The 57,671-nt window shown below is 41.9% G+C and carries 43 protein-coding genes (2 of these 43 running past the window's edge); 17 read left to right on the top strand and 26 right to left on the bottom strand.

The window, feature by feature from the left end:
* The 4 genes in view from yajC to RG47T_RS04290 are tightly spaced (at most 38 nt apart) and all read right to left on the bottom strand, a layout consistent with a single transcriptional unit that may run on beyond the window.
* Positions 1-126, bottom strand: partial view of a preprotein translocase subunit YajC gene (yajC, locus tag RG47T_RS04305; protein ID WP_074488285.1) — the 5' end (the start) only. Its footprint begins 204 nt before the window's first position; 126 of the gene's 330 nt are visible here — the first part of the coding sequence; it begins with the start codon at positions 124-126; the stop codon falls past the left edge of the window.
* Positions 127-134: 8 nt separating this feature from the next.
* Positions 135-611, bottom strand: coding sequence for a DUF1573 domain-containing protein (locus RG47T_RS04300; RefSeq protein ID WP_074488284.1), 477 nt, complete (start codon positions 609-611; stop codon positions 135-137).
* A gap of 7 nt (positions 612-618) precedes the next feature.
* Positions 619-1,566, bottom strand: a complete 948-nt coding sequence (gene nusB / locus RG47T_RS04295; protein WP_074488283.1) for a transcription antitermination factor NusB — start codon at positions 1,564-1,566, stop codon at positions 619-621.
* 38 nt (positions 1,567-1,604) lie between these two features.
* The gene (locus RG47T_RS04290; RefSeq protein WP_074488282.1) at positions 1,605-2,693 is read right to left on the bottom strand and encodes a Glu/Leu/Phe/Val family dehydrogenase; all 1,089 of its coding nucleotides are present in this window, start codon (positions 2,691-2,693) and stop codon (positions 1,605-1,607) included.
* A gap of 170 nt (positions 2,694-2,863) precedes the next feature.
* Here RG47T_RS04290 and RG47T_RS04285 point away from each other — a divergent pair, with 170 nt between their 5' ends.
* Positions 2,864-4,648 (top strand): ABC transporter ATP-binding protein, encoded by a 1,785-nt coding sequence (locus RG47T_RS04285; RefSeq protein WP_074488281.1) that lies wholly within the window; start codon positions 2,864-2,866, stop codon positions 4,646-4,648.
* A gap of 328 nt (positions 4,649-4,976) precedes the next feature.
* On the top strand, positions 4,977-5,306 hold the full coding sequence (locus tag RG47T_RS04280; RefSeq protein ID WP_074488280.1) for a DUF3276 family protein: 330 nt from the start codon (positions 4,977-4,979) through the stop codon (positions 5,304-5,306).
* Positions 5,307-5,382: 76 nt separating this feature from the next.
* Here the strand turns inward: RG47T_RS04280 and RG47T_RS04275 are convergent, their stop codons facing one another.
* Complete coding sequence (locus RG47T_RS04275; RefSeq protein ID WP_074488279.1) at positions 5,383-5,877, bottom strand: hypothetical protein; 495 nt, start codon at positions 5,875-5,877, stop codon at positions 5,383-5,385.
* Between the two features lie 59 nt (positions 5,878-5,936).
* Positions 5,937-7,298: a magnesium transporter gene (gene mgtE, locus RG47T_RS04270; protein ID WP_074488278.1), complete on the bottom strand. Its 1,362-nt coding sequence runs from the start codon at positions 7,296-7,298 to the stop codon at positions 5,937-5,939.
* 236 nt (positions 7,299-7,534) lie between these two features.
* Here mgtE and ychF point away from each other — a divergent pair, with 236 nt between their 5' ends.
* Positions 7,535-8,632 (top strand): redox-regulated ATPase YchF, encoded by a 1,098-nt coding sequence (gene ychF, locus RG47T_RS04265; protein ID WP_074488277.1) that lies wholly within the window; start codon positions 7,535-7,537, stop codon positions 8,630-8,632.
* A 330-nt stretch (positions 8,633-8,962) separates the two neighbouring features.
* On the opposite strand, the gene RG47T_RS04260 is transcribed toward ychF, so the two are convergent.
* The 3 genes from RG47T_RS04260 to RG47T_RS04250 are packed head-to-tail and all read right to left on the bottom strand — an operon-like array spanning position 8,963 to position 12,206.
* Positions 8,963-10,636, bottom strand: coding sequence for a protein-disulfide reductase DsbD family protein (locus RG47T_RS04260; protein ID WP_074488276.1), 1,674 nt, complete (start codon positions 10,634-10,636; stop codon positions 8,963-8,965).
* 27 nt (positions 10,637-10,663) lie between these two features.
* Positions 10,664-11,110 carry a protein-disulfide reductase DsbD domain-containing protein gene (locus RG47T_RS04255; RefSeq protein ID WP_074488275.1) on the bottom strand — a complete coding sequence of 149 codons (447 nt, stop codon included), beginning with the start codon at positions 11,108-11,110 and terminating at the stop codon, positions 10,664-10,666.
* Between the two features lie 40 nt (positions 11,111-11,150).
* The gene (locus tag RG47T_RS04250) at positions 11,151-12,206 is read right to left on the bottom strand and encodes a PLP-dependent cysteine synthase family protein (protein ID WP_074488274.1); all 1,056 of its coding nucleotides are present in this window, start codon (positions 12,204-12,206) and stop codon (positions 11,151-11,153) included.
* Positions 12,207-12,379: 173 nt separating this feature from the next.
* On the opposite strand from RG47T_RS04250, the gene RG47T_RS04245 reads away from it, so the two are divergent.
* A complete protein-coding gene (locus RG47T_RS04245) occupies positions 12,380-12,847 on the top strand; it encodes an Lrp/AsnC family transcriptional regulator (protein WP_074488273.1) in 468 nt (155 codons plus the stop codon).
* Positions 12,848-12,870: 23 nt separating this feature from the next.
* On the opposite strand, the gene RG47T_RS04240 is transcribed toward RG47T_RS04245, so the two are convergent.
* The 9 genes from RG47T_RS04240 to RG47T_RS04200 all read right to left on the bottom strand — a co-directional run bounded on the left by RG47T_RS04240 (position 12,871) and on the right by RG47T_RS04200 (position 25,878).
* Complete coding sequence (locus RG47T_RS04240; protein ID WP_074488272.1) at positions 12,871-13,563, bottom strand: DUF2461 domain-containing protein; 693 nt, start codon at positions 13,561-13,563, stop codon at positions 12,871-12,873.
* Between the two features lie 67 nt (positions 13,564-13,630).
* Positions 13,631-14,725 carry a phosphatidylinositol-specific phospholipase C1-like protein gene (locus RG47T_RS04235; RefSeq protein WP_074488271.1) on the bottom strand — a complete coding sequence of 365 codons (1,095 nt, stop codon included), beginning with the start codon at positions 14,723-14,725 and terminating at the stop codon, positions 13,631-13,633.
* A gap of 148 nt (positions 14,726-14,873) precedes the next feature.
* Complete coding sequence (locus RG47T_RS04230) at positions 14,874-15,218, bottom strand: RNA recognition motif domain-containing protein (RefSeq protein ID WP_074488270.1); 345 nt, start codon at positions 15,216-15,218, stop codon at positions 14,874-14,876.
* 90 nt (positions 15,219-15,308) lie between these two features.
* The gene (locus RG47T_RS04225) at positions 15,309-16,487 is read right to left on the bottom strand and encodes an acyltransferase family protein (RefSeq protein WP_074488269.1); all 1,179 of its coding nucleotides are present in this window, start codon (positions 16,485-16,487) and stop codon (positions 15,309-15,311) included.
* Between the two features lie 12 nt (positions 16,488-16,499).
* Positions 16,500-18,701 carry an alpha-N-acetylglucosaminidase gene (locus tag RG47T_RS04220; RefSeq protein WP_074488268.1) on the bottom strand — a complete coding sequence of 734 codons (2,202 nt, stop codon included), beginning with the start codon at positions 18,699-18,701 and terminating at the stop codon, positions 16,500-16,502.
* Between the two features lie 57 nt (positions 18,702-18,758).
* On the bottom strand, positions 18,759-19,631 hold the full coding sequence (locus RG47T_RS04215) for an inositol oxygenase family protein (protein ID WP_074488267.1): 873 nt from the start codon (positions 19,629-19,631) through the stop codon (positions 18,759-18,761).
* A gap of 17 nt (positions 19,632-19,648) precedes the next feature.
* Positions 19,649-21,193 (bottom strand): glycoside hydrolase family 28 protein, encoded by a 1,545-nt coding sequence (locus RG47T_RS04210; RefSeq protein ID WP_074488266.1) that lies wholly within the window; start codon positions 21,191-21,193, stop codon positions 19,649-19,651.
* 67 nt (positions 21,194-21,260) lie between these two features.
* Positions 21,261-22,853, bottom strand: coding sequence for a RagB/SusD family nutrient uptake outer membrane protein (locus tag RG47T_RS04205; protein ID WP_074493124.1), 1,593 nt, complete (start codon positions 22,851-22,853; stop codon positions 21,261-21,263).
* A gap of 22 nt (positions 22,854-22,875) precedes the next feature.
* A complete protein-coding gene (locus RG47T_RS04200; RefSeq protein ID WP_083627291.1) occupies positions 22,876-25,878 on the bottom strand; it encodes a SusC/RagA family TonB-linked outer membrane protein in 3,003 nt (1,000 codons plus the stop codon).
* Between the two features lie 162 nt (positions 25,879-26,040).
* On the opposite strand from RG47T_RS04200, the gene RG47T_RS04195 reads away from it, so the two are divergent.
* The 13 genes from RG47T_RS04195 to RG47T_RS04135 all read left to right on the top strand — a co-directional run bounded on the left by RG47T_RS04195 (position 26,041) and on the right by RG47T_RS04135 (position 40,979).
* Entirely contained in the window at positions 26,041-27,051 is a 1,011-nt protein-coding gene (locus RG47T_RS04195; protein WP_074488265.1) for a LacI family DNA-binding transcriptional regulator, read from the top strand.
* A gap of 222 nt (positions 27,052-27,273) precedes the next feature.
* The gene (locus RG47T_RS04190; RefSeq protein ID WP_074488264.1) at positions 27,274-28,791 is read left to right on the top strand and encodes a glycoside hydrolase family 28 protein; all 1,518 of its coding nucleotides are present in this window, start codon (positions 27,274-27,276) and stop codon (positions 28,789-28,791) included.
* Positions 28,792-28,817: 26 nt separating this feature from the next.
* On the top strand, positions 28,818-31,133 hold the full coding sequence (locus tag RG47T_RS04185; RefSeq protein ID WP_074488263.1) for a GH92 family glycosyl hydrolase: 2,316 nt from the start codon (positions 28,818-28,820) through the stop codon (positions 31,131-31,133).
* A gap of 46 nt (positions 31,134-31,179) precedes the next feature.
* The gene (locus RG47T_RS04180) at positions 31,180-32,616 is read left to right on the top strand and encodes a glycoside hydrolase family 28 protein (RefSeq protein ID WP_245770766.1); all 1,437 of its coding nucleotides are present in this window, start codon (positions 31,180-31,182) and stop codon (positions 32,614-32,616) included.
* A gap of 62 nt (positions 32,617-32,678) precedes the next feature.
* Positions 32,679-33,008 carry an ArsR/SmtB family transcription factor gene (locus RG47T_RS04175; protein WP_074488261.1) on the top strand — a complete coding sequence of 110 codons (330 nt, stop codon included), beginning with the start codon at positions 32,679-32,681 and terminating at the stop codon, positions 33,006-33,008.
* A gap of 56 nt (positions 33,009-33,064) precedes the next feature.
* Entirely contained in the window at positions 33,065-33,619 is a 555-nt protein-coding gene (locus tag RG47T_RS04170) for a DUF6428 family protein (protein WP_074493119.1), read from the top strand.
* An 8-nt stretch (positions 33,620-33,627) separates the two neighbouring features.
* The gene (locus RG47T_RS04165) at positions 33,628-34,050 is read left to right on the top strand and encodes an arsenate reductase ArsC (RefSeq protein WP_245770767.1); all 423 of its coding nucleotides are present in this window, start codon (positions 33,628-33,630) and stop codon (positions 34,048-34,050) included.
* 1 nt (position 34,051) lies between these two features.
* Positions 34,052-35,122 (top strand): ACR3 family arsenite efflux transporter, encoded by a 1,071-nt coding sequence (gene arsB, locus RG47T_RS04160; RefSeq protein WP_074488260.1) that lies wholly within the window; start codon positions 34,052-34,054, stop codon positions 35,120-35,122.
* A 163-nt stretch (positions 35,123-35,285) separates the two neighbouring features.
* Positions 35,286-35,660 carry a hypothetical protein gene (locus tag RG47T_RS04155; protein ID WP_074488259.1) on the top strand — a complete coding sequence of 125 codons (375 nt, stop codon included), beginning with the start codon at positions 35,286-35,288 and terminating at the stop codon, positions 35,658-35,660.
* 100 nt (positions 35,661-35,760) lie between these two features.
* The gene (locus tag RG47T_RS04150; RefSeq protein WP_074488258.1) at positions 35,761-36,234 is read left to right on the top strand and encodes a MarR family winged helix-turn-helix transcriptional regulator; all 474 of its coding nucleotides are present in this window, start codon (positions 35,761-35,763) and stop codon (positions 36,232-36,234) included.
* Between the two features lie 9 nt (positions 36,235-36,243).
* Entirely contained in the window at positions 36,244-36,567 is a 324-nt protein-coding gene (locus tag RG47T_RS04145; RefSeq protein WP_074488257.1) for a helix-turn-helix domain-containing protein, read from the top strand.
* Positions 36,568-36,673: 106 nt separating this feature from the next.
* Complete coding sequence (locus tag RG47T_RS04140) at positions 36,674-39,445, top strand: TonB-dependent receptor (protein WP_245770768.1); 2,772 nt, start codon at positions 36,674-36,676, stop codon at positions 39,443-39,445.
* 70 nt (positions 39,446-39,515) lie between these two features.
* A complete protein-coding gene (locus RG47T_RS04135) occupies positions 39,516-40,979 on the top strand; it encodes a beta-helix domain-containing protein (RefSeq protein ID WP_091690726.1) in 1,464 nt (487 codons plus the stop codon).
* Between the two features lie 123 nt (positions 40,980-41,102).
* Here the strand turns inward: RG47T_RS04135 and RG47T_RS04130 are convergent, their stop codons facing one another.
* The 8 genes from RG47T_RS04130 to RG47T_RS04095 all read right to left on the bottom strand — a co-directional run.
* Positions 41,103-42,926, bottom strand: coding sequence for a glycoside hydrolase family 35 protein (locus tag RG47T_RS04130; RefSeq protein ID WP_074488256.1), 1,824 nt, complete (start codon positions 42,924-42,926; stop codon positions 41,103-41,105).
* A 33-nt stretch (positions 42,927-42,959) separates the two neighbouring features.
* Positions 42,960-45,395, bottom strand: a complete 2,436-nt coding sequence (locus RG47T_RS04125; protein WP_074488255.1) for a glycoside hydrolase family 2 TIM barrel-domain containing protein — start codon at positions 45,393-45,395, stop codon at positions 42,960-42,962.
* A 12-nt stretch (positions 45,396-45,407) separates the two neighbouring features.
* Positions 45,408-46,934, bottom strand: coding sequence for a glycoside hydrolase (locus RG47T_RS04120; RefSeq protein ID WP_074488254.1), 1,527 nt, complete (start codon positions 46,932-46,934; stop codon positions 45,408-45,410).
* Between the two features lie 55 nt (positions 46,935-46,989).
* Positions 46,990-48,492 carry an RICIN domain-containing protein gene (locus RG47T_RS04115; RefSeq protein ID WP_074488253.1) on the bottom strand — a complete coding sequence of 501 codons (1,503 nt, stop codon included), beginning with the start codon at positions 48,490-48,492 and terminating at the stop codon, positions 46,990-46,992.
* A gap of 158 nt (positions 48,493-48,650) precedes the next feature.
* Positions 48,651-49,031 (bottom strand): hypothetical protein, encoded by a 381-nt coding sequence (locus RG47T_RS04110; RefSeq protein ID WP_139235613.1) that lies wholly within the window; start codon positions 49,029-49,031, stop codon positions 48,651-48,653.
* Positions 49,032-49,113: 82 nt separating this feature from the next.
* A complete protein-coding gene (locus RG47T_RS04105; RefSeq protein WP_074488251.1) occupies positions 49,114-50,793 on the bottom strand; it encodes a RagB/SusD family nutrient uptake outer membrane protein in 1,680 nt (559 codons plus the stop codon).
* Positions 50,794-50,804: 11 nt separating this feature from the next.
* A complete protein-coding gene (locus RG47T_RS04100) occupies positions 50,805-54,023 on the bottom strand; it encodes a SusC/RagA family TonB-linked outer membrane protein (protein ID WP_216351001.1) in 3,219 nt (1,072 codons plus the stop codon).
* Positions 54,024-54,277: 254 nt separating this feature from the next.
* On the bottom strand, positions 54,278-57,671 hold the 3' portion of the coding sequence (locus RG47T_RS04095; protein WP_074488250.1) for a hybrid sensor histidine kinase/response regulator transcription factor. The gene runs 746 nt beyond the window's last position; 3,394 of the gene's 4,140 nt are visible here — the last part of the coding sequence; the start codon falls outside the window, past its right edge; it ends in the stop codon at positions 54,278-54,280.

The raw sequence follows: 57,671 nt of genomic DNA, 5'->3' as shown, positions 1-57,671 counted from the left end.
TTGCTTTTTCATTTGCGGGCGGATCATAAAAAAGTAGAATACTACAATGATGAGTACCATCGGGATCAATGAACCCATGCTACCTAAACCACCTGCTGCAGCTTGTAATAGAATTGTTGCTATCATTTTATAAATTAATTACTTGTTGGATTGGTTACATCGCCTATCAGGTGTACCCTGGTTTCAGCGGGGTTGGTATTGGCCGTAATTGTAATTTGCTTATCCTGTAAACCCATTTTACCGGCACTGTTAAAGGTTACCTTAATTACATCTGACGCGCCTGGTGCAACTGGTGTTTTAGGAAATTCGGGCTTTGTACAACCACATGTTGCCGTAGCATTGGTGATGATTAACGGCGATTTACCAGTATTGGTAAATTTAAAATCATAATGCACAAGGTCGCCGCCTTTAATTTTGCCAAAATCGTGCGTTTCATGCTCAAATTTCATGGCAGGTAAATCGCCTGCAGGTACATTTGCCACGGTAGCCCCTGCTTTGGTAGCAGCAGAACCAACTGTATCTGTATTAGAAGCTTGATTTGTTTTAGCTGAATTTGAATTACAGGCTACCAATAAACTGGCGGCTATAATACCTAAGAAAACTTTTTTCATATGGGGTTTATTCAATTAATCCTCTTCCGGTTTTACGGATCTTATTTTCGGCTTTAAGTTCAAATAAAATTTTGTCCAATATACCGTTTATAAACGAGTTGCTTTTTGGCGTACTAAACTCCTTAGCTATCTCCAGGTACTCATTTATAGTCACCTTAACAGGTACCGAAGCAAAGTTAATAAATTCGGCAATAGCCATCTTCATTAAAAGCGTATCCATCATGGCAATACGCTCAGGTTCCCAGTTTTGGGTTTTGGCACCTATTAAATCCTGGTATTGGTCGTTATGGCGAATGGTTTCTTCAAATAGGTTCACAATAAACTCGCGGTCTTCTTCCCAGTTACCGGTAACTTCGGCAAGTTTGTTTTTAGACGGCTCATCGTACGAGAAGTTTTTGAATGTTTTGGCAATTAAGGCCTGTAATACATCCCTGTCAACCGGCCATACAATAAATTTATCTTCAAATACCTGCTCAGCCAGTGACGATTTCAGGATCACTTTTTTGAAAATGAATTTTATAATGTCTTTGTCTGTTTGGATGGTATCATCCTTAAATTCTAAATACTCAGTATATTCAGGTGAGTTTTTAAGGATGGTAAATAATGCTTTAGAAAGCTCAGGATCAAAATCCCACGATACTTTATATCTTTTTACAGCGGCAATGTAATCGCCATTTTGAATTAATGAAACCAGGAAACGGTTTTCTGTGATCTTGAGGTTGGGTTTCAGATCATCCGCCGTAGGCAGATATTTGTTGGCACGCTCTTCGGCATCCGTAATGGCATGGTTTGCCACCTCGGCAATGAGCGACAACATCCAGATGTACATCTCATAAACCTTGTCTATACTCTGCAACAACCCTTTTTCATGGTGTTTCAGGTCTGTTTTCTCTGTTTGGTAATAAGCATATAATGCTTGTAATACTTTTACCCTAAGGTGCCTTCTGTTTAACATTTAATAAGAACGATTTTGGGCAAAGCCCGGTTTTTGTATTAATATGATGATTTTATTTTTCTGATATCGGCTATGCGCTTCTCTGCTATTTTATTAGCAGCTTCAATGGTGCTTATACTTTCGGCTTTTGATAGCTTTAATACATTGCGTGTGGCATCATAAATATTTTCGGTAAGCTGCAGGGTGCGTTTCTTGCTAAAGCCCATCAGTTCCGAATAACAATTAATTAAGCCCCCGGCATTAATCACATAATCTGGCGCATATAAAATGCCTTTGTCCAACAACATTTTGCCGTGGATGGTTTCGTCCTCGAGCTGATTATTTGCCGAGCCCGCTATAATAGCACACTTTAACTTGGCAATGGTGCTGGTATTTATAGTACCACCCAGTGCACAAGGCGCATAAATTTCGGCGTTAAGATCAAATATAGTGTGGTTGGCAACTGCCTCCGCACCGTATTTTTTGGCTACCTGCACAACGCGCTCTTCATTAATATCACTTACGTAAACCTTGGTATTTTCTTCGCGAAGCAATTTTACCAGGTTTTCGCCCACATGGCCTATACCCTGTACCAATACAGACCGGCCCGCTAATGAATCATTACCATAAAGCTCTTTAACAGATGCTTTAATACCCATAAAAACACCCTTAGCTGCTATGGGGGTTGGGTCGCCGCTGCCACCCATGGTTTCCGGTACGCCGGTTACATGTTCGGTCTCCATACGGATATACTCCATATCCTTAGGGTTGGTGCCCATATCTTCTGCGGTGATAAATTCACCGTTAAGATTTTTAATAAAACGGCCAAACCTGCGCATTAGTGCCTCAGATTTATCTTTACGGGGGTCGCCTATGATTACTGCATTGCCACCGCCCAAATTTAAACCAGACATGGCAGCTTTATAGGTCATCGCTTTTGAAAGACGCAATACATCTTTTAAAGCATCATGTTCTGTTTTATAAGCCCACATGCGGGTACCGCCCAAAGCAGGGCCCAGCGTGGTATTATGTATGGCGATGATAGCCTTAAGGCCGGTATCGGGATCATTACAGAAAACAACTTTTTGATGACCGAACGCATTCAGGAGGTCAAACAGGGTATTAGGGGAAGCATCCGTAGATAACATTGCGCTCGGTGGTGAATAAGTTCGTTACAAAAGTAGCGGTTTTTTTGGATGCAGCAAGCTTTAGAAGCAAGAAACAAGAATCAAGAGCCAAGACGACAGCCATATCTTGTCTGTTGTCTCTTGTTTCCTGCATCTTTCTACTACCAATACCTTATTTTTGCAGCATATAAATGAAAGATCTCGCTTACCTGAATAAATTTTTTCTCAAATACCGCTGGCACTTTATTCCGGGTATTTTGTTTGTCATCATATCCAATGTTTTTGGTGTGCTACCCGCACAGGTTATCCGCGTGGCATTTGACCTCGTTACCGAAAACATTGCCATATACCGCCTTTATTCCGGCTTCGAAAAGCAAAATGTTATTTACGACATATTTGGCTCCAGCCTGTTTTTATTTGGCGTACTTGTGCTGATACTAGCCCTGCTGCGTGGCATGTTCCTGTTTTTTATGCGGCAAACATTAATACTGATGTCCCGCCATATTGAGTACGATCTCAAAAATTTGATCTACAGGCATTACCAGGAGCTGTCATTAGCGTTTTACCGCCGCCACAGTACCGGCGATCTGATGAACCGCGCTACAGAAGATGTAAGCCGCGTACGCATGTACTTAGGCCCCGGCATTATGTATACCGCCAATACCCTGGCTGTTTTTGTGTTGACCGTTGGCATGATGCTTACTGTTAACGTAAGGCTAACGCTTTTCTCTGTATTACCGCTGCCTGTATTGGTACTTGTTATTTATTACGTAAACAGTATCATCAACTTTCGCAGCGAGAAAATTCAGGAACGCTTATCGGCACTTTCCAGCTTTGTACAGGTAACGTTTTCGGGCATCAGGGTTATAAAATCATACGTGCGCGAAAATTTTATCCGCGATAGCTTTACTGCAGAAAGCAACAGTTACAAAACGCATTCGATGGCGCTTGTAAAAGTACAGGCCTTATTTTACCCTTTAATGCTCTTGCTCATTGGTATTAGTAATATCATAATTATTTATGTAGGCGGTGTTGAGGTAATGAAAGGTACAGTTACACCCGGTAACATTGCCGAGTTTATTGTATACCTAAACCAGCTTACCTTCCCGGTAATAGCACTGGGCTGGGTTACCTCGCTGATACAACGCGCAGCGGCTTCGCAAAAACGGATCAATGAGTTTCTGCACGAAAAATCGGAGATCATTTCTACCGGAGCGCCGCATCATGTAGGCGGACAAATCACATTCGACAAGGTATCTTTCACCTATCCCGAAACCGGGATAGAGGCTTTAAAATCTGTTTCATTTACTGCAAATCCGGGCGAAATGGTGGCTATTATTGGCCGTACAGGTTCGGGAAAATCAACCGTGGCCAATTTAATTATGCGGATGTACGATGCAGACAAGGGCCATATTATGATTGATGATAAAACAGTTGACAACATCGACCTGGAAAATTACCGTTCGCAGGTTGGCTTTGTGCCGCAGGAAGTTTTTCTGTTCTCAGACACCATTGGCCGTAATATTGCCTTTAGCGCCGATATAATGGACCAGCCACGTGTGGAGCAGGCGGCCAAAGATGCTGCTGTTTACAAAAATATTATTGAATTTGACAAGGGCTTCGACACCATGATAGGCGAGCGCGGCATTACCCTATCGGGCGGGCAAAAGCAGCGTGTATCTATTGCAAGGGCTATTTTTAAGCAGCCGCAGATCCTGATATTTGACGATTGCCTCTCGGCGGTTGATACCCGTACCGAAGAAGAGATATTAAATAATATGGGCCAGATTATGAATGGCAAAACCAGCATCATTATAGCCCACCGCATATCGACCATTAAAAACGCGGACCAAATATTAGTAATGGACCGTGGCGAAATTATTGAGCGCGGCAACCACGATTTTTTAATGCAGCAAAGGGGTGCCTATTTCGAGCTGTATGAAAAACAACTATTAGAAGAGCAGGAAAACGCTTAGCAAACGGAAAGTATTAAGGTCATATAATATTGCCGTATTTACAAGTATAGCACCTATCACCTCGCTAATTAAGATTTTTCAACACAGATATATTTATAATACGATTATTAACTGGCTTAATACTTAATAATAACCTAACTACTAAAAGCACTAATATTGCAGGCACCCATAGTGCATTTATATATTCTTCATGTCAGCCACGCTTTTTGCACTTCAGTTTCTTTTTTTGAAATTGTTTTAAATATTTTAAACAATATTTCAAATATTACTTGCAGAATGAAAATTTATTTATATTTATCCCAATCAAACTAAGACAACACTTTTAAACATGGGAGATTTTGACAACAGAGAGCGGGAAGAGGTTTTCTCAAAAAAGGTAAGGGCGGGCAAGCGAACTTATTTTTTTGATGTTAAGGCTACACGATCAAACGATTATTACATTACCGTAACAGAAAGCAAAAAGCGCCTCGAGGATGGTGTTTTTGTAAAACACAAGATTTTTTTATACAAAGAAGATTTTGAAAAATTTGCGGAAGGCCTTAAAACCACTGTCGACTATATCAAATCCAACCAGGAAGTTGTTGAAAAACGCTATGAATTTGGTGACAGCGTTGAAGTTGCCAAAACAGCCGACGAAGATTTCTCTTTCGAGATATAAGTATTTATAAGCTATATACTAAAGAAGCCCTGTTCTGGTAATAGAACAGGGCTTCTTTAGTATATAGCCATTCTTGTTATCGCTGTAAATGTGAAAGTGCACCGGCACCCGCAATTAGGCCGATAATACATAAAACACCAAATGCGAGGCTTATAATCATTAAAACGCCCCAGAATTTCAAAAATGATTTCAGCTTAATTACTGCTAAAGTAATATCGGCAGAATCTCGTATTAAGATCCCCTTTTTAGCATTGACACCAAACTTGTATACATATAGTGAAGGGAAAAAATACAATAAAGCCATCAAACCATATATCACCCCTACAAATGCCCCCATACCTGACTGTAACGACGGATTTGGATTTGGCGACATTCTTCCGGCCATACTAAAAATGGTACTGATAAAGAATGCTAAAATGAGGATAAAGCCGCAGCCAATAAAGCCTGCTACACCTAAAAATTTGGCCCAGCCTGCACCTTCATTGAGATAATACTGAGCTTCGGGAGTTAATACAAGATCGCGCGGGTCGGGCGCATGAGTGGCTTCCTCGTGGATAACAGTTTCTTCCATGTGTAATTATGATTTAGAGTTTAAGCTAAAGATATAAAACACTGAGAATGAAACAACATTTAAATCCGCATAATTAAAACGGCTATCGAAAAGTAAATAATTAGCCCGGTAACATCAACCAGCGTAGCCACAAACGGCGCAGATGAGGTTGCAGGGTCTAAGCCCAGGCGTTTTAACAGCAGGGGCAGCATAGAGCCCGCCAATGAGCCCCATAATACAATACCTACCAGCGCTATACCTACAGTAAGCCCTACCAGTATCCAATGCGGGCCATATACGTTGCTAAACAGAGTCCAGATATAAATACGAAAAAAGCCGATAGTACCCAGCGTTAACCCCAGCAGAAAGCCCGATTGCAACTCGCGGCGCATTACCCGCCACCAGTCGGCAACGGTAACTTCGCCCAGTGCCATAGCCTGTATAATTAGCGTAGAAGCCTGCGAACCGCTGTTGCCGCCACTTGATATAATTAATGGAATAAACAAAGCCAAAACAACCACCTTCTGTATAGCACCTTCAAAAAAGCCCATGGCGGTAGCGGTTAACATCTCACCCAAAAATAAAATAATTAGCCAGCTTACCCGTTTTTTTACCAGCCTTAATAGGGGGATATCCAGGTAAGGCTCATCCAGAGCCTCGGTACCCCCTATTTTTTGTATGTCTTCGGTATACTCTTCGTTGGCTATCCAAAGGATATCATCTACGGTTACTATACCTAATAAAATATTATCCTTGTCGGTTACCGGCAATGCTACCCGGTTATTCATCCTGAATATGTTAATAGCTTCCTGTTGCGGGTCGTTTACATTAAGCGCAATCAAGCGGCTATCCATCAAATCAATAATGTTGGTTTCGGGTGCTACCAATAAGATCTCGCGGATCCGGATATCATCCAGCAACACACCCTTATCATCAATTACATAAATAACATCAATAGTTTCCGAGTTTTTACCAAAGCGCCGTATGTGGCTTAATACCCGCTGCACGTCCCAGTTTTTTTTAACAGCAATATAATCGGGTGTCATTAAGCGGCCAACGCTATCTTCCTTGTATCCTAAAAGTGAAAGCGCTTCTTTACGGTCATTGGGGGGCAGGTGCAGTATCAGGCTTTTAACGGTATCGCCATGCAGCTCGCCAAATAGTGCGGTACGGTCATCGGGCGGCAACTCATTAATAAGTTCAGCAATTTTTTTGCCCGAAAGTTTTTTAATGATGCGTTCCTGGGTAGGGAAATCCAGAATTCTGAATACGTTAACAGCCCGGTTTAATGAAAGGGTTTCCAAAAACATGGCTGCATGCTCGGGTAGTTCGTCAATCAGTTGCTCAACGTCCGATATGTGGAGGTTATTCAAATAATCTTGTAACTGGTTTATATCACCTTGCTCCAGCAACGTTTCTACTTGCTCAACCATTTCTTCCATACCGGTAACTCCTTTTTTACATTGGTGTATTTTAATAAACTGCTAACGGTCGCAAAAGTCGTTTATTTTTTCAAATTATCCCGATGAATTTTATGTTATCTTTGCGGGATTTTTCTGGAGACTGGGGTTATTGAATTACAGGATTATTATGTTATTAAATTGCGTTTAATAACATAATAATTATAACTGATAACCAGTACACCAATAACTCGATATACTAATAACAAGAAATAAAAATGGGTTTACAATGTGGTATAGTAGGCTTGCCAAATGTGGGTAAGTCGACACTTTTTAACTGTTTATCAAATGCAAAGGCACAAGCGGCAAACTTTCCGTTTTGTACCATTGAACCAAACATAGGCGTAATTACTGTGCCGGATGAGCGCATGACAAAGCTGGCCGAACTGGTGAACCCGCAACGCGTGGTGCCTAACGTGATAGAAATTGTTGACATTGCCGGCCTTGTTAAAGGTGCCAGTAAAGGAGAAGGCTTGGGTAACCAATTTTTAGGTAATATCCGTGCTACCAATGCCATCATCCACGTTTTGCGTTGCTTTGATGACGATAACGTGATACACGTGGATGGCTCTGTAGACCCTATTCGCGATAAAGAAATTATTGATACCGAACTGCAGTTGAAAGATCTGGATTCGGTAGAGAAAAAACTGCAAAAGGTAGAAAAATCGGCCAAGGTTGGCGATAAGGATGCTAAACGTGCACAAGAAATTTTAACCGTTTACAAAAACCACTTACTGGAAGGTAAATCTGCCCGTACTGCCCCGGTTGCCGAGGAAGACCAGGACGTTATTGAAGACCTGTGGCTGCTTACCGCAAAACCTGTAATGTACGTTTGTAACGTAGAAGAAAAATCGGTTAATACCGGCAATGCTTACGTGGAGCAGGTTAAAAAAGCTGTTAAAGGTGAGAACGCACGCGTGCTGATCATCTCGGCCCAGATAGAATCTGAAATTGCACAACTGGAAACTTACGAAGAACGCCAGATGTTTTTGGATGACCTTGGTTTGGAGGAATCGGGCGTAAATAAGCTAATTAAAGCTGCTTACCAACTCTTAAAACTAAGCACCTACTTTACCGCAGGTGTACAGGAAGTACGCGCCTGGACCATTACCCAGGGCTTTACCGCCCCACAGGCTGCCGGCGTAATTCACAGCGATTTTGAGAAAGGTTTTATCCGCGCCGAAGTGATTAAGTACGATGACTTTGTTAAATATGGCTCGGAGGCTGCTTGTAAAGAAGCCGGCAAAATGGGTGTTGAGGGTAAAACCTACATTGTACAGGATGGCGATATTATGCACTTCCGTTTTAACGTATAGGTTTTGTAGAAGCAAGAATCTAGAAACAAGAGACAAAACAAAAACCCCGGTATTCAGATCAATGCATACCGGGTTTTTTTGTGACTGATTATGGATTTTATAATATTCTAAAAAGTTCTACAAACACAAAAAGCATCCGCTTCTGAGGATGCTTTTGTTTACTTAATTAACTAAACTAACTAATTAAAGAACGAATGAAGACTTTTTTATAGTAATCCGTCTAACTCATCTTTGCCTTTACAGCGATTGACAATCATCCGGATAATAACATATAATGCAGCCAAACCAATTAAGGACATGATTGCCATTACTATTTTAACTAATACTTCATCATAAGGCCCCATAAGCCTTAAGCCCGCTATCTAAGTATTTAAGATAACTCGCCGGATCAAAATCCGCCCCCTGTGGTGTAACCAACGGTTGCTGCGTTACCGGGTTAAGCAATACATAAAACGGCTGCGAATTAGCTTGAAACTTGGATGTTTGCAAATAGCTCCATTTGTTTCCAATCGTTTTTATTGCTCTCCCCTCTTTTGTTATGCTTTGCTCTGCTACGGCCAGGTCTGTTTTATCATCAACATATAGCTGAATCAATACATAATCCTGCGTAATTTTTTGATACACTTGTTTGTCCGGCCATACATTGGCTTCCATTTTTCGGCAGTTAACACAGGCATGCCCGGTAAAGTCAATAATAACCGGTTTGTGCACCTTTTTAGCATAAGCCAGGCCTTCGTCGTAATCAAAGTATGGATTAAAGCCTTTGGGCTTATCAAACAGATCAGCGTATTTACGTGAATTTGTATCCGCAGCAGCACTCATCATACTCGTATTACCGGGGATTGACAGATCGAAATCCTGCGTAGACTGCGGTGGTAAAAACGCACTGATTGATTTAAGCGGCGCTCCCCATAAGCCTGGTACCATATACATGGTGAATGATAGTACGATTATCGCCAGAAACAGACGTGGTACACCAATAAACGGCAGCGGACTATCATGACTAAAGGTGAGTTTACCCAACAGATAAAGGCCCATAAGTGCAAAAATAACTATCCACAGCACCAGGAAAATTTCACGATCAAACCAATGCCAGTGATAAGCCAGGTCAACATTACTCAAAAACTTCAGTGATAATGCCAGCTCCAAAAAACCCAGGGTAACTTTTACGCTGTTTAACCAGCCACCCGATTTTGGCAGCGAGTTCATCCAACTTGGAAACATGGCAAACAATGCAAACGGAATAGCCAAAGCAAAAGAGAAACCCAGCATACCAATTGCAGGGCCTAATAAAGCACCACTGGTAGCAGCCTGTACCAACAGGAAACCAATAATTGGCCCCGTACAGCTAAATGACACCAGTGATAGTGTGGCTGCCATGAAAAACAAACCCATCATACCCCCCTTATCAGCGTTGGCATCCATTTTATTTACCCATTTGCTGGGCAGGTTTAATTCAAACGCCCCCAGAAACGAGGCTGCAAACGCCACTATTAATAAGAAAAATCCAAAATTAAAGATGCCATTGGTTGATAAGCTATTGAGCGCATCGGCACCAAAAATAATAGTTACCAGCAAGCCCAGTACCACGTAGATTACCATAATGGAGATGCCATATATAATAGCCTTACCCACTGCCGAACCTTTATCGCTGGCTGTTTTGGTAAAATAACTTACTGTAAGCGGCAACATAGGGAAAATGCATGGCATCAATAAAGCAGCAAAGCCACCTGCCAGCCCGGCTAAAAAGATAGCCCAAAGCGTTTGCCTGGCTTCTTTCTTACCAGCAGCTTTCGTTGCTTTCTTTACCGCAGCCTTGCTAACTACCTTTGTTTGGCCAATATCTTTTGTGGCAGATACAGCTTGAGTGGCAGAAGAAGATACAGGTGCGGCAGGCGTAAATTCTACGCCCGCTGTTGATACCGTATCTTGCGCTATAAGCGTAGTAGCATTACTAATGATAATGCAAGCCAATAACAGCTGTATGAATATAAATTTCTTCATTAAATCAGTTCCGGGTGCTGTTCTTAATTATTTTACAGGTATGCTGAAATCAATATCGTCCGGAGGTAAACACTGCTTATCGTTACAGGTCATGTACTCCAAAGTTCCGGTTACGATAGCTTGCCCTTCTTTCAGTTTTATTTTTTGCTGAAATATTACTGATCCCTCAAAATAGCTTACATCCATACTAAAAGCTTTTTCAAACCTGGTTATTGGCGTAGGTTCGGTAGTTGTACCAATAATGCTATAATTTTTAGATGGCTTAATGGTTATGGTGGTTTTAACAGGGCCGCCATCTTTAACACTTTGAGAGTATACGTGCCAGCCTTGGTCTATTGTGGCTTTAATAAATATTACAGCCTCGTTGTTGGGCAACTTTTTAGCAGCGTAACTCCAATGTACCGGGGTTAATATTTGGGCTTTTACCTGGGTTAGCATCAGCAGTAATACAACTGCAGTTAGTATTTTTTTCATGTAATTTGATGTGTTTTTAGTCTATGATATGTATGGATGATTAAGCCCTACTTAACCTGCTGATGGGGCGGTATCCTGTAAATATGGTTTGGGTTGATACATAACCTTCCTTTATAGGCTCTTCTTTAACAAGGTCTGTGCTCAAATATTTTTTGTTACTATCGCAAAGCAGGGTTACAATGGTTTTATCTAAACCCATTTTTTGCTGTAGTTTAATAGCTCCAATTACATTTGCGCCTGCCGAGATACCAACAGCCAGCCCCAGCTCTCTCGAGAGTTTTTGGGCCATAATAATAGCATCGCCATCATTAGCCTGCACTATTTCATCCATTTCATTAAGCTTCACAATGGCAGGTATAAACTCGTCAGAAATACCCTGAATTCTGTGGCTGCCAACCTTATAACCGGTAGTAAGTGTTGGCGATTCGGCAGGCTCGAGCGGATGGATCTTTACCTCGGGTTTCATCTTTCTTAAATAAGACCCTATCCCCATTACGGTACCACCTGTGCCTACCCCTGCCACAAAAGCATCGGGTACAAGATTCTCAGCGGCTAACTGCTTCCAGATTTCCGGCCCGGTAGTTATTTCGTGAGCCTCTGCATTGTAAATATTTTCGAACTGGCGGGGCAGAAAGACGGTATCGTCTTCTGCCGCCATACTTTCGGCCAGGCCGATACTGCCTTTAAAGCCGCCTTCGGCTTTGCTAACCAGGTTAATTTTGGCACCAAGGCTACTAATGATGTCTTTTCGCTCTTTACTTAACCATTCGGGCATCCATATTACTACGTTGTGCCCTAATGCTTTACCTATGGCGGCAAAAGAAATACCGGTGTTACCACTGGTAGCCTCAACAATGGTATCACCAGGTTTTATGCGGTTATTTTTATAAGCCTGGTAAAGAATATGCAGGGCCATGCGGTCTTTAATACTACCTGTAAGATTATAATGCTCACACTTAACATAAATATTACCAGGCTTACCCTTAAACGTATACTGAAGTTCTAACATCGGGGTGTTGCCAACCAAATGCCATAAGTGTTTAAATTTATCCTCCATGCTTGCGCTTAAAGGCTCTAATTCCGCTACTACTGCCATCATTACTGTGCTTTAAGCGAATAAAATTCGGTATTGGCAATAATTATTACAACCATTATCAAATAATCCATAAATTTTATGGTTATTTGGCAATTAAGCGATGTTATTTTCAGTATAGTAAAGCTTTAATACTTGATGCCTGTACTTTTTTTCACTGCCGTTTTTTATACATTATGATCAATTCAGAATTAGACACCACAGACATCGAGATTTTAAAGCTTTTGCAGCGCGATGCTTCCCTGACTAACAAGGAAATATCGTTTAAGCTGCACAAGTCTATAGCTACTATTCACGAGCGGGTTAAACGCCTAAAAGAGCAGGGATACATTCAGCGGGTTGTGGCAATACTTAATAGAAAAAAGATTAACAGAAGCCTCATCGCATTTAGCCAGGTGTTGTTGAATGACCATACTGCAGATACCCTGAATACCTTTGAACAGGAAGTAATTAAATTTGATGAGGTAATGGAGTGCTTCCAGATGACGGGCACATTCGATTTTATTTTGCGTATTGCCACCAGTGATATGGAAGCATACCACAGCTTCTACAGAAACAAATTAGCCACGCTGCCTAATATTACAACCGTGCAAAGTTTCTTTGTTTTATCTGAAACCAAAAGCGATACCGCTTATCCTTTATAGATGGGAATAACTGGTAATGCTTCTCAAATTTCCAGTCCGTTAATATCTGTTGTTAAAACGCTGCTCATGTAATCAAAAAACGGTCGCATATTTTTAAATGTCCGGCTGGCTTCTTTCAGAAAAGATGAACTGAGTACTTCTTCATCTGTAAACTTCCGGATCAATAAAAACTGCTTATAACGTAGCAGATCAATGCCTGCATTGTTGGCATCAAAACCCTGAGGTACGGTTTTTAGCTGTTCTCCTTGTAAAACATTAAATGTGCTGATAAATGATTCGCTCTGTAATATATTTCTCAATGGCGCGTCATCAAACGCAATATCGTTACGGATCAGCTTAAGATCAGCCGCATTAGGATTTCTAAAACCACCGCCAACAAAATTATTACCCGGTTCTATATGGAAGTAATACCCGCCTCTGCGTAGTTTGGTAGCCCGTTTAAAATTACCGCTCCAGCCACCTTTGTAAGGTGTTTTATCAGTCGAGAAACGCGTATCCCGGTAGATACGGTACAGGCTCTTTTTACCTGATAACGTTTCTATTACATCGTGTGTATTTAGTTCGGCCAGTAACAACCCGGCAAATGCTTCTATATATGTTTGCTGTTCTATAAACTGCTCCTTATGTGCATTAAACCAATCGCGGTTATTGTTTTGCGCTAACAATTTTAAAAAAATCAGGGCAGATGCCGGAACATGTTTTTGTTGATTTGACATGATATCAAAGGTATATCTTAACCTTAAAAACGAGAGATTATTTGCTTGAGGAAATAGCTACAGGCTGTTATTTATTAGCTCCCTGTGTATCCTTAACGCTGCCAATAAATAGCGGGTTAAGCCTGAAATACTTATTGCCGGTTTCAAAGCTTACCACGTAATCTGATTTAAAGTGGGTGCTTTTAAGATAGTAATCTGTAGTGATGATTTGTGCACCAGAGTTACATGCAGCAGTAAAATCCGACCGGTCATTGGTGCGGGCCTGCTCTGTATCAGCATCGGCACGGGTACGGATGATGTATCCTTTTTTAACCAGGCTTGGTATTTCCGGGTTTTTAGGATCATTCCTGATCATCATGGCTGCTTCTGGCGTACCGGGGTCTGCATTGGCAAACAATACCCTACCCTTTAAAGATGGGTGGCCGGTAATATACATTGCCCGCTTAGCTTCGTGATCATCCAAAACAAAAATGAACTTACCTTTAGCTTTTTTAAGCGTTGGCCAATTATCGTGCAGTACTGCGCTTTCCAGTGTTTTATATTTGCCGCGCACCATATCGGGCGTAATAATCTGGTCTTTACCCAGGTTATCCAGCATCACTTTATCCAGCTCGTCGAAAATTGCGGGAGTAAATTTTTCGGGTTGGGTTGAAGCCGGACTTTTAGAGGCTCCGTCTTTAGGTTCTAATGTAATAAAAATGGGATTGTGATCTGGATGCGCCAAAGACCAGTCCCTTAACTGTTTCAAGCCATCTTTAAATGTTAGCATGTGGCTGCGAAAGTCAAGATCTATGATATGGAACACCTTAAAACCGGGTTCTTTCATCTTGCCTTCCGGGTCAAAATCTGGTTGATTTTTAACCCAGTCCAATCCTTTGGGGTGGGCATACCGGCCTCCTTTTTCATCGGCGTAAACATCAATCTCCAGGTTTAACAAGCCCATATCCAGTTGATCGATTATACTGATATGCTCGTAGTCAATTTTACTGGCAGAGGCAGAATCTTTAAGCTGAAATAACTTAAACAATGCCGGATCGATGGCCTTTTTGTAACTATTATGTGAACCGATGACCTGTACTTTATTCATCGGCAAATCATCGGGAACCGATAGCTTAACAGCCGGTAAAACAAGGATCAGCAAGGTAATTAAAAACGTTTTCATTCGTATATTAAGGTATTAAATAACCGCAAAGCACATGGCAGGCAAGTTTTTCTTTTAACAAATCACCATACAACGAATAAGGCAATGCTTAAATCACATTACCTTTTTAAAGAAACGCACTTCAAATCTTGTTTTGCCTAAACACGGGTTAGCTCAATCGCCTCGGTCTTTTAGGTTTGCCCAAGCTACCCGGCGCGGTTACTTTAGTGTAATTTGGCTGTTTGTTAGGGAAGTTATTTTGGGGTTGGGGCTTATCTTCAGTTATATTTAAACTTAATACCCGGCTACCCATTTCTGTACCGTCCAGTGCGCTAATTGCATTTTCTGCCCCTGCCAAATCCGTCATTTCTAAAAATGCATAACCTTTACATTGACCGGTTTTCTTGTCCCTTACAATTTTAATGGTACTAACTGTGCCATAAGGGCTAACCAGTTTAACCAGATCAATCTCTAATATATCCAGGGGAAAACCCCCAATAAATAATTTAACCATTGCTACAAATATCGTTTAAAGAGTTTATTAGCCAAACTTATAAAGCCACCAAATGACATTTGATAATTTGCTCCCTCCATCTTATAACAATTAAATCTTAAAGAAGATTTTTTTTCGATACATAAAATATAATAACAGCAACTGAGTAACCGTAATACTAACTGCAAGCCATACCGCCTGCCATACCGGCGTACAATATTGAATTAAACCTCCAAAAAGATAATTGGCCGTATGCTGAAAGTTAATTCCCCCTTCTGCCGCCAGGTAAATAAAAATGGAATTTACACCGATAATTAAAAACGGGAAAGCCCACTTTTTATAACCGGCAACATCAATAATTAAATAAAATACAGCTAAAAAAATAGCGCTCCACCCGCCTACAAAAAGCACGAAAGAGCTTGTCCACAAGCGTTTATTAATTGGGAAGTATATGTTCCAAACAGAGCCTGCGGCTATTAAAATAAGGCCTGCAATAAACAGCACAACACCCTTTTTCCACATGGGCCAGCTTAAATTACTGCTTTTTAAAAAGCTGCCGGTAAATATGCCCAGCATAGCACTGCCCATTGCCGGGATGGTAGACAATATCCCCTCCGGGTCATGTACCTTATCATGCAACCTGCCGGGCAATAACAAACGGTCGATATATGATTCCAGGCTGCCGTTCATTGTTAAAACGCCTGCCCCATAGCCTGGCACGGGTATCAGCATCATGGCAGCCCAATAACCCAGCAAAATGCCGGCAAACCAAATGAGCTGACCCTTTAAATTAAAATTAAGGTAAATGATACCCGCAAAAAACCAGGCGAGCCCAATGCGGCCCAGCACACTTGCAAACCGGGTATTTTCATAACCATTCCATTTAAATAAGCCATTTACCACCATCCCCAGAAAAAGCAGGATAAGCGTTCGGCGTAGCATGGAAATATAGATTTTGTTTTTTTCTACCCCGGGTAAATCTGCTACAGTATTTACATTGGCTTTAGATAACTTATAATCTATAGAATATGGCATGGATACACCCGCTATAAATAAAAAGAGCGGGAAGATCATGTCATAAAAAGTAATGCCATTCCAATCAGTATGGTGTAACTGTCCAGACATCCATAATAGCACCGGCCAGTTTGTGGCCCTGGCCAGCGCATGCACAATTCCTTCACCACTAATAATCCAGAACATATCGAACCCGCGTAAGGCATCTAACGAATATAAGCGCGCAGGCTTACTTTGTGGTTCTATTTGGTTAGCGGTTATTGCTTTATCTAACATTGATAAGGGTTATTATAAATCTGCGCCCATAGCCGTTCTGTATTTCTTAAACAATTTGCGGGAAACAGCTATACTATTGCCCGAAGCATTTACGGGGAATGCTTTCTGTGTATTTACCCATTGCCACTCCCATTTACGGATAGATTGATCAAAGGCTTTCAGATCTGCCTCCTTACCCGTGCTTAAAGATTGGTTAAGCGTATCAAAAAATTTCTGCCAGCGTTTTTGATAAAAATCGTTTAACAGCCCACTCCATTGCCTGCATGAATATTCGTGCAAGGGGCTATTTTCATCGCCCCAAAGGGTAATTAAGTCACGGGCATTACGTTCATATAGCGCTTTTTCGGCAGGTGTTGTTCCCCATTTCCGTGCATCTGCTATCCAGGTACCTAACAAAAAATCTTTCCTGGTGGCCAGCAGTTCGTCCATATCCTGTATCAGTTGCAGGTATTGTGCGCTGTATTTTTTAAAATCGGCTATATTTTTTTGCTGATAAGCGTTAACCCACTTTTGTTGCAGCGGGCGGGCGTAGTTGGCCAGGACCTGCCGGGTTAAATCAACCAGATCATAATTAAAGCCATCGCTTTTTTGGCATTGGGGTATTGCCTTCATCATATTGTCCCATGCAGGCAACAAATCTTTACGGTTATAATTAAGGCGGGTTTTAGTCCACACTGTGGCCGAATCCATAGTGGGGCGGCCTGTAAGGATAGATTCTGCCCCGTCGCGGATATCCTTGCCGTTAAATACTGTTTTTCTTAATACCTGCCAGGCATCTACAGCGGCTTTGTTTTTAACACCATACCGGTTGTATAAATACTCGGGCAACCATTTATTTAAATCTATGGGGGTATTCTGCCAGGTATTCTGTGTCATTAATTCGTACAAAACCGGTGTTTGCTCAATGGCTTCCATCGTGAGGCCTATACCCTCCAGCCGCCGCGAAGCAGTGTCGTTTAGTGCCGCAGCAGGCTGACTGGCAACTGCCTCCATCCTACCGAACATACTATTGTTACCGCCATAATTATGAAGCATATTCCAGATCCAGGGCTTGCCGTAAAAGGCTTCGGTTCGTTTCCAGATGGCTTCATAATCTGTATTGAGATCCAGCACAATCATGTGGTCGTTTGGCACAGCATTAAGCAGTGCTTTAATTTGTTCGTTACGCCAGAATTTACGGTCGCTAAAAAACAGCCATCCCTGCATTACCCAAATGGCTTTAGGGTCGGCTATGCGCATACCATCATACACCCTGGCGCTTAGCTTAGAAAGAAAGGCCGGATCGTCAGATGGCGGCTCATTCTCGTTAAACGTATCGGCAGAATACAAATGGTCTGTACCATAAATTTTAGTTTGCGCCTGCAGAAACTTCTTTCCTATATCTGCAAAAAGCGGGTCTTCCGAATCCAGAATATAGGTGTCGGCAAAGCCATTATTCCAGTTGGTTTGTTTAAGCTTTGCATTAGGGAAATGAACCTTAAATGCAGCCGGTACGTGCCCTGTAAATGCAGGCAGAACGGGCTTAATACCCAAGGCTCTTTCGCGCTGTAAAATTTTTAGCTGCAGGTCTTTGTGCGATGTGATCCAGCTCATGGGCAGCGGACCGCCCCAGGCGTCCAGGTTACCCATATAAAACCAACCAAAATACGCCGGGCCGCTAAAAAAGCCCTGCATATCCTTATCGGTAAAACCCATATCCTTGTAAACCTGATACCATACATACTCCTGCCCGGTAATGGCAAGCGGCATGTTAATGCCGTGCATGGCCATCCAGTCAATTTCCTTTTCCCATCGTTTCCAATCCCACCAACTCATGCTATAACTGTACGTGCAATAGTTGAGGTAATAGCGGTATTGATAGGGCGTGCTTTTGTGCACTTTGGCAACAGGCAAAGGCATTTTTAACGGCAACTTTAGGTTTGTACCGTTCCAGGTAATTTGGCAGTGCCCATATTGGGTTAAATAATAATACAATGCCGAGGCTACAGCCACGCCATTATTACCGCGTAAAACAATCTTTCCCTTAACACCCTCTACCTCAAAAACATCTTTCGGCGCATCTGCCGGAAGCATTTCAACCATAAAGTTTCTCTCATAACCGGGGATTACCCTTTTAATAAGCGCATATGACGATGCGGTATTATATTGTGCAAATGCATTAGCAGAAATACTTAAACCTAAGCATAGTAATAAAATCCTGATGTTTCTGTTCATTAATTAAATGCTCAAATTAAAAATACCTACAGCTTAAAAAAATAATTATCCCTGCCATTATAATTTCACCGTTGCCGGTAAATACTTGGCTATTAAATCTTCGTAATATGGTTTTAGTTCTGCAACAACCGGCGGTTTCGGGCTTTTTGAATACAGATCATAAGGGTTAAATTTATCAACCCATTTAAACATTTCCTGGTCGTGCGCATTCAGTAAATGATCGTATGCTTTTTCGCGGTGTTGCGAGTAGAACGAGTGGTAACGGATCATATACAATGCTGGTTCTGGTAAATAATCGCGGGTGATCTGGTACAGGTACTCATCATGCCCCCATGACATCTGTACCTCATTAAGGCCGCACTGATGCGTATACACCCCGTATTTGGTATTGTAACGTTCGTCTTTGCTATCAGGATTATCTGCAAAAAATTCCGGGTAAACAATTTTGTCCGAGAACTTACAGCCCACCGGGAACGAATCGCCTACTACGTTCCATTGCGGTTCGCCAAACAGGCAAAGCACTTTACCCAAGTCATGAATAAAACCGGTAAGTACAAACCAATCCGGGTGCCCATCGGCCCTTATGGCTTCTGCTGTTTGCAGTAAATGTTGTAGCTGATCGAGCGATATGTCGGGGTCAGAATCATCAATCAAAGTGTTCAGGTATTCCATGGCTGTCCACCAGGGCATTTCCATTTTATCGAACTTTAAAAAGTTAGCCTTTTTAGCCAGTACATTATCATATGTCTGATACTTATGATTTAGCCTGTAAAACTCTCTTACCGAATCGATCTCCGGGCTATCATAATTCCGGAACTCTTCTTTAGCTTTTGCCGGTGTGCCGGGCTCGGGGTATCTTTTTAAAACATCATCCTCCCACACTTCGAGGCTCGACAATGGAGAAATCTCTTCTTTGCTCAACTCTTTCATAATCTTGTTTTTAATTGTTAATCAATTACTTTTTGCGCTCTCTTATCTTTATATGGTGTTGTTAATTTTTGAACCGACAGGCTACTTACCTTATGGTACAATACTACCGGCAAGGTTTGTGCTTTACTCACGTTTAAACCGCTTATATTAAGCCCGCTTACATCATCAAAAACACAAGCCGTACGGAAGTCTGTAGTTTTATAGCCAATACTTACATTTTTTAATTTGATGTTAGCTGCATGGCGTACATAAAAGCCCCAGGCAGGCAATTCGCCAAACATCGAAAACTCGGGATAGTCGCTAATTTGCTCGGGGATTTTTGCAAGTGTATCGGTATTAAAATAAGCGACTTCTTTTTTGGCGCCGCCTTCGTAAACTATATCAATATTTTCCAGCGTTACATCCTGAACAGGATACCCCGGAATACCAACGATGGATGACGGAAATACATTGTGCTTGCCATTTACCTCCGGACCTTCCATCTGGTAACCGGCATCTGGTTTGCCAGCTGGCACCTGTACCTTAACATTGGCAATATAGATGCCGTTTACACTACCGGGATTTACATTTTTTTGCCGTTTACCCAAACGGATAAAGATGGCATTCCCTGTATTTTTTGCAGTTACGTTACGAATATCAATATGCTCTAATACCGCTCCATCTACAGATTCGAGTGCTATGGCTGAGCGATAGGTGTCGTATATCTTTAAATTTCTGACTGTAATATTTCTGAACGCACCACGGGATGCAGTACCTAATTTAAATGCACTGGCACTTGAACGGATAGAACAATCGGCAATATAAATATGATCGCACCCGTCTTTTGGGTCATGAGATTTCAGACATATACCATCATCAGCCACGTTAAACGAGCTATTGGTAAGCCTTACATTCTTACAATCTACCAGGTCTATGCCATCATTATTAAGGTAAGTATTACTCTCTACCTTTATACTGTCGATAACCATATTGGTACAAGATCTGTAATCCTGTATCCAGTCCAGCCCATTTTTAATGGTCACATTTTTAATCGTAATGTTGTCACATTTTTTAAACTGGATCAGTTTGGGCCGGTTATCTTCAGCAGGGCGCATTTGATGCCACTCGTTATACTTTTGCCACTCTGCATCTTTTAAAATACCGTCTTTAAGCATCCGGTAAATATCTTTGATCAAAAGGTCTCCCTGCCCATCAATAGTACCTTTACCGGTTATGGCAATATGGTGCTGCCCATCTGCTAAAATTAATGCCGATGCATTACCTGCACCATAGTCAATGCGCTTTGTGGTTGCCAGCAATGCAGCATTGGCTGCAAGGTGCAGTTCTACATTTGACTTAAGTGTAATTACCCCGGTAACAAATTTTCCGGCCGGTATTAACACCATTCCTCCATTTACAGCAGCTTCATCAATAGCTTTCTGTATGGCTACCGTATTATTGGTAATGCCATCGGCACGGGCACCATATTTAGTAATATCGTACACCTTTCCACTGGCCTTGGCTGCACTGTTTAAGAAGGCTAATGCGGTAAAAAGGATAACGATTTTCTTGTTCAGTTGCATATAGGTAGCTTTTAGAAACGGCTAAGTTCATCTTAATTATTAGAGATGAACTTAGCCGGTATTTCAATTAATATCCCGGGTTTTGAACCAATTTAGGATTTAGCTGCATCTCAGGTCTGGGTATAGGGAATATCCGTTTATTTGGATTTGCGTCTGTCTTGATACCCCATGCTTTTTCAAACTGTCCAAACCGGATCATATCATTTCTCCGCCACATTTCAATTGCGAGTTCCCTTCCGCGCTCATCCAGTATATCTTGCAACGTAATAGATAAAAGCAATGACGCTTTTGCCCTTGTACGAACTTGATTTACAAGCGTTAACGCAGTAGCGCCATTAGTGGCAGATGCTCCTCTCATAATAGCCTCCGCTTTTTCTAATAAAACGTCGGCATATCTAAACATTGGCACATCATTACCTTGGTTTCGGTCTGTATTTAAACTATCCGGGTAAAATTTATTATTGCGATACCCCTCTTCATTAGCCAGTTCGTCATTACCAATATCAAATGTTGCGTTGTTTTTCCAAACAATGTCTGGTGTAAATTCTAACTGATGAATAACTGTAGCATTAGGAGCCGAGCCGCTGTAGCTTGCATCCAGGCCAATATTTGTTGTTGTAATGTTAATAGGCGTACCGTCGTTATTATATTGTTTCCCTGTTAAATATTGTTTTCTGCGAATATCATTAGGGTCATTATACAAAGCATAAAACTGTTTATAGGTATACACTGGCCCATCTGGGGTGTATGGCATTTTATACTTATTCTTCAAATTAGGATTAATAGTCCAGCGGGAATAATACATACCAGTGGCTTGTATACCATCATAAGGTATGGCAAAAATAAAATCCTTTATTAACGGTCCATTATTGGGCTTAAACATGCCCAAATAATCAGCATCCAAACTGTATTTGCCACCGTTGATGATATTATCACACATCACTACTGCATCCTGGTAGCGTTGTGTACCTGTATAGTATTCTGCATTTAAATACATTTTGGCCAGAATAGCATATGCAAGAAATTTGGTAGGCCTGCCATAAGTAGATGCATCAACAGTTGCGCTTAAATTTGGAATTTGAGCCAACAGCTCGCTTTCTACAAATGCAAACACCTGCGCCCTGGTTTGGGTGCCAAGATTGGTTGTATCGCCAAATGTTTTAGAAATAGGCACATTACCAAACAGATCCATCATATAAAAATAAGAGAGGGCGCGCATGGTTTTTATTTCTGCCACTGTTTGTTGCTTGGAAGTACTTTCGGCAACCGAACTAAACAATGTTAAAACTTGGTTACAAGTACTTATCGTTTTGTATCCCCATGACCAGCAGCTTTCTATCATGCCATTATCAGGCGTTACAGTATGCAGGTTTACTGTAGAATAGGTTCCGCCATCCAGCCAGTTACCACCCCGGGCAACCAAAACATTTTCGTCGGTACTTAAATTTTGTAATAACCAGTATTCCCTACCTGGTGCTGTACGAAATGAAGTATAAATTGGGCCGGTTGCTGCTAGGTATTGTGCAGGTGTTGTTGGAAAAATATCAGGCGTAAGTGTTGATTTGGGTGTAATATCCAACTTTGTACAACCCGACAGGTATGCTGCAGCCGCTATTAAAGCGATAAAATTAAACAGCTTATATTTTCTTATGTGGTTCATATCTTTACTTTTTAAAAACTTATTATAAATCAATTGTTAAGCCAGCCAGAAAACTGCGTGTTCTTGGATAAAAGTTATTAGCGTCTACCCCAATGAACTGGCCGCTTTGCTGATTATTAAGATTTAAATTCAATTCAGGATCTACACCTTTATATTTAGTAATGATAAACAGGTTGGTGCCGGTTACATATATCTTAAGGCTATGTATGTAATTACCCGGTATTTTTATCCGGTAAGATAATGTTGCATTGCTTAACCTGATAAACGCACCGCTTTCTAAATATCTGGTAGAATAAAGGTTAGCATTAACATCATTACCCGGTTCGCTTAATGTTAACACAGGCACACCATGGGCCGAAGCCTGCGTAGGCTGATTAAAGCCTGCAAGCGAAGCATTCATGATTTTGTTACCACCCTGGCCACGGAAGAAGAAGTTAAAACTGAATTTTTTATAGGAGAAATCATTACCCCAGCCAAAAATATAAGTTGGCTGTGCATTACCGGCATAAGTTTGGTCTGTACTTACGGGTGTAGTAGTAGGCTGGCCGTTAGCACCTAAAAAGGTAGATATGCCATTGGTACGGCCAAGGTACTTAAGGGTATAAAATTCGCCCAAAGGGTAGCCTGCCTCTATTATAGAAACCTTAATGCCGCTTTGCCCGGGTCCTTCCGGATCACCAACATATATTTTAGATAAATTGGTACCCAATGAAGTAATCTTATTTTTATTGAAGGATATGTTTCCGTAACTGCTCCAGTTAAAATTGCTTCCTTTAACCGGTGTTCCGCTTAAAGCTATTTCAACACCTTTATTAACCATACTTCCTACGTTAGCAGTTAACGTATTAACCAAGTTTGTAACTGTTGATACTGGTATGCTAGAGATCATATCGGTAGTTTTTTTATTGTATACATCAACAGAACCAGACAGGCGACCTTTTAATATAGAAAAATCTATACCTCCGTTGATAGTTGCCGTAGCTTCCCATTTTAGATTTGGGTTGGGGTTTTGTGTTGGCCCGATAGCACCAATATAGGTGCCATTGTTATAAAAGCTACCAGTTGTATTGTATTGCGTCAACGGTGTATAAGCCGGGAAGCCCAGAGAATTACCGGTTTTACCGTAGCCTACCCGTAATTTTAAATCGTCAAATAACGACTGAAACTTCATAAAAGATTCGTCGCTGATTCGCCATGCGGCAGATCCTGCAGGAAAATATCCCCAACGATTATTAATACCAAATGCATTTGAACCATCGCGACGAACAGACGCCTGGAAAATGTATTTGCCCATGTAGCTATAATTAAGCCTGGTGTAAAATGATATTAAACGCAGAGTTTCTACTGCAACACTACCATAATCTACCCTGTAACCAGAAGCTGGCGTACCCAAAGCCAAGTTATTTGAACCTGTAACATCAGAAATGAAATTCTGATTGGTTGACTGAAAACCGTCGCCTGTGGTTGTTTCATCGAACGAGTAACCGAATAATACTTTAAAATCGTGCTTATCATTCCATTTATGAGAATAAGTAAGATAATTTTCCATTAGTTTTTTGGTATCATCATAAGTTGACCGTATGGCCTTCCCGTTAAGGCCGGGCGCCAATTCCGACACGGAATTATAGTACGTGTTGTTATCCGTAGTTCTGCTTTGGTAGGCTAAATTTAAATTATAAACCAAACCGAATGGGAGCTGTAATTCTGCCCTGGTATTAGCTAACAACAAATTTATTTTTTGCTTATAGCTATCATTTGTAATTAAGCCTACAGGGTTATAACCCAACTTTAAAGTAGGGTCGTTATAAAATGTACCATCGGCATTATAGATACTACGGGTAGGCAAGTATTGTACTATAGATTTGAACAAACCCGGATTTTGGCCATTTGCAGATGAAAGGTAAATATCATTAACCAATAGATCTGCGTTACTTACCGAATTATTTACAGAAAAGTCTAATTTAAGTTTATCATTTAAAGCCTTTTGCGATACGTTGATGCGGCCAATTACACGTTTTAAATCGCTGCTCTTAACAATTCCCTGATCTTGCAGATAGTTTAAACTACCGCTATAAGTAGTTTTATCAGACCCGCCGCCAAAAGATAAGTTATGATTTTGTGAAAAACCGTGGCTTCGCTCTACTGCTTTTTGCCAATCGGTATTACCACCGTTGTCATTTGCCGGAGTAAAACTCTGTCCGTTAGCTTTTACATACGCCCTTAGCTGGTCGGCACTTGCAACCTCAAATTGGTTAGCCACTTTTTCAAAAGAGCCATAACCATCATAGGTCATACGTACCTGCCCGGTTTTAGCTTTTTTAGTAGTTACAATAATAACCCCATTAGTAGCCCTTGTACCATAAATAGCTGCTGCAGAGGCATCTTTTAACACATCAATAGAAGCAATGTCTGATGGGGCTACCAAATTAAAGTCGGCTCCGGGCACGCCATCTATTACGTAAAATGGTGTTGAACCACCCGGCCTTAACGACGATGGCCCTCTTAATGTAACAGTTGGCGTGCTGTTAGGGTTACCATCGTTAGTGATATTCAAACCGGCAACCTTGCCTTCCAGCAGGTCTGCAGGCGATGTTACAACACCAGCATTAAACTGTTCTGCTTTTACAGTACTAATGGCGCTTGTCAGTTCTTTTTTGGTGGTTGTGCCATAACCAACTACAACAACTTCATTTAATTTGTTCTCGCTTTCCAGCAGGGTTACGTTAATGCTGCTTTCTTCGCCAACAGTTACCTCTTTTGTTGCATAGCCAATAAAGCGAAACACCAGGGTACTGCCTTTTGGTGCAGAAATAGAATAATCGCCGTTAATGCCGCTAGTGGTGCCAACAGTAGTGCCTTTTATTACTACGGTTACAGACGGTAGCGGCAGGCCTTTCGCATCTTTTATCGAGCCTTTAATTACTGTTTTTTGAGCTACTGCGTAGCTAAAGGAAAAAAATAGGATCAGGCATAATAAGCTAAAGCGATTAATTGCCTTGAATAATCTAGGTCTAAGTTTATTCATACATTTGGTTTTAATAAATAATTGGTTTTGTAAAACAGGGTGTTTTAATTCTCAAATCTGTAAATAATACAATTATAATATATGTATTTGTGGTAAATTTATTTACTTAACCGTTTAAGCCGATAACCAATTTGTTTAGTTATAATAACCAAAAATCTAATTATGAAGCGCCTTGTTACCATGAAAACCATAGCAAAAGAGTTAAACGTATCTACCGCTACGGTATCAAAAGCACTTCAGGACAGTTATGAAATAGGCAACGAAACTAAACAAAAAGTATGGGCTTTAGCCAAACAGCTAAAATACGAACTTAACCCGGCGGGTAGCAGTTTGAGAGGGCAAAAAACCAAAACAATAGCTGTTATTATACCCGAAATTGCCAATAACTTTTTTTCGCTGGCCATTAAGGGGATAGAGGAAATTGCCCGTCGACTTGATTATCACGTACTTATTTATCAAACGCACGAAAACAGCGAAATAGAAATGGCATTTACAGATAGCCTGCTCAACGGCCGGGTTGATGGTATCCTGATCTCTATTTCAAGTGAGACCTCTAACAACGAACATTTTAGAGAACTGGTTAAAAAGATCCCCATTGTTTTCTTCGACAGGGTTTATGAGGATATTGATGCCGTTAAAATAACAACCGATGACTATCTAAGCACTTACAATGCCACCAAACATTTAATTGATTGCGGGTGTAAAAAAATCGCCTACCTATTAGCCCTTGATAACCTTTCGACCGGAAAGAAGCGGGTGCAGGGATACCATGATGCCTTAAAAGAGCACAATATGCTATACACCAGCGACTTGATTGTGAAGTATGATACAGATGAAGCTGTAAATTATAACAACATTAAAAACCTGATATTGACACATAAGCCAGATGGAGTAATTTCATCTATTGAAGACCTGGCATTACCCTGTTATTATGTATGTAAAGAGCTTAATTTAAATATCCCTAAAGATCTGAAAATAATTAGTTTCTCTAATCTCAATACGGCCCCGTTGCTTAACCCCTCATTAACAACAATTACCCAGCCTGCATTTGAAATTGGAAAAGAGGCCGCAAGCATCCTCTTTAAAATACTGCATAACAAGCATGTTGAACCTAACGAAAGTATGATCTTAGAATCCGAACTGATAAAAAGAGATTCTACATCGTGCAATTAGTATTCGCAATTTTTTAATATTCTTTAAAGTATCCCCCTGCTTTAATGTAGTAAACGCAGTTTAAAAGTTACGAAACCGTTTAAGTAGTTTAAATCAATGTAAAAGTACGCTGCCTGCTTTTTATTAATACTTTAGCCCTACAATTATATCTGCATCAAACCAGTGCCTTTGCATACCGGATACCCCTCGATAGCACAGGTGTTACGTTAAACATCAACTTACATGAACAAAAGCACAATAACCCTGCTTTTTAGTATCTTTTGCCTTAATGCGTTTTCGCAAAAAACGTACAACATTTTAAATTATGGGGCTAAGTCTGGCTCAAATTTTATCAATACGGCAGCCATACAACAGGCCATTGATGCTGCAACCAGCCATGGCGGGGGGAGGGTAATCGTCCCCGCGGGTTATTTTATAACGGCCCCGCTAAACCTTAAAAGCGATGTAGAACTTCATTTAAATAATGATGCCATACTGCTTGGCAGTGCAAAACGGCTGGATTATCCCGACAATCAAATGTCGGTGATTTATGCACAGAACCAGCAAAACATAGCCATTACAGGCAACGGCATTATTGATGGGCAGGGCCGCGACTTGGTTGAGAATACCTTAATGTTGCTAAGGCAAGGCAAAATACAAGATGAGCAATGGCTTTTAAAACGCCCCACAGAGAAAAATCGCCCATTCGTGGTATATTTTAAAAATTGCCAACATGTTAAGGTAACCGGGATCACTTTAAAAAATGCGGCCTGCTGGGTGCAAACCTACAGCGAATGCGATGATGTGACCATTGACAGCATAAAGGTGCAAAGCACAGCTTACTGGAATAATGATGGGATTGATATTGTTGATTCAAAAAATGTAAAGATCACTAACAGCTATTTTAATGCCGCAGATGATGCCATTTGTTTAAAATCGGAAAATCCGCAAGGCAGTTGTGAAAACATATGGATAGAAAACTGTATCGCCCGATCAAGCGCAAGCGGGTTTAAAATAGGTACCGGCTCTTTGGGAGGCTTCAAAAATATTAAGGTAAGCAACTTGACTGTTTTTGATACCTATCGCTCTGCTATTGCCTTAGAAACCGTTGATGGTGCTTATTTGCAGGATATTGATATCAGGCATGTGATAGGTAAAAACGTAGGCAATGCTCTGTTTATCAGGCTTGGCCACCGTAATCAGGATAATAGGTACAGCACATTACGCAACGTATTAATTAACGACGTTAAGGTAGAAGTACCCTTTGGCAAACCAGACATTGGCTACCCGTTGGAAGGGCCACCACCTAAAATACCGCCACATAATTTAATCACCTCGTCCATAACCGGCTTACCCGGCCACCCGGTGCAAAATGTAACCTTGCAAAACATAGAGATTAGCTATGGCGGCGGTGCTAAAAAAGAAGTGGCCTACATTAGCATAGATGATTTGGCCTCTGTTCCGGAAAATGCCACCGGGTATCCCGAATTTACCATGTTTGGCGAACTGCCTGCCTGGGGCATGTACATCAGGCATGCAGAAGGTATTAAGTTAAACAACGTAAAACTAAGCTACGCGCAGGACGATTACAGGCCGTCAATAATTGCCGATGATACCAACGGATTAATACTGCAAAACGTTACTATCCCGGCATCAAAAAGTACAGCCGTTATTGTATTGAATAATGTTACCGGGGAGACTATAGATAAGGTTAGTTTACCGGTAAGTAATAAAAACGGCATACTGACGCAAAAGAAATAAGGCAATAACCAGTGGCTAATATTTTAATGAACAAATACCTTTTAAAAAAACCTTTGAGCCACCTCTTTACGGTTGCAATTATTTTTACTGCAACCAGTCTGTTGGCCCAGCAAACAGCGCTTGTACATTATGTACAGCCACTCGCCGGTACAGCACCAAGCACTACAGCTGCCGCCCTTAAACATGGCAACGGTACCGAATTAAACGCCAATACCATACCCGCTGTAGGCCTGCCTTTCGGCATGACACAGTGGACACCCCAAACCCAATCGTCTGAAAATAAGTGTGTGCCCCCTTATTTTTATAAGGATAATATGTTCAGCGGTTTCAGAGGCACGCATTGGCTTAGCGGCTCTTGCACGCAGGATTATGGGAGTTTTACCATTATGCCTGTTACCGGGCATTTAAAAATAGATATTGCGGCTTATGCTACTCCCTTTTCGCATCAGCAGGAAATAACTGCACCGCACTACTACCGCGTAACACTGCCGGCCTATCAGCTAACTACCGAAATTACAGCCACGTTAAGGGCCGGCATGATGCAGGTTACGGCCAATAAAACAGATAGCCTATATTTACTCATCACACCCAACAGCGACCAAGGCCAGGGCTTTATTAAGGTTGATACCAAACGCGGCGAAATTTACGGCTACAACCCTGCCCACCGTATTTACCAAGGCTGGGGTGAACCTGCGGGCTTCAGCGGATATTTTGTTATTAAGGTAGAGAAAAGCATAAACACTAGCGGGACTTTCGCCGGTGCCCATGTTTCACTTTTGGATTCAATTAGCAATCAAAAAAACCTTGGTGCTTACCTTGGTTTTAAAATTAACAAAGGCGAAAAACTACGTATCCGCATCGGTACCTCGTTTAGCAGTATAGCCGGTGCCCGCCAAAATCTGAAAGCAGAAATACCTGGTTGGGGCTTTGAGTCGCTGGTAGCAAAAAACAAACAGGTATGGCAAAAGGCATTAAGCCAGATACAGGTAGCAACAACTGTCGAAAAAGATAAGCGCATTTTTTACACGGCATTTTACCACGCCATGCAGCACCCACGTTTGTTTAATGATGTAGATGGCACCTATCCCCGCTTTGCGGGAAATTATCAATCAGAGAAAATAATAGGTGCTAACTATTACGACGATTTTTCGATGTGGGATATTTATCGGGCACAATTGCCGCTGTATGAATTGCTAAACCCCAAATTGATTAATGACTGTGTACAATCGATGATACTCAAAGGCCAACAGGGTGGCTGGCTACCGATATTCCCCTGTTGGAACAGCTATACCGCCGCCATGGTTGGCGACCACGGCACAGCCTTTATTGCATCGGCCTATACCAAGGGCATACGCAATTATAACGTAAATGAAGCCTACCGTTTAATGCGGCAAAATGCCTTTAATAGTGCAAACGCAAAAGATTATAAGGATGGCAAAGGCCGCCGTGCTTTAAACTCTTATCTTAAATATGGCTACATCCCCATGGAAGACAGCGTACCCGAGGCTTTTCATAAAAAAGAACAGGTAAGCCGGACTTTAGAATACGCTTATGATGATTATGCCCTGGCGATTGTTGCCAAGGGATTAAACAAAACTGCCGATTATGATGCCCTAATTAAAAGGAGTTTAAATTATCGCAATGTATTTGATCCTGAAGTTGGTATGGTACGTGGCCGGTATGAGAATAAAAACTGGTACCAGCCTTTCAACCCTTCAACAAAAGAGCCTTATATTACAGAAGGTACACCGCAGCAGTATACTTTTTATGTGCCGCAGGATGTTGCCGGATTATCCGGTTTAATGGGTGGCAAAGCCAAACTCGAGCAATCGCTCGACCATCTTTTCGACAGCCACGAATATTGGCATGGTAACGAACCTGGCCATCAGATCCCATTTATGTACAATTATACCGGTGCGCCGTGGAAAACACAGCTTCGCGTTAAGGCGATACTAGTCGATGAATACAGTGACGGCCCGGGCGGCTTAAGTGGTAATGACGATGCAGGGCAAATGTCGGCATGGTATGTATTTGCCTCCCTGGGTTTTTATCCGGTAGATCCAGTATCTAATAATTATATCCTTACTGCCCCCCTATTTGATCATATCGTTATAAATTTGCCTAAGGGGAAAGCATTTACGATAGCTACTCATAAACAATCTGCCAAATCAAGCTACATTGCAGCTGTTAAATGGAATGGCAAACCCTATACAAAGAATTACCTTACCTATACCACCATTAATACAGGTGGGCTGCTGGAAATTTTCATGAACGATAAGCCTGCTAAAACATGGGCAACACAATCAACAGATCAGCCGGCAAGCCTAACGCATAACAATTAGCAATACCTTCAATATGATACGCCGTAACATTTGTTTTATAATTTTATTGCTCAGCTTGATAAGTGCTGTGCCCGTTTACGCGCAACCCGATAAAAAAACGAACGCATATTACATTACAAATTACGGCGCCATAGGCGATGGGATAACAGATAATGCCCTGGCCATTCAAAAAACCATTAATGCCTGTAACAAAGCCGGTGGCGGTAAAGTAATTATTCCGGCAGGGCATACTTACATGGCTGGTCCGTTTAACCTGCTCTCAAATATTGAATTTGTAATTGAGGTAAACGCTAAGCTGCTGGCCAACCCTAAAGAAAGTGTTTACAATAAAAGCGCTTTCCGCGATAATAAAGGCGAAGGCACCATATGGATGGGCGGCGAAAACCTGCAGAATGTTACCATAGCCGGCGGCGGTGTTATTGATGGTAATGGTATCTCATTTATGGGTGCAGAACTGGAAGACTCGTACGAGTTAAAGCCTTTTAAAATAGTTGATCCGCGCCCTCACCTGTTAACAATTGTAGGTGGTAAAAATATCCGCATCCGTGATCTTACTATTCGTAATTCTGCTTATTGGACAGTCCATTTGGTGGGCTGTGATGATGTAGCGATTGACAATCTTACCCTTTTAAACAGTTTAAAAGTACGCAACAGCGATGGGATAGACCTGGATCATAGCAAGAATGTACGCATCAGCAATTGCTACATAGAATCTGGAGATGATTGTATTTGCCTGAAAAACAGGCGCGAGTATGAAGAATTTGGCCCTTGCGAAAACATAACCGTGAATAACTGTACCATGACCTCCAGATCATGCGCTATAAAAATAGGATCTGAAAACATGGATCGCATTAGCAACGTACTCATTAACAATTGTGTAATTACTAAAAGCAACCGCGGTATCGGTATCCAAAACCGCGACGAAGGGACGGTGACTGACGTTATATTCTCTAACATCGTTATAGATTCGCACTTATTTTCGGATGTTTGGTGGGGCAAGGCCGAACCTATTTATGTAACCAGCTACCGTCGGGCAAATGGCAACAATAAGGATGCAGGCTGGCGGTTTCCGAAAGGCAAAACCGAGGGGAGCGCCGGCATGGTTAGCAACATCTATTTCAGCAATATAAAGTGCAAAAGCGAGAACGGCATCTATGTAGGCGGCGAATCTGCCGATAAAATATCAGGCATCTTTTTCGACCAGGTTGATGTGCTGATTAACAAAACAACAGCCATACCCGGCGGGGTCTATGATCGCCGGCCGAGCAAGGTAGACGGCCTGTTAACCGGCAGTACATCTGCCTTTTACCTCGATAAGGCTAACCATATCACCATTAGAAACAGCAGCGTAACCTGGGGAAGTAACCGCCCGGCTTATTTTAAGCATGTTTTAGAAAGCCGGGAAGTAGCCGATTTAAAAATCTTTAACCTCGAAGGCCAATCTGCTTTTCCAGATCAGATGGAGGCAATTAAGAAGTTGTAATTTCTCACAAAATTATTTTGTAGGGTACATTGAATATTAATCGTAATATTGCAATCGATATAATGGGACTTACCAAAACAGAAATATTTACAGAAGAGCAAAATGCGCTGGCAATTGCGTTGAAAGCAATGGCCCACCCTGCCCGTATCGCTATTTTACAGCAAATTATTAAAGCCAATGCCTGCATTTGCGGCGATCTGGTTGATGAGCTTGGCCTTGCACAGGCCACCATATCCCAACATTTAAAAGAATTAAAAAATGCCGGCATCATCCAGGGAACCATTGAAGGTGTTAGTGTTTGCTATTGCATTAACCCTGAGGTTTGGAGTGCTTTGCAAAAGCAGCTTAGCGGTTTTTTTAACACGTACAATTTAAAGCCTAATTGCTGTTAACTTTTTTTACAACAACCTATCGTAATATTGCAATAAAACGTTTAAATCATATTAAAATGGAAAGCTTAAAATGGTTATCATTTAAACAACAATTACAGGCAAATAGTGCGTTAACCCTGCAATTCCAATACACCGCAAACCAATGGGTAAATGCCGCTTACCACATTACAGAAATCAAACAGGCTATTATTACATCGATAGACTGTGGTGGTGTTATGAATGCCTGGACTGAGATCATCGTACAGTTATGGGTACCCGAAGGCGATGAGCAGGATAAAGCTATGCATGTTGGTAAAGCACTGTCAATTATAGGTTTGGTTGAGCAAACATTACCTTTGAATCCCGAGGGTATTGTCAAAATTGAATTTGGCAGCACTCAGTTCGATACCCGCCAGATGCTTCCTAATGCATTGGTGATTGATGGTAATAACCTTATTGTAGACTTGCGCCCGGATGCCGTACAATGTAAAGCGATAGACCGGGGCGGTAGTTGCGGAACAAATGATAAAGGCGCTGAATGTTGCACACCAACTGTAGCCATTAAACCCAAAATACAATTGCAAAACCTGGCCGTTGCCGCAAGCTGTGCACCGGGTTCTGGATGCTGCTAAAAATAAAAATGATGATTAAGAAAAATATACTCGTACTATGCACAGGCAATAGTTGCCGCAGCCAGTTGGCAGAAGGATACCTTCGGTACTTTGCAGGCGATAAGGCAAATATTTACAGCGCAGGTATTGAAACCCACGGCGTAAACCCCAAAGCTATACAGGTAATGGCCCAAGACCATATCAATATTTCCGGCCACACCTCAAATCATGTAGATGAATATTTGACCATCCACTTTGATCACGTGATTACGGTATGCGATAATGCGAATGAAGCCTGCCCCTTTTTTCCGGGCAATGTAAAACGCTTTCATGAAAACTTTCCCGACCCTGCAAAAGCAACCGGAACCGATGAAGAAATTATGGATGAATTTAGGCGGGTAAGAGATTTAATTAAGGTGTATGCAGCAAATTTTGTAAAAGAGAATTTATAATATGTCGGCAACCAATTGCGCCCCAGTGGCAGCACGCAAAAAATTAAGTTTTCTTGACAGATACCTTACTTTATGGATCTTCCTGGCAATGGCTATTGGCGTTGGGATTGGCTATTTCATTCCTTCGTCGGCCGGGTTTATTAACTCTTTTTCAAGTGGTACCACTAATATTCCGCTGGCTATCGGGTTAATCCTGATGATGTACCCGCCCCTGGCCAAAGTAAAGTATGAGAAGATGGGCGAAGTATTTAAAGACACCAAAGTGTTAAGCGCATCCCTTATTCTTAACTGGATTATTGGCCCTATACTTATGTTTGTTTTAGCCATTACTTTATTGCATGACCATCCTGCTTATATGGTTGGTTTAATTCTGATTGGCTTGGCCCGCTGTATTGCTATGGTTGTGGTTTGGAATGAGCTGGCAGAAGGTAACCGGGAATACGCTGCGGGCTTAATAGCTTTAAACAGTATTTTCCAGGTACTGCTTTACAGCGTGTATGCTTACCTGTTTATTACCGTTTTGCCGCCGCTATTTGGGCTCAAAGGGTTAGCAATAAATATTACCATTGGCGAAATTGCCAAAAGTGTAGGCATTTACCTGGGCATCCCCTTTGCTACCGGGATAATAAGCCGTTACACGCTGATCAAAATTAAGGGTGAGGATTGGTTTCAAACTAAATATGTACCTTTTATTTCTCCCATAACACTCATTGCACTGCTCTTTACTATTGTGGTGATGTTTAGCTTAAAAGGTAAGCTTATTGTGCAAATACCCTTTGATGTTGTACGTATTGCTATCCCGCTGGTCATCTATTTTACCATCATGTTTATATTAAGCTTCTTTATCGGCAAATCATTTGGGGCCGACTACAGCCGGAGTACAGCTATCGCCTTTACAGCCACAGGCAACAATTTCGAACTGGCTATTGCTGTTGCCATCGGCGTTTTCGGCATTAATTCGGGCGAGGCTTTTGCCGGGGTAATAGGGCCATTGGTTGAAGTGCCTGCATTAATTGCCCTGGTTAACCTCGCTTTTTATTTTCGTAAAAAGTATTACACGCTTAAAAATTAAGTCGAAAGCATATAACTGCCAAAACCCGGCTAATTAGGCATCATTTAGCCGGGGCTATATTTAAATAAGGTTAAGCTTACATTAAGCTTTTGTCCCGGTAGCTGATATTACACCTGTAAGTTGCAGTTTTGCAAATAAAAGTATCCAACACTTAAATCTATTGATGCAAAAACTGGGGTTAATCAAGTATCTGCTGCTTTTATTAAGTATTTCGCTGCTTATTATAAATCCGTTTTTATCTGCTTTTGCACCTACAAATCATCATGTACCTGTAAGTGTAACCAGGCAGCATACACATCATTTCACACCATCTTATTCCCATAACAACTATTGGGGCCTTATTGCCAACCGGCAGCTTACCAGCCCACCGCACGTTCATAAAGTGATCGATGTAGCTAAGTTTATCTGTGTAGCCGGTTTCTTATTCTTCCTTTTAAGCATTAACCTGGTAACTGTAAAAGTTAACGTAATCAGGAGAACGCTTATAACACTGCATGCCCCTCCCTTATACCTTTTAACAGGTACCCTCCTCATTTGATCTAAGCAATAAATACATTTTAATACCCCTTAAGCGTATTTTATTGTTTCATCAATGTCTTATTTGCCAACCGGCAATATGGCTATCTATTCATACATTAATGAATTTCGGCGAAGAATTCAGCCTGCAGGTTATGCTGGCTAATAAATCATATCATCAATATTTATATAAGTTTCTGGAGCAGATAGATGTGCAGCATCATTACCAGATCATCCTGTTGCTAACCCGGTTTAACGGCAAAGCAACCCAAAAAATGCTTTGCGAAAACCTGAGTATCGAAAAATCTAACATGGCAGCTATTATAGATGCCCTTGAAGCAAAAGGTTATGTTACACGCGAGGTAAATTATAAAGACCGCCGGGGCAAACTGGTTGTACTAACCCCTAAAGCGGCAGAAGTTATTGATGGCTTGGAAACCACATTTGAACACTTTGAAACCAATATTACCCATGAAATTACCTGGCAGGAAATGTACAATTGCCTGCGCGTACTAAAAACGATTAACAATAACCTGCTCATGCTAAACCGTAAGCCCGAAGTAGTAAACCGGCCGCAGGAGGTTGCACATATATAATTGCATACCATGGCTGATAAAGAAATATACACTTTTGGTGAATTTATAAAACAAGGCCGAAAGCATAACTACCTTTCGCAAAACGAGCTGGCAGATAAATTGGGCATCGAAAGAGCCCATTTAAGCCGGATAGAATCGGGGAAAAAGAAGTTTAAGATTGAGAAACTCGAAAGCCTGGCACTGGCACTAAAAATTGACCTGGCCGAACTCAAAAAAGAGTTTTACAGTGACGTTTTTGCTGAGCAAATCTATACCCATAATTGCCCCGATGGCGTGCTGGAAATCACGAGGCAAAAGGTAGCCATGATCCGTTCTGTTAAAATGGTTATTTGATTGAACCATTGATAACTGTGGGTTAAGAAACACTTGTTTTATTGGTAATGGTAATTTATCGTTAATCGGTTTTGAGCGAAATAGCTTTGCAAAAACTTATTTGAACGTGAAAAAAAATTTTACCCAACTGATGTTTCTGCTGCTTGTTACCTTAAGCGCAAATACAGCTTTCGCACAAACAGCCGGCAAAATTACCGGTAAAATTACGGATAGAAAAACAGGCGAAACACTGATAGGTGCCACCGTATTAATACAAGGCACAACTAAAGGTGCAGCTGCCAATGTAAATGGCGAATATTTGTTAGCAGGCATGCAACCCGGTACTTACACCTTAATGGTACGCTACATTGGTTATGATACCAAAGCCATAAGCGAGGTAGTGGTAAAAGCTGGCGATGTTACCCGCCTTGATGTAACGCTGGATGTTAACCAAACAAAATCACTCAAAGAAGTGACAGTTAGAGCAACTTACAAGCGCGAATCTGTTGCTTCTTTATACGCCCAGCAAAAAAACAACGCAGCAATTACCGATGGTATTACTTCTGAAACCATTAAACGTTCGCCGGATAAAAACACATCAGAAGTATTGCGGAGGGTAAGTGGCGCCACCATACAAGACAACAAATTTGTGGTAGTACGCGGCCTGAGCGACCGCTACAATACAGCATCATTAGATAATACTACCCTGCCCAGCACCGAGCCTAACCGCAAAGCGTTTTCGTTTGACATTGTACCGGCCAACCTGATCGAAAACCTGGTAATCAGTAAAACAGCTACGCCAAACCTGCCCGGCGATTTTGCAGGTGGTGCCGTACAAATTATTACCCGTGATATTCCGGACGAGAACTTCCTGAGCATTAACGTGGGTACCGGCTACAACACTAACACTACCTTTAAAGACTTTAAAAGCGGTTACCGTAACCTGTCAGACTATTTTGGTTTCGATAATGGTTCCCGTAAACTGCCCTCAAACTTTCCGTCAACCAACCGGATCAATTCATCAACCAATCCGCTTACTACGCAGCAAAGCATTTCGGCATTAAGCTCATTAAATTCTAATTTCCGTACTTATACTTATACCGCCATACCGAATCAAAATTACCAGATCTCATTAGGCCGTGTAAAAGAATTTGCCGAAAGCAGCAACCGCCTGGGTGGTGTGTTTGCAGTTACTTACCGTAACAGCCTGCAAACCATTAACGATTTAAACATCAACTATTACGAGTACAAGTTTAATGATGACAAGTACCGCTTCTCTACCAGTATTGGCGCTTTAGCTAACTTAGCGTACAGCTTTGGCAAGAATAAGATCACCTGGAAAAACATTTATAATCGCTCGTTCGACGACCAGTACCTTTACCGTACCGGTTATAATGGCCAAACGCAAAATCCCGATAACCACTTCACCGCCTTTGACCTGATTGAGAAGAGCCTGTTTAAAACAACCTTGCAGGGCGACCACGCCCTGGGCAGTAATAATTCCAAATTAACCTGGGTAACCAGTTTTAGTAATGTAACTAACAACCAGCCCGATCAGCGTAAAACCAACTACGCATTAATTGATGGCGTTTACCGTGCCGATATTACCACCGTAGGCAAGCAAAACGCCCGGTTTTATTCTAATCTGAACGAAAATATTTATTCGGGACAGATGGATTATACCTTGCCTGTAAAAGCATTTAAACAGCAGGCTACCTTTAAGGCAGGCCTCTCATCACAATACCGCGACCGTACTTTTGTACCCCGCTTTATTGGCCCCGAACTGGTTACCAATGCCGATAACGCCGAGCAAATACGCACCTTGCCCCTTAGCCAGATCTTCAGCCGCAATATCATCAACCAGGGCTTCTATAATTTAAAGGAGATCACATCAAGCGATGATCCTTACAATGCCAACACATTTACCAATTCTGGTTATGCCATGCTGGATAATAAGTTCGGCGAAAAGTTCAGGCTGGTTTGGGGTTTACGTGTCGAGAAATTCGATCTTCATTTAAACACTAATAACCCGGCAACTAAAGAGGTAACACTAAATAATTTAGACATCCTGCCTTCGGCCAATTTAACGTATAGCTTAAACCCTAAATCAAATTTACGGTTCTCTTATTCGCGCACTGTGGCACGCCCCGAGCTGCGCGAGCTTGCCCCTTTTAGTTATTACGACTTTGAACTATTGGCAACTATACAAGGCAATACCGCTCTTAAACGCACACAAATCCATAACCTGGATTTACGCTATGAGATTTACCCTTCAGCGGGCCAGATATTTTCGGTATCTGCTTTTTATAAAAACTTTAAAAACCCAATTGAATCTGGTTACTACGATGTAAACTCTACGCCCGACTTTAATTACTTTAATGCAGAAAAAGCCAACAACTATGGTGTTGAACTAGAATTTCGCAAAACGCTCGACTTTATTAATACAGGGTTTAAGAACACTACCTTTTATACCAACTTAACCTTTGTAAAATCGGTAGTAACCGATAGCCGTTTCCAGCTTACTGAGCAAAGCAACACACGGGCTATGGTTGGCCAGGCACCTTATGTTATTAATGCCGGCCTGCTGCAAACGGCGGCTAATAATAAGCTGAGCTTTAACTTACTATACAACCGGGTAGGTTCAAGGATGTTCCGTGCCAGTGGGGTACAGTTCCCGGCTATTTATGAAAACGCCCGCGATGTGGTTGATTTCCAGGCAGGCTACCGCATCCAGAAAGGCAAAGGCGAGTTTAAGCTAAACGCCTCCGATCTTTTTAACCAGAACACCCTTTTCTATTATAAGAAAAGCACACCCCAATATGACATTTCAAGAGGTTCAACAATAAGTAAGTATAAGCTGGGCTCTACCTATTCGCTCTCTTATGCCTACACTTTTTAAACAAGCAAACTTTACAATAAACAACAAATAGTTAAAAATTAACAGGGATTACAACAAACAAAAAATGATTATGAAAAGAATTTCACTTTTATTGCTATCGGCAGTGTTGCTGTTTACGGCATGTACCAAAAGCAGCAGTGATGATGATGGTGTAACAACTACCCCAACATCAACCACTGTTGAAGTAACAGGCGATATTGCAACCAGCACTACCTGGACAGCAAACAAAATCTATTACCTTAAAGGATATGTATACGTTACCAACGGCGCAACCTTAACTATTGAACCAGGAACCATTATTAAAGGCGATAAAGCCAGTAAAGGCACGTTGATTATTACAAGAGGGTCTAAAATAAACGCAACTGGCACTGTAGATAAACCGATCGTGTTTACCTCAAACGTTGCAGCAGGCGGCCGTTCAAGCGGCGACTGGGGTGGCATTATCTTGTTGGGTAAAGCACCAATTAACCCAAGTAGCGGTGTGGCAACTATTGAAGGCGGTATAACAGCAACCGGCGGTGGCGATGTAGCCAAATACATCCAATATGGCGGTACAGATGCAGCCGACAATTCTGGTACGTTAAAATATGTACGCATTGAGTATGCAGGTATCCCATTTGCACCAGATAGCGAGATCAATGGCTTAACCATGGGCGGCGTTGGCTCGGGTACTACTTTAGATTATATTGAAGTTTACCGCTCTGGCGATGATTCTTATGAGTGGTTTGGCGGTACTGTTAATGCCAAACACTTACTTTCTATCGGCGCGGTTGACGACGATTTTGATACTGACTTTGGCTTTGCAGGTAAAATACAGTTTGGTTTAGCACAACGTGCACAGGTAATTGCAGATTTTTCGGGATCAAACGGTTTCGAATCTGATAATGATGCATCTGGCTCGAACAATGCGCCTCAAACCAATGCTGCGTTTTCTAACATGACCATTATTGGCCCGCTATTAACAGCAATCGCTTCTGGTGGTACCATATCTAACATCAATGCCAACTTTCAACATGCGGCGCAGATCCGTCGCAACTCAGCTATCAGCATCAGCAACTCATTGTTGACTAACTATACCGAAGGTGTTTATTTTGATGATGGTACCGTTGCTACAGCAGGTGCTACATCAAGCAATTACACTGCAGGCCGCTTAGTATTTGCCAACAACGTAATTTATGATTGTAATGCAAAAGGCAACGAAGTTAAAGGACAAAACAAAACCTTGTTCGAAACTCAGGTTCGTTTAAATAACGTGTTCGATGCTTCTAAAACCGTGTTAGACCTATTAACCGACCCGCTTAAATATGGTTTAGATTTTAAAGCTGCTACCAATGCTAATGCAGGTACACCTAACTTTACTGTAAAAGCAGGTTCTGCTGCCGCAGCAGGCGCTGCGTTTACCGGAAAATTTGCTGATGCCTTTTTTGACAAAGTTGATTACAAAGGTGCTTTTGGTACCGATAACTGGGCTGCAACATGGGCTTCATTCGATCCTCAAAATATTGCATACACCACTCCGGGTGCCATTAAATAAATCTGAATAAACCGCGAGGGTTTCATTATATCTTTTTTAACCGGCTATTTTTTTAAAAATAGCCGGTTTTTTTTGATACAATTTTTTAATAGTGAATAAGCTGTAAGTACATTATTATTTCAGTTATTGAATAACATCCAACTGTGGCTGTTTCACAAAATGGATAAGAGTTTGTTCTGGTTTAAGCAGTTCAAGTATCTCTATTTTATTTTCTCCTTTAACCAGCCACTCAGCAGGCACGTAAAGCGTTTGCTGCGGGCCTACAGACCAGTACCGCCCCAGGTTATGCCCGTTAATCCACACCACACCTTTACCCCATTTACGCATATCCAAATAAGTATCTGCAACTATCGAAACATTAAACATTCCTTTTTTTACAACAGGCGCCTTAGCAACACTTTTTAATGTGTAGCGTACATTGCTTACATCCTTAAAAGGCAAACTATACATCGCCCAGTTATAAATAGCTTTTCCTCCAAAGCTAACGCCTTCTGTAATGCCTTTTTTATTTTTAAGTAAATACGGGCCGAAGTTAATCCTTCCCAAATTTTCGACCAGTATCTCCAGCTTTACTTTACCCGCAGGTAAATTCAGTTGAATACTATCCTGGTTGTGCCGGCGATCCAGTACGCCTACGGTTTTGCCGTTTACCATAATAATGGCATAATCGCGCAATTCATTAAGTTTTAAAACACCGCTTTTGCCGCCAGATAATAAAGTTTGATATAATACAAAGCCATAATCCTGGTTTAAATCTTCGAAGGTTAAGGGTGTTTTATTCAATACAGGTTTCGGTAATATACCTAACAGGCCAGCTGTTTGGCTTAGCTTAACATCATTTACAGCCATTACCGGCTTTGCCGCCGGAACCGGCGGTAAAGCCTGACCGACAGGCAAGTGCTTGGCAATTACCTGCCTGAACAGCATAAATTTGTGCGTTGCATTCCCGGCCTCATCAAGCGGGGCATCATAATCATAACTACTTATTTGTGGTTCATAAGGGTGCTTATCATCAAAGTTGGCACCATTCATAAACGCGCGCGTAGTACCGCCATGAAACATGTACATATTAATTGAAATACCTGCCGATAAAACGCTATCCAGTTTACCGGTATAGTTTTCGGCAGGCACGGTGTGGTGCTTGGTTCCCCACCAGTCAAACCATGCAGGGTACCACTCTGCAATATAAAATGGCCCTTTGCCATTATGGTTATCACTAATCATTTTTTTAACCATGGCAGGGTTATCAATACCATTTATGGCAGGCAGCAAGCCGGGTAGATGCCCGTCTACTATGGCCGCAGGGGGGTCGCAGGTATACAATAACCCATCAAAGCCAGCCTCTTTAAACAACCGCTGATTGATAGCTAAATATTCTTTATCCTTACCGTATGAGCCATACTCATTTTCAATCTGCACCATCAGGATATTGCCGCCGTGGTTAATTTGCAGGGGGGCCAATTGCTTACCTACTGCTTTAATATAGGTTTCGTACTCCTTCAAATACTTTTCTTCCTTACTGCGCACAATAAGTCCCTTTTCATTTTGCAGCCAGTATGGGTAACCGCCAAATTCCCACTCGGCGCAAACATAAGGGCTGGGTCTTAATATCACCCATAGGCCTTCTTCCTTAGCTATTTTAACAAATTCGGCCACATCATTATTGCCAGTGAAATCAAACTTGCCTTTTTGCGGCTCGTGCAAATTCCAGAAAACATAGGTGCCTATGGTATTAAGCCCCATGGATTTTGCCATTTTCATCCGTGCCCGCCATGCTTCACGGGGTACACGCGGATAATGCATCTCGCCCGAAATCATCTGGAAAGGTTTGCCATCCATTAAGAAAGCAGAATCGCTTAGCGTAAAGGAATGAGAACCCGTTTGAGCACGGAGGGTGATATTAGTAAACAGCATAACACCCAGTAGAATTATTTTTTTGATAGTCATATTATTATTAATGGATAAAGATCTGGAATTGAATTATTGAACGGTTAGCCATACCGTGGCTGGTTTAAGATTTTTGCCGCTGATGGTTACCTCTACTTTACCGGCTTTACCTGCGGTTTGTAAATAAGCAAGCAACTTGCCATGTAAGGCCTTTCGCTTGTCAGATTGATAGTCTTCATGACTGCTTAAGCTGCCACTTTCCAGCCCCAACAACCGGGCAGGGCCCGATAACTCAACTTTAAGCTCATCATCTGCATCAAAAACAGGATTGCCTTTTGCATCGGTTAACTGTATCTCCACCTGGCTAAGGCCTTTTGTATTGCTCTTAAATGAAGTTTGGCTGGCAATGGCTTTAATTTGATTAGCGCTGCCAGCTGTGTTAATGGTATTGCTGCTCACTTCAATACCATTGTTGTAGCCTTTCACCAAAAGTTTTCCGGGCTGATAATCAACATCCCACGATGGGATTTGATCCTTTGCATCATTACGCTTTTTTCTACCTAATGACTTTCCGTTTAAAAACAGTTCGGCTTCCTGGCAATTGGTATAACAAACTACTCTAACCTTGCTATCTGCCTGCCAGTTCCAGGCCGGTTCAATGGCCCTGCGGCCCCGGCTATTGCTGTCTGCTTTAGCCGCAATTTCCCTGCCTGCTATGTATATCATGGGTTTATCGGCCCAAAGGCTTTGCCTGTAATAATATTCCGATTTTTTAAATCCGGCCAAATCAAGCAGCCCGGCACCATTGCTTCGCTGAGGCCATTTGCCTGCCTCGCCCATGTAATCTATCCCGGTCCAGAGAAATTGAGCTGAGATATAGGCGTTGCTGTCCACAGCACTCCAGGCTTGTTTCTTCATGCCGTTCTCGCTGCCGTAGATCACCCGGTTGGGGTATTTTTTATGATCTTCGGGATAACGGTACTCCTGGTAATTATAGCCCACAATATCCAGTTCTTCGGGATAACCAACCTCGTTAGACATTACCACACCCGCCAACGCCGCAGTAACCGGCCGCGACTGATCTATCGCCTTTACAGTTTTAACCAGTTGCCGCGCTATCGTAGTAAGTCCGCTGGCAGCAGGATGATCAGGCAGATAACCCTTGCCGTAGATTTGCGGGTTGGTGCCCGTGTTCAACACCTCGTGACTGTAAGGATCATTAGGATAATCTATTTCATTACCAATGCTCCACATAATAATGGATGGATGGTTCCTGGCACGCAAAACCATGTCGCCCAGATCACGATCGGCCCATTCTTTAAAATATTCGTGATAGCCGTCTTTAGATGGTGTGCCCACATTCCAGCCTTTTACCCATTTATTTTTGCCTAGTTCCCATTCGTCGAAAGCCTCGTCCATTACCAGGAAGCCCATTTTATCGCATAAATCATATACATAATCAGCATGCGGGTTGTGGCTCAGACGGATCGCATTTACGCCGCCTTCTTTTAATGTTTTGAGCCTGCGTACCCAAACTTCCTGCGGTACGGCTACACCTAAAGCACCGGCATCATCATGAATACACACACCTTTTATTTTGGTGCTTTTACCATTCAGAAAAAAACCTTCGTCCTTATCAAAGCGAATGCTGCGGATCCCCGCCTGCTGGCTTACTTCATCAATCAGCTTACCATCGCGATATACCATAACCTGCAATTGATAAAGATCAGGATGCTCTGCACTCCATAATTTAGGCGAAACAAGCTGACTGTTAAAAGAAACCTCGTTCTTTCCGCTTTTGGTAATGATTTGTTTTTGAGCTGCTGCTACGATTTTCCCTCCCGCATCTAACAGGTTTACTTTAATATTTACATTGGCAGTATTGCGCGTGCTATTAGTAACGGTTGCCTTAACATTTATTAAGGCTTTGGTTGTGGTTACCTGCGGGGTTGTAAATGCGATATCCCATAAACCAATGTGTACCGGGTTTTTCACCAGCAAATAAACATTACGGTAAATGCCCGAACCTGTGTACCACCTCGAATCGGCAAATTCGCTATGGTCTGCCTTTACAGTCAGCGTATTTATTCCTTTAGTATTAAGATAGGGCGATAATTCATATTGAAAAGGAATAAAACCATTGGGCCTTTTACCCAGCAAATGCCCGTTTAACCAAACTTCGCTGTTTTTATATACACCGTCGAAACAGATGTAAACCTGCTGCCCGGCCCATGCTTTACTTACAGTAAATGTTTTTTTGTACCAGCCGATACCACCCGGCAAATAACCGGTTGCACTTGCCCAGTCTTCGCTAAAAGGGCCTTCAATGCTCCAATCGTGCGGTAGCTGGATTGCCTTCCATGCAACATTAGAAGTAACTGCGGTTTCTCCCCCAGTAATATCGCCCCTGTGAAAGGCCCATCCGTCGTTAAACAGAACAGGGGTGCCAACCTTATTTTGTGCGTTTACCAGTTGTGATAATAACAAGCTGATGAACAGGTAAAAAGCATAAATTTTTATATTTTTCATAGGTTTTTGTAGCTATTGAATAGTTGCAGTGATACTGGTAACTGATTTTCCCTGAACAACTGTTTGCTCAATATCTGTAATATTACTAGCCTTGAGGTCTGCAGATGAAGACGTTGAAAACGCTTTAGCGTGTGTGATTTTACGGCCATCTACATGCAGACTTACCGGGATATTTTCGGCACTGTTATTAATGATCACCACGGTAAGATTATTACCGTTTTTAAAAGCAGATACTAAAAGTTGATCTTTTGCAGCCTGCGCATCAACCCTTACAGATCCGGGTTTTACAAACCGGCTGTAATTACCCATTGCCCAAAGCATTTTGCTGGCGTAATAGTCGCCATCAGTTTTGTTTTTATCTATGTAAATTAGCCCGTCTTTATAATCATATGGCGAAATGGCTGTCCACCACTGCCAGGCCGAGGCATTGGCTACCGTGAGGTCGGTATAGATAACTTTGGCCAGGTATAATGCGGCATCGATACCCAAATCGCGTTTATTGCCATCTATTTCGCCTGCATTATCGCCCAGGATACAATACTCAGATTGCCAGAAAGCCAAGCCAGGAATATCGCTCACATTTTGGGCGAGTGCCTGCCTGGACTTTATGGCTGATGCAACAGGCGATGTAGTAAAATAGCTATGCGCCGCGATAGCTTTATTTATATTTTTAAGGCCCCCGATATAATTGGGTGAACCCGGTTTAAAAAAATCATTAATCTGGTTGCCCTTCCCCGGCTTATCACCTGCCGTGAAGAGGTAGTTAATACTACCCGCTTCGGATACTAAAATTTTGGATCGAACATTGTTTTGAGCAAAACTTTTACCAATAGCGCGCACAAGCCCGGCTATTTCGGTATTGGTATAAGGGCAGCCTTCCTGGCCGCCATCGCTCCAATCCCATTGGGGTTCATTAACGGGGCTTATGTAGTTAAATTTAATCCCGCTTACTTTATCAACCCCTTTTACAACGGCTGCCAGATAATTAGCAAAGGCATCGTATTGGTTGACTGCAAGGTTTACCTTACCGCCATTGGCGTAGGCCTTACCATTCTGCGTAAAATTTACCGGCGGACTATTTACAAAACCTAAAAATTGGTTAACACCCCGTTTTTGGGCTGCCTTTAAAAACCAAACCTGTCCGGCTTGTTTTTGCCAGTTGTAAGTGCCATCCGGGTTCAAAAAAGATTCGGCCCTGCGCCACTCGTCCTTAATACCACTTTGACCCGCCTGCTCTGCACTGCCCGCACCGATATTAAAACGCCACAGCGATAAAGCAATTCCCCTCGGCGAACCATTGGCCAATGTGTCCCTGCTAAAAAGCAGGTCGGCTATCTTATTCTTCTTTTCCTCGGGCCAATTACCAATAAACTGGCACGACCAGGCATCCGAAGCGCCAAAGTTATCGATGCGCTGATAGGTTTTTGACGGATTAATAGTGATCGTGACCACTTGATTATCCTGCCCTTTTGAAGAAGTACAGAGTAAACCCAGCAACGTTACCGGTAATATTTTGCGGGCAATGTTTTTAAATATCATTATATTTTTAAAGAGACATGCAACCGGCATTAAACCGCCTGCATGGCTTAGTTAATTATTGTTGAACAATTTGCCATTGCTGGTTAACGGCACCGCTCCATGGGTATTGGATAACACCGGCACCGTTGGCGGTTGATGCACCATTTACATCCAGCACCATACCACTATTACGGTTAACAGCTTTGTAAATGCCGGTTGATACCGAAGTAAGCTGCCATTGCTGATTATTACCACCATTCCATGGGTATTGGATAACACCTGCGCCACTTGCCGTGGATGCGCTGGTTACATCAAGCGCATAACCGCTATTGCGGTTGGTGATCTTGTAATATCCGCCGCCATTTGCAGCAATTATCCATTGCTGATTGTTGCCGCCATTTTGTGGCCATTGGATAATGCCTGCACCACTGGTTGTTGATGAGCCGTTAACATCAAGCGCATCGCCACTGTTAACATTTAAAAAGCGATAATAAGCTCCGGTGTAAAACACATCTGTACCGCCGGTACCCACACCCCAGGCATACTTTAAACGGCTTAAGCCCGATGCATTGGTTGTGGTAACCGTTGGGCTGTTTGCACTACCGCCAAGTTGCTGTAGGGCATAGCCATCACCGGTACGTATGCCGGGCCAGTAAATACTGCCCATGCCTAAAGCGCGCACTTCATTTGTAAGCCCCTGAATATAGGCTATATCTGCACTACCTCCAATTGCCCCGGTATAATTTATACTACTGTTCATGGTATCGCCAAACTCGGTTAATACTGCCCGGCTACTGTAGCTGCCTACATTAGCTTTTAACCTGCTTTCCCACTGCGCGGCGGTGGTTAGGCCTCCGCTGCTAAAAAAGGTATAATCATGTATAGATAGCAAGCAATTGGTAAAGCGGCTATCGGCACCAACGCCGGTAATATCCTGCGCATACGATGTACCATCAATTAAAATATGCCCCTGGGGCACAGATGGATAGGTAGTTAACCACTGGGCACAAATTGTACTCCAATCGGCCAATGAATAACCATGCGGCTCATTAAAAATTTCGAAATATACATGCGCGTTGCTGCCATATTTGGTTACAATGGTTTGCCACATCGCCCAAAATTGCGTGGTATTGTCAATCTTGCCATCCTCAGATGATTTGCCTTCCCAGCAGCCCAAAATTACGTTCATTCCCTTGCTTACCGCTTCATCAATTACGCCGGTATAAGCGTTCCACCAGGCTGATGATGTTGTTGCATAATTTACCGGGATACGTAAAGTATTAGCACCTGTATTAGTCTGGATGCCCGTAAGTACTGCCGTTGCCTTTGTGGTTACAGTAGTATAATTATCGGTTGACGCTAAGCCACTTAATACTAATATAGTATCACTGAAATTATCGCCATCGGCAGCCCAGTTCACGCCTTTCAGCGTGCTTGCCGGTGTCGAATCCAGTTTAACACCAGAGTTCCCTGTTTTTGCTTCGGTTTGAGTTGTGGCTTGCTTGGTTACTATCCCATCTTTTTTACACCCCGCCGCAAGGCAGCACGCCACTAATAATAAAATTCGGTTCTTCTTCATAATTAGTATAGGTTAGTATAAGGTTAAAAAAAGGGGGATAAAAACCTGTTTCTCCCCCTGTTGTAACTAACTCTCCATACCTGGATTGCTGTTAATATGGTAGTCAGATTTTAACAATAGTGTTAACTTAACTACGCTGCACTACATGCGCCTTACTATTAATTGGTAATACCTACCGTAAGGTTGTCCTGGGCATTGATAGAATATAAAGCCCCATGACCGTTATCATTGTTGATAAATGTTGGAGAGTTACCGCCGCCATCTAAATGATAATTGTAAGTACCAGGGCCGGTAGTATAAATACCTACTGTATATTGGCCTGGGGTTATCGGGCCGAAGCTACCAGTGGTTCCGGGCGCAACAGTAATAGTATGGCTTGTAGGGCCACTCAATTGTATAGTACACGTATAAGACGTTGCATTATAGTAATTGACACCAATGCTGAATAAGCGGGCCATCGAATGTTTTTCAATTGTCATAGACTGAGAAACGAAAAACGAAGAGAAACAAAACAGAAGGACAAAAATTTTAGTTTTCATAATTGTATGGTTTTAAGTTTATATGAGGTTTAAAAGAAGGCCCCGCAGGGCCTTCTTGATTGATATAGGCATTTAAGGTTTTCTAATTGGTATAACCTGGGTTTTGTTTTAACTGCCCGTTTGAAGTCTGAATCTCAGATAATGGTATTGGCAACCAATAATGCTGGGACAGAAAAGCCCGGCCAGTTAACGCTATCTTTTGTGCATAATTGTAACCAGAAGGGCTGGCAACATTTACACTTACTGCAACACCGTAAGCCGGAACATTTTCAGTTTGGTCTGCAATTTTCCATCTGCGCACATCATAAAAGCGGTGTTCCTCAAAAGCAAGTTCAATTTGTCTTTCATTTCTGATAGCGGCGCGCATATCATTTTGTGATAATCCGGCCAGGGGAGGCATGTTTACAGATGCACGTTGCCTGATGGTATTAATGGCTTGATAAACACTTGCATCAGGCCCTACTGCTTCATTTTGTGCCTCGGCATAATTAAGCAAAATTTCTGCATACCTGAAATAGATCCATGGCTGTGCACCCGCCTCGTTTGAATTGGTAATCGAATAATTATCATTTGCAAATTTCCTTAAATAATAGCCGGTTTTACTCGCGTTTTGTGGATTAGACCCTTGGTTACTATCTTTACCTCCAGGTAAAAAGACCTGGATAACATTGTTTCTGTATGGTGCCCCATTGTAAAGAATGGTTGCATAAAACCGTGGATCACGATTCACGTATGGGTTTTGTGAATTGTAGCCCGACGTAGGATCCGTAATGGCTTTGCCATTACTCATATGATAGGCATCCACCATATTTTGCAGCGGAACGTTACCACCATAGCCACCATAGCTGTTAGGCCCATTATCCAGCTCTATAGGGAGGTGGGCAGCTGTAACCGGATAAAATAATCTTTCAAATATAATTTCGTTACTACTAGGCGTCAAAAATAATTGGCCGTAACCACCCTGGAATAAACTGTATTTACCAAGATCAATAACCGCCTTAGCCGCCGCTGCCGCTGCCTGCCAGGTTCCGGCGTTATACAATGGGCTCGCAGCATATAGCAATAATCTTGATTTTAATGCAAGCGCAGCCCCTTTGGTTGCCCTGCCTAAGGCCCATACTGAGCTATTATCCAGCGGGAGTTTTGAGGCAGCGTCATCAAGTTGAGCACTGGCATAATTAATAGACTCAGTTATGGTAGCGCGATTGAAAAGGCTTGGATCCTGCAGGTTATCGCTTAACTCAGTTACTTTATTGCCAATTAATACAACGCCGCCATAGTTACGAATAAGGTCCTGATATCTAAACGCCCTAATAAATTCGAGCTCGCCAATTAGGTTGTTTTTATGCGCCGCGCTTAATGGTAAACTATTAATTACGCTTAACGCATAATTACACTCACGGATGCCACGGTAACTGCGTGCCCAAATGGTCCCGGCATCGCCGAGATTATTTGGAGCTAACTGCCCCTGCTGAACCACCCAGGTATTATCATCGTTGTTATATATGGATTCGTCTGTCAATGAACTCCATAATGCCCACTGAAACCCTCTGCCAAACCCCGTATTGTCATCTTCTTTGTCCTGTAATTTAACACCAATATATCTATTGATAACATAAGCTTCAAAAAGTGAGGTATCGGATAAAATAGAGGCGTTGCCTATTTTGTCGGTAGGAGGTGTAGAGAGGAAATCTTTTTTACAGGATGTCATTAATATAACGCAAAGCGCCACGCAACCTGTTATATATTTTATAGTTTTCATATTGTAGCGTATTAAAATTTAATGTTTGCGCCCAGGTTAATTATTTTTTGTTGCGGATAGAACTGGCCACTTCCGTATTGAGCGCTACCAAATTTACCACTGCCATCGGTTCCTTCCGGATCGTAATCCTTCACTTTAGTAAACGTTAACAGGTTAAAGCCACTTACAAAAACTCTTACTCCCTTGATATGAAGTTTTGATAAAACTTGTGACGATAGTGAATAGCCCAATTGAACATTTTTCAGCCTCAAAAAAGAAGCATCATTAAGCCAGAAAGTACTGTTATATAAACCACCGCTTACCGAGCTTGAAGCCCTGTCTGATACTTTTGGGTATGATCCGTTTGGATTGGTTGGGCTCCAGGCATTATTTGCCCATGAGCTGTAAAAATTACCGATAACTCCCGATTCAGGCAGCACATACTGGCTTACCTCGGCCTGACCGGCAAATAACACCGACAAGTCGAAATTTTTGTATCCTGCATTAAAGCTTAAACCATAAGTTATTTGCGGGATATTACCATATTTTGACCGTTCCTGATCGGCCGTTGTTATTTGCCCGTCATTGTTAACATCAGCATAGATAAGATCCCCAACTTGTGCACCGGGTACATGTGGCGTATTATTTAATTGTGCCTGGCTTCTAAAAATACCGGTAGATTTATATAATAAATAGGTATTTAAAGGATTACCTGTTTTACGCTGGTAAGGCAATACACCGGCGGCCTCATCAATATAAATGATTTTACTTTTGGTATACGTAAAGTTACCTGATACACCCCATGAGAATGTGCCGGGATGGTTATAGCCCAGTGTTGCCTCGAAACCGCCATTGTTAACCTTGCCAATATTTTCTGCTGGCACTAAGGGACTACCATAAAGTGGGTTTACAATTCCGGAAGTTCCGGGAATAGAGCCGTTACGATATGCCAGGATATTTGACCGTATCTGGCGAAAATAGATGGCTTCTAATGTGAAGTTTTTTAAGAATACTGCATTAATACCAATATCTGTCTTTTTGGCAGTTTCCCACGTAATACGGGGATTTGCAAGCTTGATTTGATCGATACCTGGCTGAGGTGAAGCGCCTTGACCATTATCCAGAACTACAGCATTATTAAGCGCGTAATTGTCAAAGTATTGGTAAGGGGCTATAATATCATCTCCCAGCACACCGTAAGAAGCCCTGATCTTCAGATCGTCAATAAATTTAACTTTATCGCTAAACCACTTTTCTTTTGAGATGCGATAACCTGCTGATATGGACGGAAAATACCCCCACTGGTTGCCGGGAGCAAAAAGGGATGAACCATCCGCACGGAACTGGGCCTCTAATAAATATTTCTCATCATAATTATAAGCCAGCCTGCTAATCACACTACGGCGGTTATAATTGTAGTTGCCATTGTTATCACTGCTGCTTCCACCATTGGTAGCATCGCCGGGGGCACTACCGCCCTGTGAAAGCTCTGGCGTAGTAACTGTAGGGAAATTATTACGTTGAGCCCAGAAGTAATTATAAGTATTTTGGCTTTGTTCGTACGCTACAAAGGCATTAATATTGTTTTTGCCAAACTGCCTTACAAAGTTTAATTTGATATTAGATGTAATGAGCGACTGATTAAGCTGCGATTCATTTAAAAAAGGACGCCCGCTAAAGCCACCCTGTGTGCTTGGCGTGTAGAGGTTGGTAGCACTGCTATAAGTATAAACTGTGTAGGGTGTGTTAAATGTTTTGTTAAACACACCTGTTTTATCTGCCGAAAAGAAACCATCGAGCGAAAGGCCGCTTATGCCCGGGATATCATAACTCGCCCGGAGTATACCGTTAAAAGTTTGCGTGGGATTATTGGAGGTACCACCAAGACTTGTTGGTGTAAGGGCCGGGTTTGTATTATCGAAGCCAGAAGTAGGCAAACCATTTGGATAAAAAGCAGCCGTGGTTGGGTATCCTCTGTAAATACCCCGAAAATTATTAGCGGCAGAAGTAGTCGGGAATTTTCGATCTTCCTCCCTGCCCTGTAATGACAGCCCTATTTTAAATCCTTTTGCAACCGTAGCGTCAATATTCGACCTGAAGTTATATTGATTGTATTTTGCGGCGCCGTTTTTATAAAGACCATCCTGCGAGGTGATACCAACAGAATTGTAATATTTAACATCCTCAGAGCCACCTGTCACAGTTACGTTCTGCTGGTTCTGCAATGCGTAATTCTTTAAGGTTATTTTTTCCCAGTTTGTGTTTGGATAATTAAGCGGGTCTGAGCCATTTCTGAATTTCTCTATCTGATCATTACTATAAACCTGGTTAAGGCCACCTGGCTGGTTATTATAATAGCTGATATTATTCATGATCTGGGCATAAGTTGCCGCATCAGCCAATTTAGGTAAACGTGTTGGCGAGCTAAACCCTTCGCTAAAACTATAAGAAACCGAGGCTTTACCTGTTTTACCATGTTTAGTAGTTATTAAAATAACCCCGTTTGCCGCACGATTACCGTAAACAGCCGCAGATGCATCTTTTAATACAGAAACGCTTTCGATATCGTTAGGATCAAGGCGTTCCAGGCCACCGATTTGACCGGGTATACCGTCAACAACCACCAACACGGAATTGCTGCCGGTTGTTGCCAGCCCCCTGATGGAAATATTTGAACCATCATAACCTGGTTCTCCAGATCCATTATTGGCTACAACGCCGGACACCCGGCCTGCGAATGAACTTGAAATGTTAGGTTGAGGACTTTTAACCAGATCGCCGCCCTTTACAACGGAGATAGAGCCGGTTAATGTAGCTTTCTTTTGTGTGCCGTAACCTACCACCACTACTTCGCTAAGCGATTTGGCATCTATCTGCAGGCTAACCTTAACATTGGTTTGCCCGGTTAATGCCACTTCCTGATTTACGTAACCTACAAAAGAGAATACCAGTGTGCCGGCAGATGCGTCTGGTACATTGATAGAAAAATTACCGTCTTGATCTGAAACAACACCAATGGCGGTACCTTTTAGTGCAATACTTACACCCGGTAATGACAAGCCTTTTTCGTCTGTTACCTTACCATTTACACGAACGCTGGCAGATTCTTTTAAAATTTTGTTTGCTGCAAACACCGGGGCTGGTTGCATGCAGGTAATGCAGCAGGCTATCACCATCCCGGTAAGCAAGCTTAAACGGGCGGGGAATCTTTTCCTGTGCGGAGAATACATCCTTAGTAAATTTGATTTCATAATTTGTATTTGGTTTATAGTCTCCGCCGGTTAACACTGAAAAAAATGAGATCCAAACAGGCCGGAAAGTAAAATCAAGATTTCACGTTTCCTGCAAAGTTTTTAATTTTTAAAACTGTTAAGCGGTTTTAACTGGTTAATTGGTAATGCTAAATTGAACGATTTTTAAGAGATGCGTGAGGGGCAAACTCTGCAATTGAGCGGGGGTAATTCGGCAAAAATGACTCCAAATCTACAATACAGGCACAATACCTTTAAACCCGGCTGCTTTTATCGTTTTTCAAAACATCGCGGTTCATGGTTTGATCGTTGTGGAACGAGTTGCGGTATTTCTTAATATAATCAGACGGATTTAAGCCGAACAGCTTACTGAATTGCTCACGAAAGTGCTTAAGATCGTTAAGGCCTACCTTATAGGCAGCTTCGGCAACGGTACTGTCTGTAGTTAAAAATAATTCGGCTGCTTTCCTCAAGCGAATAAACCGGATAAAACCATTGGCCGACTGCCCCGATATAGATTTTATTTTACGGTAAACGTTAGAGTGACTCATGCCAATTTCTGTTGCCAGTATTTTGATACTAAAGTCGCGGTCGCTTAAATGGCGCTCTACAATGGCCAGGCACTTATCCAGAAACTCCTTATACTCCTGCGAGATTTTGAGGTTGTTTGATTTGAGGGTAATCTCATTGAAAAAATACCGCTGCAAATTGTTCCGGGTTTTAAGGATCCCCTTTACACGGGCTATCAATATTTCCTTTTCGAAAGGCTTACTAATGTAGTCGTCGGCCCCACCCTCAATCCCCTTGAGCTTAATTTCGGGCGATGTAATGGCAGTTAGTAATATAATAGGGATATGGCATAGGTTTGGGTCTTCCTTTATCCGGGTACATAATTCTATCCCGCTCATGCCCGGCATCATTACGTCACTGATAACAATATCGGGCATTAGTTCTATAACCATTTTCAAGCCAGATTCGCCATTATGGGCCTCGTAAACTATATAATCTGCAATAAATACCTGCTTTATATAATCGCTTATTTCCTTATTATCCTCAATAATAAGCATCGATTTAAAATCGGACGTTATTTCTGCCGCATCTGGTTGGTGTGTATTTACAATTAAGGGCTGGTCGGTTTCAGCTTCTTCCTCCATCAGTTCATTAAAAAAAACAGACCTTTTGGGTTTGTCTTCTATTACTGCCGTTGCTTTTAAATGCGACCTTCCTTTAAGCAATTCAAGCTTAAAAACAGTCCCTCTTCCGGCCTCGCTTTCATAGCTTACCTGGCCGCCGTGCTGTTCGGTATAACTCTTCACTAAAAACAAACCAATACCCAAGCCGCCTTTAGAAAGGCTGTTATGTTGATACTCCTGGTAATATTTATGATAAAGCTTATCGCCGGCAGCTTGCGATATCCCACATCCGCTATCGCGCACCTGTATATAAACCCGGTCTGCAGATTGCTCAACGCGCATCTGTACTTCGCCACCCGGTTCGGTAAATTTCACCGCGTTTGAGAGCAGGTTAAACAAAACGATCTCAATTTTTTCCCGGTCTGCTATCAGTTCTATTTCCGCTACGCCACAAATGTATTCGAATTTGAGTTTCTTACTGCCTGCCTGGTGCGAAAAGCATAAGAACACCTCCCTGCTCAAATCAACAATGTTAATCCTGGCCAGTTTCAGTTCATCTGCATCCGCATCTGCCTTTCTGAATAATAACAACTGATCTACCAAGCTCAATAACCGCCTGGCATTACGGTTTATAGTGTTAAGATTTTGCTGATCAACATCATTACCGCCCGTATACAAAATTTCTTTCAGCGGGTTAATAATCAAGGTTAAAGGCGTCCTAAACTCGTGCGAGATATTGGTAAAGAACGATAGTTTTTTTTCATGCAACTCTTTTTCCTTTTCGGTTTCAATATGGGCCAGCTTTACCTCATATTTTAACTTTGCCTGCCGGTTATTGTAAAATATATAACCGTACACCGCAACCCCAAATAAGAAAGCATACACAAGATAGGCCCACCATGTAAGATACCACGGAGGTGTTATCACAATAATCAGCGATTTACCCGCACTGTTCCATACCCCATCATTATTGGATGCTTTAACCCTAAACGTATATTTACCAGGGCTTAAGTTAGTATAAGTAGCTTTACGCTGCCCGCCAACATAGTTCCACCGTTTATCAAAACCCTCTAATTTGTAGGCATAGTTGTTTTTTTCGGTATGGGTATAATTAAGCGCTACATATTCAATAGAAAAAACACTTTGATTATAATTCAGTACTATTTCTTTTGCATTTTGGACAGGCAATTTAAGCGGACTGTTACTGCCCACTGTTACTGATTTATTAAAGATCTGGAAGTCTGAAAAATAAACCGGGGGTGCAACAATATTATAATTAATGGCCAGCGGATCAAAAGAAACCAGCCCCTTGGTGCCTCCAAGTAATATTTGATGGTTATTTACTTTGCATATCACAGCATTTGCAAACACCCCATCGCCCTCATCAAAATTCTTAACCTGCATGGTTACAGGGTTAAAGCAGGATACGCCGGTTTCTGTAACTATCCACAGGTTGCCCTTGCCATCCTCTACCATTTGCTTAAACACATTGCTGGCAAAGCCATTGCTTTTAGAATATACCTGAAACGAGTTTGAGCTTTTAATATACTTGTTTAAGCCATCCTGCGTGCAAACCCATATGTTTTGATGCGAATCCATAAAAACATCATGGATATCATTACTGCTGATGCTACCTGTTTTTTTATCATTAACCAGGTAACTGTAAAATCGCTTTTTTGACTGATCAAACCTGTTTAAGCCCCCACCCTCGGTACCTATCCATATGTTATTGCCGGCATCTTTTAATAAACAATATAAATGATTATTACTTAATGTGTACGGCTTGCCTTTCTGGTTAAAGTAATGGGTAAAAGTTTCGGTATTACGGTGATATATTTTCAACCCGGCATCGGTAGCCAGCCAATATTCACCAGGGCTCACCTCTAAAATATCACGGAAAACATCTTCATTAAAAAAACTCCCCAAACTGGAATGGTGGGCGTGATGGATAAACTTCCCAGTTTGATCATCATATTCATCAAATCCAAATTCTGTAAGGTCCCATAACTTGCCGTGAGTATCCAGGTACAGCTTATTTACAGAATTATTGCCGATACTTTGCGAATTATCTGAGTGTAGAAAAGTATTTGATGCCCCCTTATTTAATGGTACCACCATGAGGCCGTTATTGGTACCCAGCCAGGCAGCATTATGCCTGTACAGTATACTTTTAATCCATCGTTTTTCTGCTTGGAAAGGCAAGAATGTAAACTTATATTGTTGCCTGTCAATTTTGGTAAGCCCTTCCATAGAACAAATCCAGATAACTCCGTTTTCATCCTGAAACAAACCAGCCTGCTGAAAACTATTGAGGTTATTAATTTGCTGCCATTTGTTATTTACTGAATTAAACCAGTAAAAATTATCGCTACAGCCCAACAGCATTAAATGCCCGCCTAGGTTTAAAATCCGAAAAACACTACCGTTTTCATTGGACGGGGACGGGTACGCCGTAAATTTATTTGCCTTAACATCAAATTTAAACAGGCCTTTCCAATAAGTGCCCACCCAAATA

This window comes from Mucilaginibacter polytrichastri (assembly GCF_001911425.1).
GTDB lineage: Bacteria > Bacteroidota > Bacteroidia > Sphingobacteriales > Sphingobacteriaceae > Mucilaginibacter > Mucilaginibacter polytrichastri.
The sequence above is the reverse complement of the archived record's forward strand: the minus strand, read 5'-3'. Positions and strand labels throughout refer to the sequence as shown.

Excerpts from the sequence above, each read along its gene's own strand:
- RG47T_RS04300 (WP_074488284.1), bottom strand. The coding sequence starts at position 611 with ATGAAAAAAGTTTTCTTAGGTATTATAGCCGCCAGTTTATTGGTAGCC.
- nusB (WP_074488283.1), bottom strand. The coding sequence starts at position 1,566 with ATGTTAAACAGAAGGCACCTTAGGGTAAAAGTATTACAAGCATTATAT.
- RG47T_RS04290 (WP_074488282.1), bottom strand. The coding sequence starts at position 2,693 with ATGTTATCTACGGATGCTTCCCCTAATACCCTGTTTGACCTCCTGAAT.
- RG47T_RS04285 (WP_074488281.1), top strand. The coding sequence starts at position 2,864 with ATGAAAGATCTCGCTTACCTGAATAAATTTTTTCTCAAATACCGCTGG.
- RG47T_RS04280 (WP_074488280.1), top strand. The coding sequence starts at position 4,977 with ATGGGAGATTTTGACAACAGAGAGCGGGAAGAGGTTTTCTCAAAAAAG.
- RG47T_RS04275 (WP_074488279.1), bottom strand. The coding sequence starts at position 5,877 with ATGGAAGAAACTGTTATCCACGAGGAAGCCACTCATGCGCCCGACCCG.
- mgtE (WP_074488278.1), bottom strand. The coding sequence starts at position 7,298 with ATGGAAGAAATGGTTGAGCAAGTAGAAACGTTGCTGGAGCAAGGTGAT.
- ychF (WP_074488277.1), top strand. The coding sequence starts at position 7,535 with ATGGGTTTACAATGTGGTATAGTAGGCTTGCCAAATGTGGGTAAGTCG.
- RG47T_RS04260 (WP_074488276.1), bottom strand. The coding sequence starts at position 10,636 with ATGAAGAAATTTATATTCATACAGCTGTTATTGGCTTGCATTATCATT.
- RG47T_RS04255 (WP_074488275.1), bottom strand. The coding sequence starts at position 11,110 with ATGAAAAAAATACTAACTGCAGTTGTATTACTGCTGATGCTAACCCAG.
- RG47T_RS04250 (WP_074488274.1), bottom strand. The coding sequence starts at position 12,206 with ATGGCAGTAGTAGCGGAATTAGAGCCTTTAAGCGCAAGCATGGAGGAT.
- RG47T_RS04245 (WP_074488273.1), top strand. The coding sequence starts at position 12,380 with ATGATCAATTCAGAATTAGACACCACAGACATCGAGATTTTAAAGCTT.
- RG47T_RS04240 (WP_074488272.1), bottom strand. The coding sequence starts at position 13,563 with ATGTCAAATCAACAAAAACATGTTCCGGCATCTGCCCTGATTTTTTTA.
- RG47T_RS04235 (WP_074488271.1), bottom strand. The coding sequence starts at position 14,725 with ATGAAAACGTTTTTAATTACCTTGCTGATCCTTGTTTTACCGGCTGTT.
- RG47T_RS04230 (WP_074488270.1), bottom strand. The coding sequence starts at position 15,218 with ATGGTTAAATTATTTATTGGGGGTTTTCCCCTGGATATATTAGAGATT.
- RG47T_RS04225 (WP_074488269.1), bottom strand. The coding sequence starts at position 16,487 with ATGTTAGATAAAGCAATAACCGCTAACCAAATAGAACCACAAAGTAAG.
- RG47T_RS04220 (WP_074488268.1), bottom strand. The coding sequence starts at position 18,701 with ATGAACAGAAACATCAGGATTTTATTACTATGCTTAGGTTTAAGTATT.
- RG47T_RS04215 (WP_074488267.1), bottom strand. The coding sequence starts at position 19,631 with ATGAAAGAGTTGAGCAAAGAAGAGATTTCTCCATTGTCGAGCCTCGAA.
- RG47T_RS04210 (WP_074488266.1), bottom strand. The coding sequence starts at position 21,193 with ATGCAACTGAACAAGAAAATCGTTATCCTTTTTACCGCATTAGCCTTC.
- RG47T_RS04205 (WP_074493124.1), bottom strand. The coding sequence starts at position 22,853 with ATGAACCACATAAGAAAATATAAGCTGTTTAATTTTATCGCTTTAATA.
- RG47T_RS04200 (WP_083627291.1), bottom strand. The coding sequence starts at position 25,878 with ATGAATAAACTTAGACCTAGATTATTCAAGGCAATTAATCGCTTTAGC.
- RG47T_RS04195 (WP_074488265.1), top strand. The coding sequence starts at position 26,041 with ATGAAGCGCCTTGTTACCATGAAAACCATAGCAAAAGAGTTAAACGTA.
- RG47T_RS04190 (WP_074488264.1), top strand. The coding sequence starts at position 27,274 with ATGAACAAAAGCACAATAACCCTGCTTTTTAGTATCTTTTGCCTTAAT.
- RG47T_RS04185 (WP_074488263.1), top strand. The coding sequence starts at position 28,818 with ATGAACAAATACCTTTTAAAAAAACCTTTGAGCCACCTCTTTACGGTT.
- RG47T_RS04175 (WP_074488261.1), top strand. The coding sequence starts at position 32,679 with ATGGGACTTACCAAAACAGAAATATTTACAGAAGAGCAAAATGCGCTG.
- RG47T_RS04170 (WP_074493119.1), top strand. The coding sequence starts at position 33,065 with ATGGAAAGCTTAAAATGGTTATCATTTAAACAACAATTACAGGCAAAT.
- RG47T_RS04165 (WP_245770767.1), top strand. The coding sequence starts at position 33,628 with ATGATGATTAAGAAAAATATACTCGTACTATGCACAGGCAATAGTTGC.
- arsB (WP_074488260.1), top strand. The coding sequence starts at position 34,052 with ATGTCGGCAACCAATTGCGCCCCAGTGGCAGCACGCAAAAAATTAAGT.
- RG47T_RS04155 (WP_074488259.1), top strand. The coding sequence starts at position 35,286 with ATGCAAAAACTGGGGTTAATCAAGTATCTGCTGCTTTTATTAAGTATT.
- RG47T_RS04150 (WP_074488258.1), top strand. The coding sequence starts at position 35,761 with ATGAATTTCGGCGAAGAATTCAGCCTGCAGGTTATGCTGGCTAATAAA.
- RG47T_RS04145 (WP_074488257.1), top strand. The coding sequence starts at position 36,244 with ATGGCTGATAAAGAAATATACACTTTTGGTGAATTTATAAAACAAGGC.
- RG47T_RS04135 (WP_091690726.1), top strand. The coding sequence starts at position 39,516 with ATGAAAAGAATTTCACTTTTATTGCTATCGGCAGTGTTGCTGTTTACG.
- RG47T_RS04130 (WP_074488256.1), bottom strand. The coding sequence starts at position 42,926 with ATGACTATCAAAAAAATAATTCTACTGGGTGTTATGCTGTTTACTAAT.
- RG47T_RS04125 (WP_074488255.1), bottom strand. The coding sequence starts at position 45,395 with ATGAAAAATATAAAAATTTATGCTTTTTACCTGTTCATCAGCTTGTTA.
- RG47T_RS04120 (WP_074488254.1), bottom strand. The coding sequence starts at position 46,934 with ATGATATTTAAAAACATTGCCCGCAAAATATTACCGGTAACGTTGCTG.
- RG47T_RS04115 (WP_074488253.1), bottom strand. The coding sequence starts at position 48,492 with ATGAAGAAGAACCGAATTTTATTATTAGTGGCGTGCTGCCTTGCGGCG.
- RG47T_RS04110 (WP_139235613.1), bottom strand. The coding sequence starts at position 49,031 with ATGAAAACTAAAATTTTTGTCCTTCTGTTTTGTTTCTCTTCGTTTTTC.
- RG47T_RS04105 (WP_074488251.1), bottom strand. The coding sequence starts at position 50,793 with ATGAAAACTATAAAATATATAACAGGTTGCGTGGCGCTTTGCGTTATA.
- RG47T_RS04100 (WP_216351001.1), bottom strand. The coding sequence starts at position 54,023 with ATGAAATCAAATTTACTAAGGATGTATTCTCCGCACAGGAAAAGATTC.